51 protein-coding genes and 2 pseudogenes (2 of these 53 cut by a window edge) are annotated in these 55,105 nt (G+C 66.8%); 30 read left to right on the top strand and 23 right to left on the bottom strand.

Going from position 1 to position 55,105, the window contains the following annotated elements:
- Both ACZYZE_RS02440 and ACZYZE_RS02435 read right to left on the bottom strand, forming a co-directional pair.
- Window positions 1-373 carry the 5' portion of a hypothetical protein gene (locus ACZYZE_RS02440; RefSeq protein WP_463906029.1) on the bottom strand. 119 nt of this gene lie to the left of the window's left edge, so 373 of the gene's 492 nt are visible here — the first part of the coding sequence; the start codon lies at window positions 371-373; its stop codon lies off the left edge, out of view.
- A 342-nt stretch (window positions 374-715) separates the two neighbouring features.
- Window positions 716-2,005 (bottom strand): adenylosuccinate synthase, encoded by a 1,290-nt coding sequence (locus ACZYZE_RS02435; protein ID WP_459320456.1) that lies wholly within the window; start codon window positions 2,003-2,005, stop codon window positions 716-718.
- A gap of 634 nt (window positions 2,006-2,639) precedes the next feature.
- Here ACZYZE_RS02435 and ACZYZE_RS02430 point away from each other — a divergent pair.
- Window positions 2,640-3,272, top strand: coding sequence for a uracil-DNA glycosylase family protein (locus tag ACZYZE_RS02430; RefSeq protein WP_459320455.1), 633 nt, complete (start codon window positions 2,640-2,642; stop codon window positions 3,270-3,272).
- A gap of 153 nt (window positions 3,273-3,425) precedes the next feature.
- On the opposite strand, the gene ACZYZE_RS02425 is transcribed toward ACZYZE_RS02430, so the two are convergent.
- The 3 genes from ACZYZE_RS02425 to ACZYZE_RS02415 all read right to left on the bottom strand — a co-directional run bounded on the left by ACZYZE_RS02425 (window position 3,426) and on the right by ACZYZE_RS02415 (window position 5,650).
- Window positions 3,426-3,854 (bottom strand): DUF3151 domain-containing protein, encoded by a 429-nt coding sequence (locus tag ACZYZE_RS02425; protein WP_459317719.1) that lies wholly within the window; start codon window positions 3,852-3,854, stop codon window positions 3,426-3,428.
- Window positions 3,855-3,856: 2 nt separating this feature from the next.
- On the bottom strand, window positions 3,857-4,876 hold the full coding sequence (gene fbaA, locus ACZYZE_RS02420) for a class II fructose-bisphosphate aldolase (protein ID WP_459317720.1): 1,020 nt from the start codon (window positions 4,874-4,876) through the stop codon (window positions 3,857-3,859).
- Window positions 4,877-5,071: 195 nt separating this feature from the next.
- Window positions 5,072-5,650, bottom strand: a complete 579-nt coding sequence (locus ACZYZE_RS02415; RefSeq protein ID WP_459317921.1) for a TrmH family RNA methyltransferase — start codon at window positions 5,648-5,650, stop codon at window positions 5,072-5,074.
- 171 nt (window positions 5,651-5,821) lie between these two features.
- Between ACZYZE_RS02415 and ACZYZE_RS02410 the strand changes: the two genes are divergently transcribed.
- Window positions 5,822-6,676, top strand: coding sequence for an HAD-IIA family hydrolase (locus ACZYZE_RS02410; protein WP_459317721.1), 855 nt, complete (start codon window positions 5,822-5,824; stop codon window positions 6,674-6,676).
- 32 nt (window positions 6,677-6,708) lie between these two features.
- Here ACZYZE_RS02410 and ACZYZE_RS02405 read toward each other — a convergent pair whose 3' ends face one another.
- From ACZYZE_RS02405 to pyrE, 4 genes are all read right to left on the bottom strand, one after another.
- A complete protein-coding gene (locus tag ACZYZE_RS02405; RefSeq protein WP_463906026.1) occupies window positions 6,709-7,749 on the bottom strand; it encodes a thioesterase domain-containing protein in 1,041 nt (346 codons plus the stop codon).
- Window positions 7,750-7,831: 82 nt separating this feature from the next.
- Window positions 7,832-8,383 carry a hypothetical protein gene (locus ACZYZE_RS02400; RefSeq protein WP_459317723.1) on the bottom strand — a complete coding sequence of 184 codons (552 nt, stop codon included), beginning with the start codon at window positions 8,381-8,383 and terminating at the stop codon, window positions 7,832-7,834.
- A gap of 109 nt (window positions 8,384-8,492) precedes the next feature.
- Entirely contained in the window at window positions 8,493-9,266 is a 774-nt protein-coding gene (locus ACZYZE_RS02395) for a GAF and ANTAR domain-containing protein (protein WP_459317724.1), read from the bottom strand.
- A 91-nt stretch (window positions 9,267-9,357) separates the two neighbouring features.
- Window positions 9,358-9,942, bottom strand: a complete 585-nt coding sequence (gene pyrE, locus ACZYZE_RS02390; RefSeq protein WP_459317725.1) for an orotate phosphoribosyltransferase — start codon at window positions 9,940-9,942, stop codon at window positions 9,358-9,360.
- A gap of 141 nt (window positions 9,943-10,083) precedes the next feature.
- On the opposite strand from pyrE, the gene acsA reads away from it, so the two are divergent.
- The 5 genes from acsA to ACZYZE_RS02365 are packed head-to-tail and all read left to right on the top strand — an operon-like array spanning window position 10,084 to window position 15,590.
- Window positions 10,084-11,949 (top strand): acetate--CoA ligase, encoded by a 1,866-nt coding sequence (acsA, locus tag ACZYZE_RS02385; RefSeq protein WP_463906024.1) that lies wholly within the window; start codon window positions 10,084-10,086, stop codon window positions 11,947-11,949.
- A complete protein-coding gene (pdhA, locus tag ACZYZE_RS02380; RefSeq protein WP_463906023.1) occupies window positions 11,946-12,980 on the top strand; it encodes a pyruvate dehydrogenase (acetyl-transferring) E1 component subunit alpha in 1,035 nt (344 codons plus the stop codon). The genes acsA and pdhA overlap by 4 nt, the downstream gene beginning before the upstream one ends.
- Window positions 12,977-13,957 carry an alpha-ketoacid dehydrogenase subunit beta gene (locus tag ACZYZE_RS02375; protein ID WP_463906020.1) on the top strand — a complete coding sequence of 327 codons (981 nt, stop codon included), beginning with the start codon at window positions 12,977-12,979 and terminating at the stop codon, window positions 13,955-13,957. Before pdhA ends, ACZYZE_RS02375 begins: the two co-directional genes overlap by 4 nt.
- The gene (locus tag ACZYZE_RS02370; RefSeq protein ID WP_463906019.1) at window positions 13,950-15,317 is read left to right on the top strand and encodes a dihydrolipoamide acetyltransferase family protein; all 1,368 of its coding nucleotides are present in this window, start codon (window positions 13,950-13,952) and stop codon (window positions 15,315-15,317) included. The genes ACZYZE_RS02375 and ACZYZE_RS02370 overlap by 8 nt, the downstream gene beginning before the upstream one ends.
- 30 nt (window positions 15,318-15,347) lie before the next feature.
- A complete protein-coding gene (locus ACZYZE_RS02365) occupies window positions 15,348-15,590 on the top strand; it encodes an acyl carrier protein (protein WP_463906017.1) in 243 nt (80 codons plus the stop codon).
- A gap of 22 nt (window positions 15,591-15,612) precedes the next feature.
- On the opposite strand, the gene ACZYZE_RS02360 is transcribed toward ACZYZE_RS02365, so the two are convergent.
- On the bottom strand, window positions 15,613-16,854 hold the full coding sequence (locus ACZYZE_RS02360) for an FAD-dependent oxidoreductase (protein ID WP_463906015.1): 1,242 nt from the start codon (window positions 16,852-16,854) through the stop codon (window positions 15,613-15,615).
- A 213-nt stretch (window positions 16,855-17,067) separates the two neighbouring features.
- Here ACZYZE_RS02360 and nadE point away from each other — a divergent pair, with 213 nt between their 5' ends.
- A complete protein-coding gene (gene nadE / locus ACZYZE_RS02355; protein WP_463906013.1) occupies window positions 17,068-17,889 on the top strand; it encodes an NAD(+) synthase in 822 nt (273 codons plus the stop codon).
- 186 nt (window positions 17,890-18,075) lie between these two features.
- Here the strand turns inward: nadE and ACZYZE_RS02350 are convergent, their stop codons facing one another.
- A complete protein-coding gene (locus tag ACZYZE_RS02350; protein ID WP_463906010.1) occupies window positions 18,076-18,852 on the bottom strand; it encodes an IclR family transcriptional regulator in 777 nt (258 codons plus the stop codon).
- A 201-nt stretch (window positions 18,853-19,053) separates the two neighbouring features.
- Here ACZYZE_RS02350 and ACZYZE_RS02345 point away from each other — a divergent pair, with 201 nt between their 5' ends.
- The 3 genes from ACZYZE_RS02345 to ACZYZE_RS02335 are packed head-to-tail and all read left to right on the top strand — an operon-like array spanning window position 19,054 to window position 21,722.
- Window positions 19,054-19,794 (top strand): CoA transferase subunit A, encoded by a 741-nt coding sequence (locus tag ACZYZE_RS02345; RefSeq protein ID WP_459317729.1) that lies wholly within the window; start codon window positions 19,054-19,056, stop codon window positions 19,792-19,794.
- 33 nt (window positions 19,795-19,827) lie between these two features.
- Window positions 19,828-20,541: a CoA transferase subunit B gene (locus ACZYZE_RS02340; protein ID WP_459317730.1), complete on the top strand. Its 714-nt coding sequence runs from the start codon at window positions 19,828-19,830 to the stop codon at window positions 20,539-20,541.
- Window positions 20,538-21,722 (top strand): acetyl-CoA acetyltransferase, encoded by a 1,185-nt coding sequence (locus ACZYZE_RS02335; RefSeq protein ID WP_463906007.1) that lies wholly within the window; start codon window positions 20,538-20,540, stop codon window positions 21,720-21,722. The genes ACZYZE_RS02340 and ACZYZE_RS02335 overlap by 4 nt, the downstream gene beginning before the upstream one ends.
- 87 nt (window positions 21,723-21,809) lie before the next feature.
- Here ACZYZE_RS02335 and ACZYZE_RS02330 read toward each other — a convergent pair whose 3' ends face one another.
- Window positions 21,810-22,550, bottom strand: coding sequence for an ankyrin repeat domain-containing protein (locus ACZYZE_RS02330; RefSeq protein WP_463906006.1), 741 nt, complete (start codon window positions 22,548-22,550; stop codon window positions 21,810-21,812).
- A gap of 10 nt (window positions 22,551-22,560) precedes the next feature.
- Complete coding sequence (locus ACZYZE_RS02325) at window positions 22,561-23,139, bottom strand: GlcG/HbpS family heme-binding protein (protein WP_459317733.1); 579 nt, start codon at window positions 23,137-23,139, stop codon at window positions 22,561-22,563.
- Between the two features lie 204 nt (window positions 23,140-23,343).
- Here ACZYZE_RS02325 and ACZYZE_RS02320 point away from each other — a divergent pair, with 204 nt between their 5' ends.
- From ACZYZE_RS02320 to ACZYZE_RS02295, 6 genes and pseudogenes are all read left to right on the top strand, one after another.
- Window positions 23,344-24,540 (top strand): sensor histidine kinase, encoded by a 1,197-nt coding sequence (locus tag ACZYZE_RS02320; RefSeq protein ID WP_463906003.1) that lies wholly within the window; start codon window positions 23,344-23,346, stop codon window positions 24,538-24,540.
- Window positions 24,537-25,163, top strand: coding sequence for a response regulator (locus ACZYZE_RS02315; RefSeq protein WP_459317735.1), 627 nt, complete (start codon window positions 24,537-24,539; stop codon window positions 25,161-25,163). Before ACZYZE_RS02320 ends, ACZYZE_RS02315 begins: the two co-directional genes overlap by 4 nt.
- Before the next feature lie 261 nt (window positions 25,164-25,424).
- Window positions 25,425-26,480 (top strand): zinc-dependent alcohol dehydrogenase family protein, encoded by a 1,056-nt coding sequence (locus tag ACZYZE_RS02310; RefSeq protein WP_463906001.1) that lies wholly within the window; start codon window positions 25,425-25,427, stop codon window positions 26,478-26,480.
- A gap of 332 nt (window positions 26,481-26,812) precedes the next feature.
- Window positions 26,813-27,133: pseudogene (locus tag ACZYZE_RS02305) on the top strand (DUF2252 family protein); the annotation flags it as partial.
- Complete coding sequence (locus tag ACZYZE_RS02300) at window positions 27,114-27,698, top strand: DUF2252 family protein (RefSeq protein WP_463905999.1); 585 nt, start codon at window positions 27,114-27,116, stop codon at window positions 27,696-27,698. The pseudogene ACZYZE_RS02305 and the gene ACZYZE_RS02300, both read left to right, overlap by 20 nt.
- Window positions 27,631-28,568: pseudogene (locus ACZYZE_RS02295) on the top strand (alpha/beta fold hydrolase). Before ACZYZE_RS02300 ends, ACZYZE_RS02295 begins: the two are co-directional and overlap by 68 nt.
- On the opposite strand, the gene ACZYZE_RS02290 reads toward ACZYZE_RS02295, so the two are convergent.
- Window positions 28,565-28,840: a hypothetical protein gene (locus ACZYZE_RS02290; RefSeq protein WP_463905997.1), complete on the bottom strand. Its 276-nt coding sequence runs from the start codon at window positions 28,838-28,840 to the stop codon at window positions 28,565-28,567. The pseudogene ACZYZE_RS02295 and the gene ACZYZE_RS02290 sit on opposite strands and share 4 nt — an antisense overlap.
- A gap of 324 nt (window positions 28,841-29,164) precedes the next feature.
- On the opposite strand from ACZYZE_RS02290, the gene ACZYZE_RS02285 reads away from it, so the two are divergent.
- On the top strand, window positions 29,165-29,368 hold the full coding sequence (locus tag ACZYZE_RS02285) for a cold-shock protein (protein ID WP_013599688.1): 204 nt from the start codon (window positions 29,165-29,167) through the stop codon (window positions 29,366-29,368).
- 124 nt (window positions 29,369-29,492) lie between these two features.
- Here ACZYZE_RS02285 and ACZYZE_RS02280 read toward each other — a convergent pair whose 3' ends face one another.
- On the bottom strand, window positions 29,493-31,469 hold the full coding sequence (locus tag ACZYZE_RS02280; RefSeq protein WP_463905996.1) for an APC family permease: 1,977 nt from the start codon (window positions 31,467-31,469) through the stop codon (window positions 29,493-29,495).
- A 375-nt stretch (window positions 31,470-31,844) separates the two neighbouring features.
- Between ACZYZE_RS02280 and kdpF the strand changes: the two genes are divergently transcribed.
- From kdpF to ACZYZE_RS02250, 6 genes are read left to right on the top strand one after another with little or no spacing between them, the layout of a single operon-like run.
- Window positions 31,845-31,943 carry a K(+)-transporting ATPase subunit F gene (gene kdpF / locus ACZYZE_RS02275; RefSeq protein WP_459317741.1) on the top strand — a complete coding sequence of 33 codons (99 nt, stop codon included), beginning with the start codon at window positions 31,845-31,847 and terminating at the stop codon, window positions 31,941-31,943.
- Window positions 31,944-31,950: 7 nt separating this feature from the next.
- Complete coding sequence (gene kdpA, locus ACZYZE_RS02270; RefSeq protein ID WP_463905994.1) at window positions 31,951-33,618, top strand: potassium-transporting ATPase subunit KdpA; 1,668 nt, start codon at window positions 31,951-31,953, stop codon at window positions 33,616-33,618.
- Window positions 33,615-35,753, top strand: coding sequence for a potassium-transporting ATPase subunit KdpB (kdpB, locus tag ACZYZE_RS02265; RefSeq protein WP_463905993.1), 2,139 nt, complete (start codon window positions 33,615-33,617; stop codon window positions 35,751-35,753). Before kdpA ends, kdpB begins: the two co-directional genes overlap by 4 nt.
- Before the next feature lie 10 nt (window positions 35,754-35,763).
- The gene (kdpC, locus tag ACZYZE_RS02260; RefSeq protein ID WP_463905992.1) at window positions 35,764-36,393 is read left to right on the top strand and encodes a potassium-transporting ATPase subunit KdpC; all 630 of its coding nucleotides are present in this window, start codon (window positions 35,764-35,766) and stop codon (window positions 36,391-36,393) included.
- Window positions 36,394-36,405: 12 nt separating this feature from the next.
- Window positions 36,406-39,081 carry a DUF4118 domain-containing protein gene (locus ACZYZE_RS02255; protein ID WP_463905990.1) on the top strand — a complete coding sequence of 892 codons (2,676 nt, stop codon included), beginning with the start codon at window positions 36,406-36,408 and terminating at the stop codon, window positions 39,079-39,081.
- Window positions 39,078-39,752, top strand: a complete 675-nt coding sequence (locus tag ACZYZE_RS02250) for a response regulator (protein WP_463905988.1) — start codon at window positions 39,078-39,080, stop codon at window positions 39,750-39,752. Before ACZYZE_RS02255 ends, ACZYZE_RS02250 begins: the two co-directional genes overlap by 4 nt.
- A 33-nt stretch (window positions 39,753-39,785) precedes the next feature.
- On the opposite strand, the gene ACZYZE_RS02245 is transcribed toward ACZYZE_RS02250, so the two are convergent.
- The 7 genes from ACZYZE_RS02245 to ACZYZE_RS02215 all read right to left on the bottom strand — a co-directional run bounded on the left by ACZYZE_RS02245 (window position 39,786) and on the right by ACZYZE_RS02215 (window position 46,629).
- Complete coding sequence (locus ACZYZE_RS02245) at window positions 39,786-41,162, bottom strand: MFS transporter (RefSeq protein WP_459317747.1); 1,377 nt, start codon at window positions 41,160-41,162, stop codon at window positions 39,786-39,788.
- A 112-nt stretch (window positions 41,163-41,274) separates the two neighbouring features.
- Window positions 41,275-41,727 (bottom strand): MaoC family dehydratase, encoded by a 453-nt coding sequence (locus tag ACZYZE_RS02240; protein WP_463905987.1) that lies wholly within the window; start codon window positions 41,725-41,727, stop codon window positions 41,275-41,277.
- Window positions 41,727-42,920 (bottom strand): thiolase family protein, encoded by a 1,194-nt coding sequence (locus ACZYZE_RS02235; protein ID WP_463905985.1) that lies wholly within the window; start codon window positions 42,918-42,920, stop codon window positions 41,727-41,729. The genes ACZYZE_RS02240 and ACZYZE_RS02235 overlap by 1 nt, the downstream gene beginning before the upstream one ends.
- On the bottom strand, window positions 42,920-43,696 hold the full coding sequence (gene fabG / locus ACZYZE_RS02230) for a 3-oxoacyl-ACP reductase FabG (protein ID WP_463905984.1): 777 nt from the start codon (window positions 43,694-43,696) through the stop codon (window positions 42,920-42,922). The genes ACZYZE_RS02235 and fabG overlap by 1 nt, the downstream gene beginning before the upstream one ends.
- Before the next feature lie 32 nt (window positions 43,697-43,728).
- Window positions 43,729-44,925, bottom strand: a complete 1,197-nt coding sequence (locus tag ACZYZE_RS02225; RefSeq protein WP_463905982.1) for an acyl-CoA dehydrogenase family protein — start codon at window positions 44,923-44,925, stop codon at window positions 43,729-43,731.
- Entirely contained in the window at window positions 44,922-45,386 is a 465-nt protein-coding gene (locus tag ACZYZE_RS02220; RefSeq protein ID WP_459317752.1) for an acyl-CoA thioesterase, read from the bottom strand. The genes ACZYZE_RS02225 and ACZYZE_RS02220 overlap by 4 nt, the downstream gene beginning before the upstream one ends.
- Window positions 45,379-46,629, bottom strand: coding sequence for a CaiB/BaiF CoA transferase family protein (locus ACZYZE_RS02215; protein ID WP_463905980.1), 1,251 nt, complete (start codon window positions 46,627-46,629; stop codon window positions 45,379-45,381). Before ACZYZE_RS02215 ends, ACZYZE_RS02220 begins: the two co-directional genes overlap by 8 nt.
- Before the next feature lie 174 nt (window positions 46,630-46,803).
- Between ACZYZE_RS02215 and ACZYZE_RS02210 the strand changes: the two genes are divergently transcribed.
- From ACZYZE_RS02210 to ACZYZE_RS02200, 3 genes are all read left to right on the top strand, one after another.
- Window positions 46,804-47,715: a LysR substrate-binding domain-containing protein gene (locus ACZYZE_RS02210; protein WP_463905979.1), complete on the top strand. Its 912-nt coding sequence runs from the start codon at window positions 46,804-46,806 to the stop codon at window positions 47,713-47,715.
- Window positions 47,716-47,841: 126 nt separating this feature from the next.
- On the top strand, window positions 47,842-49,023 hold the full coding sequence (locus ACZYZE_RS02205; protein ID WP_463905977.1) for an acyl-CoA dehydrogenase family protein: 1,182 nt from the start codon (window positions 47,842-47,844) through the stop codon (window positions 49,021-49,023).
- A gap of 66 nt (window positions 49,024-49,089) precedes the next feature.
- Window positions 49,090-50,871: a sensor domain-containing diguanylate cyclase gene (locus ACZYZE_RS02200; RefSeq protein WP_463905975.1), complete on the top strand. Its 1,782-nt coding sequence runs from the start codon at window positions 49,090-49,092 to the stop codon at window positions 50,869-50,871.
- A 71-nt stretch (window positions 50,872-50,942) separates the two neighbouring features.
- Here ACZYZE_RS02200 and ACZYZE_RS02195 read toward each other — a convergent pair whose 3' ends face one another.
- On the bottom strand, window positions 50,943-51,662 hold the full coding sequence (locus ACZYZE_RS02195; protein WP_463905974.1) for a FadR/GntR family transcriptional regulator: 720 nt from the start codon (window positions 51,660-51,662) through the stop codon (window positions 50,943-50,945).
- 225 nt (window positions 51,663-51,887) lie between these two features.
- Between ACZYZE_RS02195 and eat the strand changes: the two genes are divergently transcribed.
- The 3 genes in view from eat to ACZYZE_RS02180 are tightly spaced (at most 49 nt apart) and all read left to right on the top strand, a layout consistent with a single transcriptional unit that may run on beyond the window.
- Complete coding sequence (gene eat / locus ACZYZE_RS02190; RefSeq protein ID WP_463905972.1) at window positions 51,888-53,342, top strand: ethanolamine permease; 1,455 nt, start codon at window positions 51,888-51,890, stop codon at window positions 53,340-53,342.
- A gap of 49 nt (window positions 53,343-53,391) precedes the next feature.
- Window positions 53,392-54,774, top strand: coding sequence for a glutamine synthetase family protein (locus ACZYZE_RS02185; protein ID WP_459317759.1), 1,383 nt, complete (start codon window positions 53,392-53,394; stop codon window positions 54,772-54,774).
- A protein-coding gene (locus ACZYZE_RS02180; RefSeq protein WP_463905971.1) for a gamma-glutamyl-gamma-aminobutyrate hydrolase family protein crosses the window boundary here: on the top strand, window positions 54,755-55,105 show its 5' portion. 399 nt of this gene lie beyond the right edge of the window; 351 of the gene's 750 nt are visible here — the first part of the coding sequence; the start codon lies at window positions 54,755-54,757; its stop codon lies beyond the right edge, outside the window. The genes ACZYZE_RS02185 and ACZYZE_RS02180 overlap by 20 nt, the downstream gene beginning before the upstream one ends.

The raw sequence follows: 55,105 nt of genomic DNA, 5'->3' as shown, positions 1-55,105 counted from the left end.
TGGCGTGTGCGGCACCGTTGGCGCTGCCCTCAAGAGCGGCACCGTTCTTGTCTGCCTCGAGGGAGCCCTCGGCTGAGCCCTCGGTGCTCTCCACACTGGCGTCGCCCTTGGCGGAGCCGTCAGCGGACGGGGATGCCGGTACGGCCGGCACGGCCGGCACGGCCGGCACGGCCGGCACGGCCGGCACGGCGGGAAGTTCAGGTGTCGCCGGCACCGCGGGGGTTGCCGGGACGGCGGGCGTAGCGTGGTTCACTTCGGCCTGCTGGGCGTTCGAAACCTGGGCCGCATTGGCCAGGCCGATACCGGAGAATCCTCCAACTGCGAGAATCGCGGCGCCGACAGCAATCTTGGTGGTCTTGCTAACACTCTTCATAAGAAACGTACATCCTTTGGTTTGTTTGAAGGCCGGCTGAGGCCGCGTCGCGTCGGGGGCAGTTAACAGCCCGCTCGTTCAGTGGAAGGCTGGCCGGCGCCCGATGGGGGCGGGCGCCGGCCTGCACTTGCAGTGGAAGGCCGGCCGGATACCTGATGGGGGTCCAAGCTCCGGCGGCGCTTACAAAGGAGTAATCGTTGGGATACCCCGAAAGGTTACGCACCGATCGGAATTTCTTTTTTTCTGTAGTGGAAGGGCCCTTCGAAGCCCTCAACTGCGGCGTAACGACGGCGGCGGGCCACCTTTCGGGTGACCCGCCGCCGTCGTGCGTCAGTTACTGCGTCAGTCGTTGATCAAATCGTTGATCACGATGGTCTGGTCGCGGTCCGGGCCGACGCCGATCGCGGAGAACCGGGTGCCGGAGAGCTTCTCGAGGGCCAGCACGTAGTTCTTGGCGTTCTCCGGGAGATCCTCGAGCGTGCGGGCGCCGGTGATGTCCTCGGTCCAGCCTTCGAAGTATTCGAAGATCGGCTTGGCGTGGTGGAACTCGGTCTGGGTCATCGGCATTTCGTCGTACCGCACGCCGTCGACGTCGTAGGCCACGCAGACCGGGATCTGCTCGATGCCCGTGAGCACGTCCAGCTTGGTGACGAAGTAGTCCGTGAAGCCGTTAACTCGGGAGGCGTGGCGCGCCAGCACGGCGTCGTACCAGCCGCAGCGGCGGGGACGGCCGGTGTTGACGCCGAATTCGCCGCCGGTCTTTTGCAGGTACACGCCCATCTCATCGAACAGTTCCGTCGGGAAGGGCCCGGCACCCACCCGGGTGGTGTACGCCTTGATGATGCCGATGGAGCGCGAGATCCGGGTGGGGCCGATGCCCGAGCCCACGCAGGCGCCGCCGGCCGTCGGGTTCGAGGAAGTCACGAACGGGTAGGTGCCGTGGTCGACGTCCAGGAATGTGGCCTGGCCGCCTTCCATGAGGACCACCTTGCCCTCGTCCAGGGCGGTGTTCAGGACGTAGGTGCTGTCGATGACCAGGGGGCGGAGGCGCTCGGCGAAGGACAGGAAGTACTCCACGATCTCGTCCACCTCGATGTCGCGGCGGTTGTAGACCTTGACAAGGAGTTCGTTCTTCTGGCGCAGCGACCCTTCGACCTTCTGGCGCAGGATGGAGGCGTCAAAGACGTCCTGGACGCGGATTCCGAGGCGGGCCACCTTGTCCATGTAGGCCGGGCCGATGCCGCGGCCGGTGGTGCCGATGGCGCGGCTCCCGAGGAAACGCTCGGTGACCTTGTCCAGGACCTGATGATAGGGCGCCACGAGGTGGGCGTTGGCGGAGACGCGCAGCTTGGAGGTGTCCGCGCCGCGGGCTTCCAGTCCGTCGATCTCCTGGAACAGTGCCTCGAGGTTCACCACGCAGCCGTTGCCGATGATCGGAACCGCGTTGGGACTCAGGATGCCGGCAGGAAGGAGCTTGAGCTCATACTTCTCACCGCCTACGACGACGGTGTGCCCGGCGTTGTTGCCGCCGTTGGGCTTGACGACGTAGTCAACGCGGCCGCCAAGCAGGTCAGTGGCTTTGCCTTTTCCTTCGTCGCCCCATTGGGCTCCGACGATCACGATTGCTGGCATGGGATCCTCCCCCATTCGTTCGGGCCGACGGCCGTGTGATTCACCAAGGTGGTCACCGGAGGTCAGCGCCGTTCATGAGAATGCCCCGACTCTGCCGCTGTGCTCTTACCATCACCGCCAGAGTCCGGGGCTCTTACCACCCAAGTTTAGCCGATCGCGGTGGCGGGAAGTCATTTCACCATCCGATGGACTCATTGGCTGGCCGCGGTGAATGCAACGGCGGCTTCGGCCAGTCCGGGCCACGCCTCCAAAGGCCGCGACGGCGGCAGACGACGATTCTTCTTTCTTCATGGCTGCATCATCCACCAGCAAGAACCATGGCGGCCACGGCGTGTCACTAAGCATCCGGATCTTGTGGCGGGCCGGGCGGCCGGGAAAATGTGATTGCGTGCACAGGTTGCGGCCCGGACTGCAGTGCTAATCCGCAGATTCCCGGGGGCCCGGCGGAGCCCGGACGGCTTTCGAGTTCCCGGGCCGGCACGTCATTTCGCAGAGCTTGATAGACTAATAAGGATCGACCAGGAATCGGTCCACACCACATTTTCAAACCACACCGTATTTGGCGTGCCCGGTGCTCGGCCCGCCCGCGTACGGTTTGGCAGCTTTACCGATCCCGCAGGAGACTCAGCAATATATGACAGCCTTGGCCACTGAAAATTCCCGCGAACTGCTTCTGAGCCGCCGCTACGAACCTAGCGTCGCGGCCGTCAACGAGCTGTGCGACACGCTGCAGTCCACCAAAACCGGCATGAATGTCCCCTACGTGGACCCGATCCACGACGTCGACGAGTGCCGCATCATCAGCCTTTTCTCCAACATCGGCATCGAAGATGAGTCCGGCTTCATCACCGCCGGCGACGAGGAAGCGGCCACGCGGCTGCTCGGCGTCCAGTGGAAGCTGGGTCTGCGTCCCGAGTACGTTATGCCGTGGAACGTCCACCCCTGGTACGTCCCGGGTGAGCCGAACGGCAAGTTCACGCCGGACCAGATTTCCGCCGGCCTGAAGCCGTTGTTGAAGTTCCTGGCCGTCGTTCCCCGCGCCTCCGTCATCGTGGCGCACGGTACCGAGGCCAACCGCCTCGCCAACCTGCTCCTCAAGACCGAAGTGCCCATGATCTGGCGCCGCGGCCTCAAGACCTACAAGGTCCGCTCACTCAGCGGCCGCGCCTTCGCCGGCACGCCGGCCCGCCAGGAGCAGTACCTCGACGAAATGAACACCGTCTACGCGGACGCCATGGCCCGCACGGGTCTGGCCAAGACCAGCTAAGTTTCCCCAACGCACGACGGCGGGCGCCCACCTTGGTGAGCGCCCGCCGTCGCTCTTTAAGCCGCACTACAAAAGCAACGCGGGGTCACTTCCGGCCCATCCCAGGATGTGGAATGGGCGCGAAGTGACCCCGCGTTGCTGTGTGTTACCCGGTTAGCGCTTCTCGAGTTCGATGGCTGCCTTGGCCGTGGGATCGGAGTCCTTGAGGAACTTCTCGATCCGCTCCGGCTCTTCGGCCTCGCCGATCGCGGCGGACGCCCGCCCCAGCGAGTAGAGGGCCCGAAGGAAGCCGCGGTTCGGTTCGTGCTCCCACGGGATAGGCCCGACCCCGCGCCAGCCGTTGCGGCGCAGCGAATCCAGGCCGCGGTGGTACCCCACCCTCGAGTAGGCGTAGGAGTCGATGGTCCGGCCCTCGGTCCATGCTTCCTCGGCCAAGACGGCCCAGAGCAGCGAGGACGTCGGGTGGTTCTCCACCAGGTCCAGTGCCTCCTGGCCCGCATCCAGCGCAGCGTAGACCTCGGTCTCGGCGGGAAGGAGTGTGGGCTCGGGACCCATCAGGTTCCTGCGGAACTCGTCGGACATGCTTAGAACGTCTTTCCGGTGGAGCCGAGCTGCTGGGCCGCCTCGACGACGCGGGCCGCGAGGCCGGCTTCGGCGGACGCGCCCCAGACGCGGGGATCGTAAAGCTTTTTGTTGCCGACCTCGCCGTCAACCTTCAGCACACCGTCGTAGTTGCGGAGCATGTGGTCCGCCACGGGGCGGGTGAAGGCGTACTGGGTGTCGGTGTCAATGTTCATCTTGATGACACCGTAGGAGACGGCGTCGGCGATTTCCTTCTCGGAGGAGCCCGAGCCGCCGTGGAAGACGAGGTCGAAGGGGTTGGGCTTGCCGATCCTGGCGCCCACCTGCTCCTGGATGTCCTTGAGGATCTCAGGGCGCAGCTTTACCCCGCCGGGCTTGTAGACGCCGTGCACGTTGCCGAAGGTCAGCGCGGTGATGTAGCGGCCGTTTTCGCCGGAACCGAGGGCATCGATGGTGGCCAGGGCGTCTTCGACGGTGGTGTAGAGCTTGTCGTTGATGGCGTTCTCGACGCCGTCTTCCTCGCCGCCGACAGTGCCGATCTCGACCTCAAGGATCATTTTTGCGGCCGCGGTGCGCGCGAGGAGTTCGCGGGCGATCCGCAGGTTCTCGGGGAGGGTTTCGGCGGAGCCGTCCCACATGTGCGAGTTGAACAGCGGGTTGCGGCCGGCCTTGACCTCAGCCTCGGAGGCAGCCAGCAGCGGCAGGACGAAGCCGTCGAGCTTGTCCTTGGGGCAGTGGTCCGTGTGCAGGGCGATATTGACCCCGTAGTTCTTGGCGACCTCGCGGGCGAACGCGGCGAAGCCCAGCGAACCGGCCACCATGTCCTTGGTGGAGGCGCCGGACCAGTAGGCCGCGCCTCCCGTGGAGACCTGGACGATGCCGTCGGACTCGGCCTCGGCGAAGCCGCGGAGGGCGGCGTTGAGGGTCTGGGAGGAGGTGACGTTGACAGCCGGGAACGCGAAGCCGCCCGTCTTAGCGCGGTCGATCATCTCGGAGTAGATCTCTGGGGTTGCAATGGGCATGCTGACTCCTAAAGTGAATTTCGTCTGCGGGCTGGGTGGACCCTGGAGTGAACCTCGTCGGCTAGGAACCATCCTAGCCATTCCTGCGCCGCGGCCGTGTCTCCGGTCACTAGCGGCCTGTAATACTCACGCCCGGCCAGCCCCGGCATCCCAGCGCTTCCCCCGAGTTGGCACTTCGCGGGGATTCCGGGCACCCTACCCCGGGAGCTGGTTGAATACGTGGCGGCGGACCCAGGCATGCATCGCGATGGCCGCGGCGGAGGCGGCGTTGATGGAGCGGGTGGAACCGAACTGTTCGATCGACAAGGTGTCCACGGCGGCCGCGTGGACCTCAGGGGTCAGCCCGGGGCCCTCCTGCCCGAACACCAGAACGCAATCGCGGGGCAGTTCATAGGTCTCCAGCGGCACGGAGTCCGGGAAGATGTCGATGCCGATGATCGCCAGCCCCTCCCCCTGCGCCCAGGCGACGAAGTCGTCAACGGTGGGGTGGTGGCGGACGTGCTGGTAGCGGTCGGTGACCATGGCCCCGCGGCGGTTCCACCGGCGTCGTCCGATGATGTGCACTTCCTTGGCCAGGAACGCATTGGCGGTCCGCACTACGGTGCCGATGTTCATGTCGTGCTGCCAGTTTTCAATCGCGATGTGGAAGTTGTGGCGTTTGGAGTCAAGGTCCGCCACGATCGCCTCGTGCTTCCAGTAGCGGTACTGGTCCACAACGTTGCGGCGGTCCCCGTCCGCCAGGAGATCCGGATCCCAGTGCTCGCCCTGCGGCATTTCGCCGTGCCAGGGTCCGACGCCGACCTCCGCCTTCCGCTCCGCCCCGGCCTCTGTCTCGTAGGCTGACTCCGCCGCCGGGGCGGTGGGCTCGCTGGGGCTCTCGGGTTCAGTCACGACTCAACATTAGACTTAGGAACAGGAAGCGACACATTTACGGCGGAGGACACCATGGCGGACCAGCATGAAGACCAAAGGACAGATTCAGGCGACGGACGTTCACGGGCGTCGGTGTACCGCAGCGGCCAGGAGATCGAGTGCTGGCTGACCGACATGGACGGCGTGCTGGTCCACGAAAACCAGCCCATCCCCGGCGCCGCGGAACTCATCCAGCGCTGGGTGGACACCTCCAAGCGGTTCCTCGTCCTGACCAACAACTCAATCTTCACGCCCCGGGACCTCGCCGCCCGGCTGAAGAGCTCCGGACTGGAAATCCCGGAGGAGAACATCTGGACCTCGGCACTGGCCACGGCCCAGTTCCTCAAGGACCAGGTGCGCGGCTCGGAGTCCGGCAACCGCGCCTACACGATCGGCGAAGCAGGGCTCACGACGGCGCTCCACGAGGCCGGCTTCATCCTCACCGACCAGGACCCGGACTTTGTGGTGCTCGGCGAAACCCGCACCTATTCCTTTGAGGCCATCACCATGGCGATCCGGCTGATCCTGGGCGGCGCACGGTTCATCGCCACCAACCCGGATGCCACCGGCCCGTCGAAGGACGGTCCGATGCCGGCCACCGGTGCCATCGCGGCGCTCATCACCAAGGCGACCGGCCGCGAACCGTACATTGTGGGCAAACCGAACCCGATGATGTTCCGCTCGGCGATGAACCAGATCGACGCGCACTCGGAAACCACGGCCATGATCGGCGACCGGATGGACACCGACATCATCGCCGGCATGGAGGCGGGGCTGCACACGGTGCTGGTGCTCAGCGGCATCACCCACCGGGACGACATCGCCGCGTACCCGTTCCGGCCGAACCAGATCCTGAACTCCGTGGCGGACCTGAAGAACCAGATCTAGGTGTCGGCAGGGGCCAGAGACACGCGCCAGCGCTAGAAGGCGGTTTTCTTGCCGCCGCCGGAGGGCAGCGGGAAGAGTTCGTCCTGCAGCTCCTCGATGACCGGCCGGTACACGAACGGATTCCAGCCCGGGCTGGCATGCGCGGGCCTCGCCCCATCGGTGCGCAGCAGATCGGACGCCATGTTGTCCTTGAACGTCAGCATCCACGAGTCACGGGCCGTCTCGTAGTCCACGGTGCGGTCCCGGGGATTGCCGATGAAGGCCATCCTGGTGCCGCCCAGCTTCCCCGCGAAGCGGCTGCCGTCAAAGTGGTAGATGTACGCCGATTCGGACTGGATCAGCACGCTCGAGGGCGCAATCGGGGACAGCTGCTCCAGCGTTTGGTCCAGGACCTGCCCCCAGCTCCGCTCGTCCTTGTGCAGCATCCGCTCGCCGAGCTCATACCCGCCCCGCAGCACCGTGGGGAAGCGGAATCCGGTCTCGTAGAGGAACACGACGCCCTCGAACCAGCTCTGGTCCAGAACATCGTATTTGCTGTACGGGCTGGAATCGAGCAGGATAAACGCCACCTCAATGCCGTGCAGTTCCCCGAGCCTGGCGGCCACCTGCGTCGCCACCATTCCGCCGAAGCTGTGGCCGTAGAAGTAGAGCGTGCGGAGCTTGTGGACCCGCACATACTCGACAATGGCGATGACGATCTTGTCGATGTCCAGGCCCACATTGGAATAGCCGACGGCGGCCAGCTGGCCGCGCTTGTTCAGCGCCCCGCGCAGCGCGTTCAGGATCCACTGCGCCTCTTCCCAGCTCGTTTTGTAGCCGGGAAACAGGAACCAACTGGCGTCGGGGAAGTAGCTCTCCGCGGTACCGTCCGGCACCCGGAGGATCTTGTTGACGCGGCGCTCGGCCTGCACCCTGCGGGTGAAGAGCATATCCGCCGCGAGCAACGATGCGGACCCGCTACCTGCCAGGAAACTGCGCCGCGAGAATCTCTTGAGCTCGGCGGCGTGGCGAAGCATGCCGGCCGCGTTGTCAGCCGGCCCGCCCACATCGTTTACTTCCGTCTCACGCGGCACACCTCTACCGTAGTCACCGCGGATCGCGGATCTGAAACGAGGCCGGATAACCGCTCAGCCAAAGTCCCGCTGTGCGCTCGCCCTAGGCCGGATCCGGCTCCCCGCCGACTTCGCGCCGGGTGATCTCCAGGCCAATTTCGTCATAGGTGGCCAGGAGTTCCGAGCGGGCCATATCTGCGGGGTCGTCGAGCAGCCCGAACACGGAATCGCTCGCTGCCAATAACTCGTCGTCGGAGAACCCGGTCAGCGGCCGGGTTCCCGAGGCATCGATCGACGCTGTGAAGTCTCCCGAGACGTCAAGGGGCTGCAGTACGGCGGCGGGGTCATCGTTGTGCGGGTTAAGTTCGAGGGAGACACGGCCTCCGGTGGGCAGGGCTCCGGCCACCGCGGCGTGCGCCAGGCCGCCGTCGATCGTGTTGAGATCATTGCGAAGGCCGGCCAGGGCCGAAGATTCCACGACGGCCGCACGGCCAAGGTTTACGGTGATGTGGGAGGTAATCCCCATCCGGCGGACGCGCTGGATCATCTGCATGAGGGACGGTCGGGAGCCCTGCGTGAGGCTCCCCCGGACGTCGATCCGGACGGCATCCGTGCCGACGTCGAGTTTGACATGGGCTAGCAACATCTGGTCCATAGGTACTCCAAAAGAGGGTGTCTATGGCCGACGGCTCAACCTCGTTCAGCCTAACGGCAGGAATCGGTGGGCACAAGTCATACGCCACTACCGGATCGGCCGTACGGGGTCAGACTGACTCTCTGCGGACCGGCTCTTCGAAGTGCGTCCGGGTCGCTGCGCCGCCGACAGACTGGACCAAGGAGTTGGCGATGTCACGCAGTTTCACGTTGCCGTTGCTGGAGGCATCGGTGAGGATCCTGACGGCGGTTTCCTGGTTACAGCGGTTCTGTGCCATAACAATCCCAATGGCCATGTCGATCACAGTGCGGGATTCGAGCGTGGCCCGGAGATTGGCGGCGCTGTCCGTGTGCAGGGCGAAGCGGACGGCCAGCCGCAGCGCCTGGGAGATTTCACGGGTGTAGCCGCGCGCCCGGGCGGCAACGTCGCCGTCGAACTTGCGCGGTGCGTCCGAGTACAGGTTCAGGGCGGCCTGGGCCTCGCCCTGCAGATGGAACGGTACGGACAGCACGGAGCGCAGCCCGTACGAGGCGACGGCGCTGGCATAGTCCGGTCCCCAGCGGTCCTCAACGAAGAGGTCCGGAACGTAGACTTCGCGTTCTTCCTTGGCTGCGGTCAGGCACGGGCCCTGCGAGAGCCGGTACTGGATTTCGTCGACTTCGCGGGCGGAGTCGCTGCTCCAGCCGATGGTCGCGGCCTTGCGGTCGCGCAGCAGGGTGATGCCGCACAGGGCATCGTCGCCGGCGCCGGCCACCTGGTGTGCGGAAAACCTCGCGAGTTCATTGAGGAACTCTTCGAAATCCGCGCTGTCCAGGATGAGGTTCTGGATCTGGTCCACGGTGCTGGGTGGCTCGGTTCCGATGATTTCTTCAGGATGGAGCATGGCGCATGGTCTCCGGGGCTCAGATGGGTATTACAAAATGATAAATCACGCCCAAACCACCGTCCACACGCGTCCGCTGAAGGGTGAACTCCTAGCTGAGGCCGAGTTCGTCCTTGCCGAAGGCGAAGAGGTAGGGAACGCCGGCCTCTGCCTCGATCTTTTCCTTGGCACCCGTGTCGCGGTCCACGATCACGGCGACAGCGACAACGTTGCCGCCGGCCCTGCGGACGCCGTCGACGGCGGTCAGGGCGGACCCGCCGGTCGTGGAGGTGTCCTCAAGCACCAGCACCTTGCGGCCCTCGACGGAAGGGCCTTCCACCTGCCGGCCCATGCCGTAGGACTTCTGCGCCTTCCGGACCACAAAGGCGTCCACGGGGCGCCCGGCATCGACAGCGGCGTGCATCAAAGCGGTGCCCACCGGGTCGGCACCCATGGTGAGACCGCCCGCGCACTCAAAGTCGATGCCGGCGTCGTCCAGCAACGAGAGCATGACCTGGCCGACCAGCTTGGAGGCCTCATGGTGCAGCGTGATCCGGCGAAGGTCGATGTAGTAGTCGGCCTCGGCGCCGCTGGAGAGGATGACCTTGCCGCGGACAACGGCCAACTCCTTGATCAGTTCAAGAAGGCGGGCACGGGCGGCAGCGGCGTCAGCTGCAGGGACACTTGTGGCAGTCATGGGACCCAGTTTAGTGGCTGGGCGGTACCGGATTCCCAGCCGGCCCATTTGAAGTCGGGCAGCGCGCCGAATGCATCCTGGACCCGCGCGCCGGGTCTTTGTCCTCTAGGAACCCCTGACTGTCAGGAGTCCGATGGAACCATGACGGCAGGAAAGGAATCTTCCACCCGCTGGCCCACCATCCCCAAAGACTTCGGCGGTTTCCGGGTCCGGCCGAATCTGGTGGACTATGACGGGGCCTGTGCCGCGTTCTCCTGGGACGAAGCCCGCCACGAACTGTCCGGGCTGCCCGGGGGCCGCGGCGTCAACATTGCATACGAGGCAGTGGACCGGCACGCCGCCGGCGGGCGGGCGGGGCACGAGGCGTTGCGGTTCGTCCGGGCCGACGGCAGCAGCCATTCCCTCACCTTCGCCGAGCTCGCCGAACAAACCAACCGCTTTGCCGGCGTGCTGCGCAGCCTCGGCATCGGGCGCGGAGAGCGCGTCTTCTCGCTCACGGGCCGCGGGCCGGCGCTCTACATCGCCGTGCTGGGCACCCTGAAGAACGCCAGCGTCTTCTGCCCGCTGTTCTCCGCGTTTGGCCCCGAACCCGTCCGCCAGCGGCTGCAGCTGGGCTCCGGCCGGGCCCTGGTCACCACCCGGGCTCTCTACCGGAAGAAGGTTTCCCAGCTCCGCGATTCCCTCCCGGATCTCCGGCACATCCTGCTGACCGACGCCGACGGCCGCCCGGAGCCGGGCACACTGGACCTCGCCGCGCTGATGCGCGCAGCGCCGGCCGACTGCGGGATCGCCGCGACGCAGGCCGAGGACATGGCGCTGCTGCACTTCACGTCCGGGACTACCGGAACCCCGAAGGGCGCCATCCATGTGCACGACGCCGTCACCGCCCACCATGCGACCGGCACCACCGCCCTTGACCTGCACCCGGAGGACATCTACTGGTGCACGGCCGACCCGGGCTGGGTCACCGGAACCTCGTACGGCGTGATCGCGCCGCTGACCCACGGCGTGACGACCGTCGTGGATGAGGAGGAGATGGACCCGGACCGCTGGTACCGGATCCTCGCCGAACAACACGTCACGGTCTGGTACACCGCCCCCACGGCGCTGCGGATGCTCATGAAGGCCGGCGCGGACCGCACCAAGGGCCATGACCTGTCCGCGCTGCGCTTCGTCGCCAGCGTCGGGGAACCGCTCAATCCGGAGGTCGTCGTCTGGGGCCAGGAGGCGTTCGGCCAGCCCGTGCATGACAACTGGTGGCAGACCGAAACGGGCGGCATCATGATCTCCAACTTCGCTTCCACCGAGATCCGCCCCGGCTCGATGGGCCGGCCGCTGCCCGGCGTCGAGGCGGGCATCGTGGCCCGGGACGCGCAGGACAAGCCGATCGTCCGCGACGGCGAGGCGGTCCTCGTCACGGCGCCGGATGCGGTGGGCGAGCTGGCCCTGCGGCCGGGCTGGCCCTCCATGTTCCGCGGCTACCTGCATGAGGAGGAACGCTACCGCCGCTGCTTTGCGGGCGGCTGGTACCTCACCGGCGACCTCGCTAAGCGCGACGCCGACGGGTACTACTGGTTCGTCGGACGCGGCGACGACGTCATCAAGTCCTCGGGGCACCTGATCGGCCCTTTCGAAGTGGAGAGCTTGCTGATGGAACACGAGGCCGTGGCCGAGGCCGGGGTGATCGGGGTCCCCGATCCGGTGGCCGGCGAGGTGGTCAAGGCGTTCGTGGAACTGCGGCCCGGCTGGGAACCCTCCGAGGAACTGCAGCTGGCGATCATCGGCTTCGCCCGCAAGAGACTCGGCCCGGCGGTGGCGCCCCGGCTGTTGGACTTCACCACGGCCCTGCCGCGGACCCGCAGCGGCAAGATCCTCCGGCGGCTGCTCAAGGCCCGCGAGCTGGGTCTGCCGGAGGGCGACACGTCCACGATCGAGACCCCGGCGGGGGCGCAGGAGCCGGAGGCCTCCCCGGTCGAGCCGGTTTCCGGGCCGGAGGCCCGGACATGACCGGCCCCCTAGACCCGCCCGGCAGCCATCTGGATCCGGACCACGGCCGGCACCTGCTGCTGCAGATGCTCCGCGTCCGCCGGTTCGAGGAAAAATGCGTCGAGCTCTACAGCGCCGCCAAGATCCGCGGCTTCCTGCACGTGTACATCGGCGAGGAAGCGGTCGCGGCGGGCGTCCTGGAAACGCTGGAGCCGGAGGACGCCGTCCTCGCCACCTACCGGGAGCACGGCCACGCCCTCCTCCGCGGGGTCTCCGCCGGTGCGATCCTGGCGGAGATGTACGGCTTCGTGGAGGGCTGCTGCCGCGGCCGCGGCGGGTCCATGCACTTGTTCGACGCCGCCACCCGCTTCTTCGGCGGCAACGCGATCGTCGCCGGGGGCCTGCCGCTCGCCGTCGGACTGGCTCTCGCGGACAAGATGGCCGGGCGCTCCCGCGTGACCGTGTGCTTCTTCGGCGAGGGCGCCGTCGCGGAGGGCGAATTCCACGAAAGCCTCAATCTCGCCGCGCTGTGGCAACTGCCGGTGCTGTTCTGCTGCGAGAACAACCTCTATGCCATGGGGACGGCGCTGGGGCGTTCGGAATCGCAGACGGACATCGCCCTCAAGGCCGCCGTCTATGAGATCGCCGCGTGGGCCGTGGACGGCATGGACGTCCTGGCCGTCGAGGAAACGGCCCGGCGCGCCGTGGACGCCGTCCGTTCCGGCGGCGGACCGCACTTCCTGGAGCTGCGCACCTACCGGTTCCGGGCGCACTCGATGTTCGACCCGGAACGGTACCGCGAGAAAGCCGAAGTCGCCCGCTGGCTCGAACGCGACCCCATCGTCCTGCTGCGCGCCGCGATGGAGGCCGCAGGCCAGCTCTCCGCCCAGGACTGGGAACAACTGGAGACGGATGCCGACGCGGAGATTGCAGCCGCTGTCGTATTCGCCGAAGCCGGAACCCCCGAACGGGTGGAGGACCTCACCCGGTTCGTGTACAGCGACCGCGGCGCCAGCCCGAAAACCGGCGCCGGCGAACGGAATGAGCCATGAAGTCCAGCTACCGCGAGGCCCTTCGGGCCGGCATCCGCGACGCTATGCAGCGCGACGAGCGGGTGTTCCTGATGGGTGAGGACGTGGGGGCTTACGGCGGATCCTTCGCGGTTAGCCTGGGCCTGCTGGAGGAGTTCGGCCCGGAACGCATCCGCGACACCCCGCTCTCGGAGTCCGGCTTCGTCGGCGCCGGAATCGGGGCGGCGCTCGGCGGAATGCGACCGATCGTGGAGATCATGACCGTCAACTTCAGCCTGCTCGCGCTGGACCAGATCGTGAACAACGCCGCCTCACTGCTGCACATGTCCGGCGGACAATTCAATGTCCCGATCGTGATCCGGATGACCACGGGCGCCGGCCGTCAGCTCGGGGCCCAGCATTCGCACAGCCTCGAGGGCTGGTACGCGCACATCCCCGGCCTGCGCATCCTCGCCCCCGCCACGCTCGCCGACGCCCGCGGCATGTTGTGGACCGCGCTCCAGGACCCGGATCCGGTGCTGATCTTCGAGCACGGCTCGCTCTACAACATCGCCGGGGAGCTCGACGACGACGCCGGGCCGGTGGACATCGATGCCGCCGCAATCCGGCGTCCCGGCGCCAACATCACCCTGATCACTTACGGCGGTACGCTTCCGGCAGTGCTCGACGCCGCCGGACAGCTCGCGGCCGAGGGCATCGACGCGGAGGTGCTGGACCTGCGCACCCTGCGGCCGCTCGACGAGGCCGCCATCCTCGCCTCCGTCCGAAAGACCCACCGCGCCGTCGTGGTGGATGAAGGCTGGCGCAGCGGCAGCATCTCCGCCGAAATCAGCGCCCGGATCACCGAGAACGCATTCTATGACCTGGATGCCCCGGTGGGCCGGGTCTGCAGCGCCGAAGTGCCGATCCCCTACTCCAAGCATCTGGAACTTGCGGCACTGCCGTCTGTGGACCGGATCACCGCGGCGGCCCGTCAGGCGGTCAGCGCCGGTGGCTGACTTCCTGATGCCCTCGCTCGGGGCCGACATGGCACACGGCAAGATCGTCGAATGGCTGGTCAAGCCCGGCGACTACGTCCGCCGCGGGGACCTCGTGGCGGTGGTGGATACCGACAAGACCGTCATGGATGTGGAGTCCTTCCAGGAAGGAGTGGTCGCAGAGCTGCTGGTGGACCTCGGCGAAACGGTGCCGGTGGGCACACCGCTGGCCAGGATCACGCAGACGCCGGCCGAGGTCGGGGCTGAGGCGCCGCCGCCTCGGGCCGTTGCAGCGAAGGCCGCCACCCCGATGGAAGCTCCCCAATTCGCCCCTCCGGTGCGGCATCTGGCACACCGGCTGGGCGTCGACACGGCCAGGATCCACGGCACCGGCAAGGGCGGCGCCATCACGCGGGCAGATGTGGAGCACGCCGTGGCGTCGAGGCCGTCCGCCGGACGGGTGCGTTCCTCCCCCCGGGCCCGCAGGCTCGCCGCCGAACTCGGCGTCGAACTTTCCACCGTCAGCGGCACCGGCCCGGAGGGTACCGTGACCGTGACGGACGTGCAGCACGCCGCGGCCAGCCCGCCGGCGCCACGTCGCCCGGAGCCAGGTCGCTCGGAGGCCGCGCCGGAAGCTCCAACCAAAGATCCGGCTTCGGGGGTGCCGACCGCCGGGACAGCGGCGTTGGAGAAGCCTTCAGCGGCCCGCGATCGCGTGGCCAGCCTGCGCCGTTCCATCGGCGTGCTGATGTCACGCTCGAAGAAGACCATCCCGCACTACTACCTCAGCACCACCCTGGACCTGCGCGCCGCCGTCGACTGGATGCAGTCCGTCAACGCGAAGCGGCCGGTCGCCTCGCGGCTGGTCCCCTCCGCGCTCCTGCTCAAGGCTGCGGCGCTCGCGGCCAGGGAGGTCCCGGAGGTCAACGGCTTCTACGACGACGACGCCGGCTTCCGGCCCAGCGCGTCCGTGCATCTCGGTGTCGCCGTGGCCCTGCGCCAGGGCGGCCTGGTGGCGCCGGCCATTCACGACGCGGACACCCTCCCGGTGGACGTGCTGATGGAGCAGCTGAGGGATCTCGTCAGCCGGGCCCGGGCGGGACGCCTGCAGCGCGCCGAGATGGCGGACCCGACGATCACCGTGACCAACCTCGGGGACCTGGGGGTGGAGAGCGTCTTCGGTGTGATCTATCCTCCGCAGGTCGCGATGGTCGGATTCGGCCGGGTGCTGGAACAGCCGTGGGCGCACAACGGGCTGCTCGGCGTCCGGCCCGCCGTCGTCGCCACCCTCTCCGCCGACCACCGGGTCAGCGACGGGCTGCGCGGCGGCCGCTACCTGGCCCGGATCGACGAGCTGCTGCAGAAGCCGGAGGAACTGTGAACCAGGTGGGATTGTGAAACGGGAGGAACCATGAACGAACAGGACGCCCGGGCGGCGGTGCGGGCTGCGATCGGCAAGGTGGCACCGGACGTGGACTTGGCCGAAGTGGACGAGGCCGCCCGGCTGCGGCAGGACCTGGAACTCGACTCGCTGGACTTCCTTCGGCTCGTCGAAACGATCGACACGGCCACCGGCGTCGACATCCCGGAGCGGGACTACCCGGAAGTGGCCACGGTCAAGGGGCTGATCGGGTACCTTGCGGCCCACGGCTAAGCCCGGGGCGGGAAGCGCCGGGCTATGAGTGCTGCGGCGTGCGCCGGGCGAAGGCGGGCGCGTGTTCGGGCCGCGGTCCGAAGGCAACGAACCGCGGAACCACCCTGCCGACGGCCGGGATATGCCGGGCCACGAACAGCAGGACGGCCGGCGCCCCGGCCCGCTTTCCGGTCATGATCGGCTCGAACAGCACGCGGTGCATGACCCGCTGGACAGTCTGCACGACGACGGTGGGCGTCCGCCGTCGTCGTTCGACTTTCGCGAGGTCCGGGCGGGACACCCTGCCCCGGAGCAGCGCCGGGGCAAGGCAGTCCGCGGCGGCCACAGCGTCCTGGATGGCGAGGTTGATCCCCACCCCGCCGGCAGGGGACATCGCATGCGCGGCGTCGCCTATGCAGAGCAGGCCATTGATGTGCCATGGGCGCAGCCGGTCCAGGCGCACGTCCAGCCAGTGCAGGTCCGCCAGCGAGGCGATGGCGTTCACGCGGTCGGCGAGGTCCGGGCGGAGCGCCGCGATCCGCCGCCGAAAGCGTTCAACCCCTTCGGCGCGGATCCGGGCGCCCGTGCCTTTCGGCGCGAGGTATCCCATTTGGTAATAGTCGGTGCGATTGAGCGCCAGGAGGGCCTCGCCCCGGCCGAATGCGGGGACGATTCCGGCCACTTCGCCGAGTTCCGAGGCGTAGCGCGGCAGCCGGAACCACCAGGTGTCGAACGGTACCGGATACTCCTTCGGCGCCAGCCCGGCCTCTCGGCGCAAAGTCGAGTGCCGCCCGTCGGTGGCGACCACAAGGTCTGCCTTGAGCTCGCCCTCCGTTCCGTCCGCGGCGCGGTAGCGGACTCCGGTCACCCGGCCGCCGTTGCGGATCAGCGCGGTGGCGGTGTGACCCATCCGCAGGGTAAAGGACGGTTCCTGGGCGGCGGCGTCGGCGAGGAAGTTGAGGAAGTCCCATTGCGGCATCAGGGCGACGTAGTTGTAGGGCGGCGGGAGCGAATCGAAGTTGCCCATCGTCACCGGCGGCCCGCCGGGCACCGGGAAAGCCACGTTGTTCAGCCGGCTCTGCGGCAGCCGGCGGAACTCCTCGCCCAGGCCCAGTTCGTCGATCAGCCTGATGGTCGAAGCATGGACGGTGTCGCCGCGGAAGTCCCGGAAGAAATCGGCATGTTTCTCCAGCACCGTAACCTGCACTCCGGCCCGGGCCAGCAGCAGGCCCAGCATCATGCCGGCCGGCCCGCCGCCGGCCACCACACATCCTGTCGTCTCCATGGCCATACGCTACGCCTGTGCGGGTTAGCGCGGGAGGAGTTTTTCGCTGCGGAAATGGACTGGCGCTGCGCGAAATTCCCGGCGCTACGGGTATCCGCGTAGCGTCCTGTCTATTCCGCAGCGCCAGGCCGAAAGCGCTGCGCGTGGCGCCTGCACGGGCACCTGCCGGCGCAAGAGTTGAGCCCGTTGGCACGGCTGGCTAGGCTGTGAAGCATGCGTGAACTCCAGGCGAAAATCATCGAAGAAATGGGCGTCCAGCCCCGGATCGACCCCGCCGGGGAGGTGCGCAAACGCGTCACCTTTCTCAAGGACTACCTGAAAGCGACCCACACCCAGGGATTCGTCCTCGGGATCTCCGGCGGGCTGGACTCCTCCCTGGCCGGGCGGTTGGCCCAGCTTGCCGTCGAAGAGCTCACGGCCGAGGGCGTGGAAGCCAACTTCGTCGCCGTCCGCCTGCCCTACGGCGTGCAGCACGATGAGGACGACGCCCAGGCCGCACTGGACTTCATCCAGGCCAAGACCGAGTGGACATTCAACATCTCCGCGGCAGTGGATGGCTTCGAGGACGAATTCGAGAAGACCGTGGGCAGTGGGATCTCCGACTTCCACAAGGGCAACACCAAGGCCCGCACCCGCATGATCGCGCAGTACGCCCTCGCCGGCGAGCACAACTACCTGGTCATCGGAACGGACCACGGCGCGGAATCAGTCACTGGCTTCTTCACGAAATATGGCGACGGCGGGGCTGACATCCTGCCGTTGTTCGGACTGAACAAGCGCCAGAACAGGGCGCTCCTCGCTGAACTGGGCGCCCCGGCCCGGATCTGGGAGAAAGTCCCCACCGCTGATCTCCTGGACGGCCAGCCTGGCCGCACCGACGAGGACGAACTGGGCCTCAGCTACGACACGATTGATGACTACCTCGAGGGCCGCGACATCCCTGTGGCCGCAGCCGAGCTGATTGAACAGAAATTCCTCCGGACCCGGCACAAGCGAACGGTCCCCGTCACTGTCTTTGACACCTGGTGGAAGTAGCCCGGCCGAGGATGCGCTCCGTCCGGGGGCACTTTGGGGCCGGTATCCGTGCTCTCGGCACGGGCCGGCGGCGTGTCCGTGTCAATGTGCCCCGGGACGGCAGCCGGCGGTGAACCACGACGTCGGGCACCTTGCCAGCGGCAGCCCACGTCACCGTACGCCCCGGCGGCGGTTCCCCAGCCCGTTCTACTTGGCACCCTGCAACAGTGTGGAGATCCGGTGCGCTTCTTCCATCAGCAGGCGCCCGAGCATCTCCTGCCGCTCGCCACGGAAGCGCGGCTCAATCCCGGTCAGTGACAACGCCCAGCCGGGGTGGCCTCGCTGGTCGAAGACTGCTGCCCCCATCCCCCAACTGCCTTCCAGCACGAGCCCGGGATTGACCGAGTAACCGGCCTGCCGCGTCTTCGACAGGTTTTCCCGGACCAGTGCCTCGGTGTGCGCCGCCGCGAAATCGCCGGCGTGCGTGGCCCAACCGGCCAGCAATTCCTCCTGCTCCGCCTCGGGCAGGAACGCCATCACGGCGGTGCCGGCGGACGCCACCCCGAGCGGGAAGCGGACGCCCTCGTGCAGCACGAAGGACCGCACCGGGAAGCTCCCCTCCTCCCGGAGCAGGCAGACCGTCTCGGCGCCGCGGCGGATGGAGAAGAACGCGCTTTCGCCGGTCTCTTCGGCGAGCCGCCGCAGGCTGGGCCGGGCGATGTCCTCAAGAGGGAAACGGGCAGAGGCCACGGAGCCCAACAACAGGATCTCCGGGCCCAGTACCCAGTTGCCGCTGCCCGCGCCCTGGTCCAGCAGCCCCTCGGCAGCCAGCGAGGACAGCAGCCGGTGCACGGTGGGGCGCGTGAGTCCGGATTCCCTGACGAGTTCCACGAGCGGGGAGCCTCCCGGTTTCCGTCCGACAATGCGCAGCAGGGACGCGACGCGGCTCACCACCTGGGCGCCCTTGACCGGTGACGTGTTCATCTTTTTTCCTCGCGAGTTTGCATTGAACCATCCAAATCATCCATATTGTGGACAGTCATAAGGGTACCGTCCACACTGTAAAAACCTCACCATATCCGCTAGACCCGCCCGTTGACAGCCCCCTTTTTCGCCCCGTAGGCTCCAACAGCAGAGGAACAGTCCACAAAGTGGATTGCGTCAATGGCTCAATGAGGAGATGCGATGTCAAAGCTGAAATCCGGAGCGGCCGCCGCGCTGCAGGACGTGCTGCGGGACGGTATGACGCTCGCCGTCGGAGGCTTTGGCCTCAGCGGCATCCCGGCCGACCTGATCGAGGCCGTGCGCGATTCCGGCGTCAAGGACCTCACTGTGGTGTCCAACAACATGGGCGTGGATGGCAAGGGCCTCGGGGTGCTGATTGAAGCCGGCCAGGTCCGCAAGGTCATCGCCTCCTACGTGGGCGAGAACAAACTCTTCGCCGAGCAGTACCTCGCCGGCAAGCTGGAAGTGGAGTTCACCCCGCAGGGCACCCTGGCCGAGCGCCTCCGCGCCGGCGGCGCCGGCATCCCGGCGTTCTACACCAAAACCGGCGTCGGCACCCTCGTCGCCGAAGGCAAGCCGCTCGCGGAGTTCGACGGCGAGACTTTCGTCCTGGAACGGGCCATCAAGGCCGACGTCGCCCTGGTCCACGCCCACACCGCCGACACCGACGGCAACCTGATCTACCGCTACACCGCCCAGAACTTCAACCCGGTCGTGGCGACCGCCGGCGCCGTGACGGTGGCCGAAGCCGAAGTGATCGTCGAACCCGGCCAACTGGACCCCAACCACATCATCACCCCTGGAGTCTTCGTCCAGCGCCTCGTCAAAGCCAGCGCCCGGGTCAAGGACATCGAACAGCGGACGGTCCGCCCCCGCGCAGTAGCCGCCGAAGCATCCGCAGCCGCGTCCGTTCCGGCCTAAGCGCCGCCCCTACTTTTCTTCAGGAGAATCACCATGGCTTGGACCCGGAATGAAATGGCTGCCATCGCGGCCGAAGAACTCAACGACGGCGACTACGTCAACCTTGGCATCGGCATCCCCACGCTGGTCGCCAACAACCTGCGCGACGGCATACGCGTCGTCCTGCAGAGCGAGAACGGCCTGCTCGGCATGGGCCCGTTCCCCTACGAGGGCGAGGAGGACGCGGACCTCATCAACGCTGGCAAGCAGACCGTCACGGTCCTGCCCGGCGCCAGCATCTTCGACTCCGCCGCGTCCTTCGGCATGATTCGCGGCGGGCATGTGAAGGTCGCCATCCTGGGCGCCATGCAGGTCTCCGGCGGCGGCGACCTCGCCAACTGGACCATCCCCGGCAAGATGGTCAAGGGCATGGGCGGCGCCATGGACCTCGTCGCCGGCACCCCGCGCGTGGTGGTCCTCACCGAGCACAACGCCAAGGACGGCACCGCCAAGATCGTCAGGGAATGCACCCTGCCGCTCACCGGCCTGAGCTGCGTAGACCGCATTATCAGCGACCTCGCGGTGTTTGACCTGGTGAAGCATGAACAAGAAACAGGCGGCGTCCGGCGGCTCACGCTCACCCGCCTCGCCCCGGGCGTCACCGTGGAGGAAATCCGCGGGAAGACCGAGGCCGAATTCGACGTCGCCCCCTCCCTCGACGCAACGGACGCCCGAGAAGACAGCACCCTTGAAGGAGCCACAGCATGAGCCTGCGCGAACAGTTCGGTAAAGATATCCTGCTGACCGGCTGGGGCCACAGCCGCTTCGGCAAACTCACGGACGAGACCCTCGAGTCTCTGATCGTCCAGGTCGCCAGCGAGGCGATCGGCAACGCCGGCATCGAACCGGGCCGGATCGATGAGATCTATCTCGGCCAGTTCAACTCCGGCATGATGTCGCTGGCGTTCCCGTCCTCGCTGGCCCTGCAGGTCTCGGAGCAGCTTGCCAACGTCCCGTCCACCCGCGTCGAGAACGCCTGCGCCTCCGGATCGGCCGCGTTCCAGCAGGGCACCAAGTCGCTGCTGGCCGGCACCGCGAAGACCGTCCTCGTGATCGGCGCCGAGAAGATGACCCAGGCCGGAGCCGACGTCGTGGGGGCTGCCCTGCTCGGCGCCGACTACGATATGGCAGGCAAGGCCTCCAGTACCGGCTTCACCGGGCTCTTTGCCGAGGTGGCCAAGCACTACGAGAAGCGCTATGGACCGGTCTCCGACGTCCTGGGCACCATCGCGGCGAAGAACCACCGCAACGGCGTGGACAACCCCTACGCCCAGCTCCGCAAGGACCTCGGCGAGGAGTTTTGCCGGACCGTCTCGGACAAGAACCCGATGGTCGCCGATCCGCTGCGCCGCACCGACTGCTCGCCCGTGTCCGACGGCGCCGCCGCCGTCGTGCTGAGCCTCGCACCCACCGGCGGGGCCACTGCCCCGGTGCGGCTCGCCGGCTTCGGCCACGCGAACGACTTCTTCCCGGCCGAGCGCCGGGACCCCACCGAGTTCGCCGCCACGCGGGCCTCCTGGCAGCGGGCCCTGGGGATGGCCGGCGTCGGGCTCGAGGATCTGGACTTCGCCGAAGTCCACGACTGCTTCACCATCGCCGAGCTGCTCATGTACGAGGCGATGGGACTCACCGAACGCGGACAGGGGGCGCGCGCTGTCGAGGAAGGCTGGGTCTTCAAAGACGGCAAGCTGCCCGTCAACGTCTCCGGCGGGCTCAAGGCCAAGGGCCACCCCGTCGGCGCCACCGGCGTCTCCCAGCACGTCATCGCCGCGATGCAGCTCACCGGCACCGCCGGTGACATGCAGCTGGCCAACCCACGCCGGGCCGCCGTGCAGAACATGGGAGGGGTGGGCATCGCGAACTACGTCAGCGTCCTGGAAGCCGTCTAGCGGAACCAACGCGGGGTCAGATACGGCCCATGCACCATGCTTCGATGGGCCGGATCTGACCCCGCGTTGGCAGGTTTTCCTGCGGATCTAGCGGCCCCGGATCAGCCCGGCGATGGCCGCAAAACCGAGCCGCTCCGCGTTCTCCAAGGCGGTACGCCCCTGCGGATCACGGATGTCGGGGTCTGCGCCGGCAGCCAGGAGCTGCCGCACCACGTCCTGCTGGCGGGGGCCGCCGTTATTGAGCAGAATGGCTTCCTGCAGGGCGGTCCAACCCAGCTTGTTGACGTGGTCCACGGGGACTCCCGCTGCCAGGAGGATACGCACGGTGTCGACGTGACCGTGCTCGGCGGCAGGGATGAGTGCAGTCCCGCCGAAGCGGTTGGTGCTGGCAACATCCGCCCCGCTGGCCAGGGCCAGCTGCAGGATCTCGTTGAATCCTTCGGCCCCGGCATAGAGGAACACCGAGTCTTCGATGGCGTCTTTCGCGTTCACATTGCCGCCGGCCCGGATCAGCTCGGTAACCAGGACCAGGTCGTTGCTTTTGGCGGCCTGGATCATGCTCTGGTCGAGCTCCCCCTGGGCCTGCGGGGACAGTGGGAGACGGCTGCTGGGAGCAGGCGCCGGTGCTGCGGAGGACGACGTCGGGCCCGACGTCGGGCCCGAGGGCGCAACGGCTGGTGAAGTCTCCGGACGCTTTGGGGGTTCGGCGTCGGGGCTGCAGCCGCCCAGCATTGCTGCCGAGCCAATCACGAGACCCAGGACTCCGGCCACAACTCCCGGCCGGCCGCGCCGGACGGATGCCCCGGGACCGGTCCTGAACCTCATCATGGACCAGAGCCTACTTGGCCATTCGGGCAATGGCCTCGGCCCCGGCTGTGGCACAGGCTTCGTCCAGCGCACCGTCCGGAGCCCCGCCCACCCCAATTCCGGCCACGGACACACCGTTGACCTTCAACGGGACGCCGCCGCCAAGGAAGAGGGTGCCGGGGAGATCCGCGATACTTGGCCCGTTTCCGATGATGCGCTTGGCCAGCTCGCTGGTGGGCGTCCCGAATGCCGCGGCCGTGTAGGCCTTCTGCCGTGCAGCTTCGATGGTGTGCTCAGCCGCGTTGTCTCCGCGAAGGAGGGCCTGCACGGTGCCGAACCGGTCCACCAGCGCCACGGTGACGAAGGGCAGTTTGTCCGCCTGGCACTTCGCGAGGGCCGCTCCGACCGCGGCCATCGATGCCCCCACCGTGATGCGGCTCTGGCTAACAACGGTGGCCGGTGCCGGCTGGAGATCGACGGCCGGCACCGCCGCAGGGGCCGCCGCCCCTGGCGCCGCCGTTACGCTGCCGGCGTTGGCCGCGGCTGCCAGCCCTCCGGTTAGGAGCAACACTCCGGCGGCTGCGGACACGATCCTGGTGGACTTCTTCATGGCATTCTCCTTGGACTTACGGTTTAGGGGCCTCGCCCTTCGGCGTCCTTCCATCCTTTCGCCTGGCCCTGGCCGCGGCATCCGGCCTTCGGCTTCGACCGGCTCACCCGTCAGGTCGACGGGATCAGCCAAAGGGATGAGAGACCAGCAATGGCGGGGCCCTAGCATGGTGGGTAGCACTTCATCCACCGGAACCGGACCCCTATGCCCTCCCCAGCCCCAGCCCTCTCCCCGGAAACTTCAGCTGCCGGTTCACCTCCGCCGAAAGGCCGGTTCCGGCGAATTGATGCCGCGGTCCACCTGGGGTTTGCGGTACTCCTCGTCGCATCGGTGGTGCGCTACCTGATGCGGCACAGCCCGGCGGACAATCTCCCGATCCTCGGGCTCGCCGCAGCCGCGTTCGTCCTCTACTCCGTCATCGCCGTGCTTTCCCGGCGCCGGCGCCGGTGGGCGTTTTGGATGTTCGTCCTCGTGGCAGTCTGGGCAGTCCTCGTCATTGCGGCGCCCAGTTTTGCCTGGTGTTCTTTTGCGCTGTTCTTCCTCTGCCGCACCGCGTTTACCGGCGCTGTGGCCTACGTCGCTGCGGGCGCAATTGCCGCCGCCACGGCGGCCGGGCTGTTCAGGCTCAGCAATGGCACCGATCTGGCGATGCTGCTGGGCCCGCTTGCCGTAGCGGCCATGCTCACGCTGATCTACGACCGCATCGAGAACGACGCCGCCGCGCAGCGCCGCCTGAACGCCGAAGTAGCCCTCGCCCAAAGCCGGCTCGCGGCCAGCGAGCGCCGGGCCGGCGCCATCGCCGAACGTGAGCGGGTGTCCCGCGAAATCCACGACACCGTGACACAGGGCCTGGCCAGCAGCCTGCTCCTCCTCGAAGCGGCCAACCGCGCCTGGCCTCGCCCTTCTGCCCGGCAGGACGTCCGCCAGGCCACCACTTTGCTCCGCCGGAACCTGTCGGAAACGCGCAGCCTCGTCCATGAGCTCGCGGCCCCCGGGCTCGAGGCCTCACCTCTGCCCGAGGCCCTTCTCCAAGCCGCCACACCCTATGTCGCGGCGGCCCGGCTGATGGTCACCGGCGAACCGAGGCCCGTGCCACCGGAGGTCCGCCACGCCCTGTTGCGCGTTGTTCAGAGCGCAGCGGCAAACATCAACCTCCATGCCGCTGCCGTGAACGCAACTCTGACGCTCGGATTCCTTCCGGACACTGTTACGTTGGACATTTACGACGACGGCGTCGGCTTTGATCCCGTGGCGGTGTCACCGCCGTCGGACGCCGGAGGCTACGGCCTGCGCGCCATGCGCCAGCGTGTCGAGCAGCTCGGCGGTGTATTCTCGGTCGAAAGCACCCCCGGCGAAGGGACCATCGTGGCCGCTCAACTTCCTGCCGGCGGGGACGAATGAGTGCCATCACCGTACTCCTCGTGGACGACCACCTCGTGGTCCGGAGCGGGCTCAAGGCCCTATTGGGAACGCAGCCGGATATCGACGTCGTGGCTGAAGCCGCCACCGGCGAAGATGCCTTGGCGAAAGCGGAGCAGCACTCCCCCGCCGTGGTCGTGATGGATCTGGCCATGGGCGAGGGTATGGACGGCATCGAGGCAATCAAGCAACTTCGGAGGCGCAACGGCAAGCAGGCGGTGCTGGTGTTCACCACCTATGACTCCGACGCCGACATCGTCCGGGCCGTGGATGCGGGGGCCATGGGTTACCTGCTCAAGGATGCCGCCCCGGAGGAGATTTTCGCGGCCGTTCGCGGCGCGGTCCAGGGCAAAAGCGTGATGAGCGCGCCAGTGGCCTCCCGCCTGTTTCAGCAGCTGCGCAATCCGGATGAGGTGCTGACGCCGCGGGAGGCCGAGTTGCTGAGCCTCCTCACGGACGGGCTCAGCAACCGGGAGCTCGGCCAGCGGCTGTTCATCTCCGAGGCCACGGTCAAGACCCATCTCGCGCATATTTACACCAAGCTTGGTGTGGAGACCCGCGCTGCGGCCATCGCCACCGCCATCCGCCGGGAGGGCATGCGCTGAAGCAGCCCGGTTTCCAGCCCGAGTTGCCGAGGGCGCCGTGGATTGGCGGCAGCGTCATAAGCCTAAGCTGGGCCGTTCCAGTCCGAAGCGCGTTTGGTTAGAGGCTACGAGCAAAGCCTTCAGTCCGGCTGGCATGTCCAACTGCCGCAGCACGAGTGCCAGCTTAGGCGCCCGCCCGGCGCCATCTCAGGTCCGGATGACCCCCGCCGCGCCCCGGGCTAGACTCGGATCAAGCCCAAATCCCCGCTTTGAGGAGCCTCCATGCGCGCCACGATCATCCACGCCCCCGGTGACATCCGGGTCGAAGACCGCGACTACCCCACCCTCCAGTTGCCCACCGACGCCGTTGTGAAGGTCACCGCGTCCTGTGTGTGCGGCTCCGACCTGTGGCCCTACCGGGGCGTGAAGCCCACCCGCCGGCCCACCGCGATCGGCCACGAGTTCATCGGCACCGTTGAGAGCATCGGCGACGGTATCAAGAACCTCGCCGTCGGCGACCTCGTGATCGCACCCTTTGTGGTCAGCTGCGGGGCCTGCCCCCAGTGCCTCAACGGTGTCACCGTGGCCTGTGACCATCTCGCCGGCTGGGGCGGCAAGGACGACACCGGTCACGCGATCGACGGCGGCCAGGGCCAGGCCGTCCGCGTCCCGCTGGCCGACTCCACCCTGGTCAAGGTTCCCGGAATCACCGAGCCCGATGATGCCCTCCGGAAGAGCCTGCTCACACTGTCCGATGTGATGGCCACCGGCCACCACGCGGCCCTCGCCGCGAAGGCCGGACCGGGCCGGACCGTCGTGGTGGTGGGCGACGGCGCCGTCGGGCTCTGCGGGGTGCTGGCCGCCAAACGGCTCGGGGCGGAACGGATCATCGCAATGTCCCGCCACACCGACCGGCAGGCGATCGCCCGCGAGTTCGGGGCCACCGACATCGTGGAAGAGCGCGGGGACGACGGCGTCGCCAGGGTCCGCGAACTCCTCGGCGGGGTACTGGCCGATTCGGTGCTTGAGTGCGTGGGGACCAAGGAATCGATGGAACAGGCACTGCACAGCACCCGCCCGGGCGGCGCGCTGGGCTTCGTTGGCGTCCCCACCGGCGGCAGCGAGGTCCCGCTGCGCTACCTCTTCGACACGAACATCTCCATCGGCGGCGGCATGGCCCCGGCCCGGACCTACATCCCGGAACTGCTGGCGGACGTCCTCGACGGCACCATCAATCCGGGCCGCGTATTCGACGTCGTGATGCCGCTGGAGGACGCGCCGGAGGCCTACCGTGCCATGGACGAACGGCGCGCCATCAAGGTCCTGCTCACCCCCTGACAGCGCACCGGCGGGGAAGGAGAACCCTGACCGTCAGGCCCAGCGCCTTGCGGGCATGAGTGCGGTGCCAGCCCGTCACCGCACAGATCTAATCCGGGACCCGCCGTTCCTGGCTCTGGAAGGACGGCGGCATTCCGTGGCCAGAGTCTTCGTGACAGCCCTGCGTTCGCTCATCGTCAGCTCCATAGCAGCAGCCCTGCCCCCGCCGGCGAACCGGCAGCCCCAGACACCCCGCTACGCGCGCGCTACCAAATCATTCTTCGACACCCTCCACGCGGATTCGCGAAGAGCTGCAACTCCGCCGTGCCGATGCGTACGCCCGCGGCCGCCAATTGCGCAGGACCACGCCGCGTACTGCACTGGCCGAGCGGAGCACGGCACCGCGTGACGCCGTCGCCCATATCCGCGAACAGAACAAAGTCCGCGAACAGGAGTTGGTGCCCCTGCGCATGGAGCGCATGCTCGAGAACCCCTTCGCGTTCTACCGAGGAACGGCCGGGCTGATGGCCATGGACCTCGCCGGCGACCCGCACTCGGGGATCATGGTCGCAGCGTGCGGCGACGCGCACATCAGCTACTTCGGTTTCTATACCTCCCCGGAACGCAAACTCGTCTTCGACCTCAACGACTTCGATGAGGCCGGCGCGGCCCCGTGGGACTGGGACCGGCGGAATCCACGCCGAGTACACGGAACGGGAGGTGCGCAAGGCAGCACAACGCACCGTACGGGCCTACCGCAGCGCACTGACCACAATGCTGGAACGAAACCCGTACGAGCGCTTCTACATGCACAGCAACATCAACTTCGCCCGCAGCCTCCTGAGCGCGGAAGCCCAGAAGGTGCTGCACCACGCGATCGAGACGGCCAGGAAGCGCACCGGCCAGCGGGCCGTGCGTCGCACCACGCAGATGGACGACGGCGGTCGCCTGCGTTTCATTGAACGGCCCCCCGCAATGACGACTGCGCCCGTGCAGAACACCGACGTGGTACCGCGCCTGTTCGCCGAATATCGCCGCACGGTCAGTCTCGGCCATCTGCAGAACGACGAACGCGACTACTACGTGCGCCATGACCGTCAGGTGCGGACGCTGACCACCCGCTCCTGCCCAATTCGCCCCGGCAGCAGCTGCGCGGGGCTATGTTTAGTCCATGGTGTCTGCCGACAGCAACGCACAGAACGATCAGGAACCTGTTGGGTTCGGATCGGCGCTGGTTGACGAAGCCGCCCGCCGCGATGCCGCCCTGGGCGACGTGGACTGGACCGCCCTCCCCGACGGCGCTGTGCGGGGCCACTTCGACGCCCCGAGCGGCACCCTGGCCACCGTCTCGATGGGCACGCCGGGAAACCCGCGCGTGCTCTTGGTCCCCGGGGCGACCGGCTCCAAGGAAGACTTCGTCCTGATGCTGCCCGAGCTCGCCGCTGCAGGGTACTTCGTCCTGAGCTGCGACATCGCCGGCCAGTACGAATCCGCCACGGCGGGCCCCGAAAACCTGGTGCCGCCGCGAGCGCACTACGACTATGATTTGTTCGCCAATGACCTGATCGCCATACTCGACGCCGAAGAAGGGGCCGCGCACGTCGTCGGGTATTCCTTCCCGCGATCGTCGCCCAGGTTGCCTTCAGCCGGCGTCCGGAAAAGTTCCGGAGCCTGACCCTGCTCAGCTGCCCGCCCGAGCCGGGCCAGAGCTTCCGCGGCGTCCAGCGCATTGGCCGCTTCAGCGGCCGGACCAGCCCCCGGATCGGCGCCGCGCTGATGATTTGGGGCATCCGTCTCAACGTGGGGCACGTACCGGCCAACCGGATCCGGTTTGTGAAATACCGGTTCCGCTTCACCCGCCGCAGTTCCGTCCGTGACATTGTCGGGCTGATGCAGCATTCCCCCGATCTGAGCGTGGCACTGGTCGCGGCGTCGCTGCCGAAGTTCGTCGCCGTCGGCGAACACGATCTGTGGCCGCTGGTGCTGCATCGCCGTTTCGCGCAGTCCATCGGCGCGCGTATCGCGGTCTACAGGGGCGGGCACAGCCCGAGTGAAACTTCGCCGTTCCAAATGAGCCGGGATCTGATCGCGCTCTACGGGTCCGCCTAACGCGGGTGGTCATGCTCCCATTGCCGACGGCGACGCCGGCCCGGACGCTCCCTGGCGAACTCCACGGCGAACGTTGTCCGCGCCATCGAGAGCCGGCGTCCGATGGCATGCCAGCTCGCGAGGGGCCTGGCGGAGGCCCCCACCCGCAGGGTGGGATCGGCGACCACCGCCGCCTCGGGCGGGATCTGGTAAGAAATGTCGAGGTCGTTGTGCACCGGCGGCAGTCCACGGCTGACCTTGCCGCGGATCCGCGGCCAGACCGCGGACTGCATCGCGAAGTTCGAGCCGAACAGCGGCGGATGCCCCAGCAGTGGCGCCGACAGCCCAGAAAACGATGATTTCGTCGGCCGGGCGGGTCTGGCGGGCGAGTCCAGCAAGGCACACGGTGAGCATGTCAGCGCCGTTCCGGGTTGGGATAACCACAGAGATTGTTGTCATGTTGCCCCGACTATAGTCCCGGGACGCGAGGAAATGCCCCCGTCGGCCTCTTGCACCGCGGCCCGCAGACCCGTACGTTGGGGGACAGCGGACGAATGTCTCCGCAGCCGTTGGCCCCAGGGCCGCCGGAGATCAGCAGCATTTCAGAAGGATATGGCATGGCTACAGGCACAGTTAAATGGTTCAACGCCGAAAAGGGTTTTGGCTTCATTGCCCCGGATGACGGGTCAGCGGACGTTTTCGCCCACTACTCGGCAATCGCCAGCAGCGGCTACCGCTCCCTGGACGAGAACCAGAAGGTCGAGTTCGACGTCACCCAGGGTCCGAAGGGCCCGCAGGCTGAGAACATCCGCCCGCTCTAAGTACTCCGGATAGCAGCCCCGGCCAGCCGGCCGGGACCCTGTCCCCCAAGACCACAAACGCCCCGCTCGAGGATTCCTCGGGAGGGGCGTTTGTTGTTGGCGGGCCTGTTGGCGGGCCAGGTGCTCAGCCGACGTGGACCCAGGGCCGTTTGGTGACATCGGGTTCGGCTTCGCGCAGCACTTCGCGGGTCACCGGCGCGATTTCCCCTTCGCCGAAGGCCAGGAAGCGCAGCAGGTTGGTCACGGGGTTGCCCTCGGTCCAGCGGAAGTAGATGTGCGGCATCAGCCCGGTCACGTCCCGGATGTGCAGCAGAACCGAGGCGATCGTGTTGGGCACCACGGGGCCGTGCACCTCCAGGATCCGGTAGCCGTGGCGCGTGATGCCGCGGACGATGAGTTCCGTCTCGAAGTCCGAGGAATCGTCCACGATCACTTCGAGGAAGAGTGCCCGGTAGTCCAGCGGCAAATGACTGACCTCCGTAGCCGACTCCAGTTTCTGCCGGTACGCCTCCGGACTCAGCCGGAGCGGCTCGTGGGCGATGATCCGGAGGGGACCATCCAACTCGTCCGACATGAATTCCAGGGCCTCGCGGTCCAGATGGACGTGGGTGGCGTGCAGTTCGAAGGAGCGCCGCACCCGGGAGAGCAGCGAGATCACGATGATGCCCAGAATAAAGATCGAGGCGATCCGGATGCCTTCGGGCCGTTCGATGATGTTGGCGACTGTGGTGTAGATGAACACCACCGCGATGATGCCGAACCCCACCGTGCGTTTGCGCTGGCGCTTGCGCCGGGCCGAGAGCGTCACGGCAACCGCCGCTGAAGTCATCAGCACGAGGACGCCGGTCGCATACGCACCGCCCTGGGCATCGACGTCGGCATCGAACAGCCAGGTGATCAGGAAGCCGACCAGGGTGAATACGAGCACCAGCGGGCGGACGGCCCGCGCCCAGCCGGGGGCCATCCCGTAACGGGGCAGGTAGCGGGGCACGAGGTTCAGCAGCCCGGCCATGGCCGAGGCGCCGGCGAACCACAAGATGGCGATGGTGCTGACGTCGTACACCGTGCCGAATCCCACGCCCAGATGCGCGTGGGCCAGAAATGCGAGGGCGCGTCCGTTGGCTTCTCCGCCGGGCTGGAATTCCTGCTCGGGGATGAGCACCACCGTGGTGAAGCTGCTCACGATCAGGAAGCTGCTCATGATGACAGCCGCCGTCGTCAGCAGCTTGCGGGTTCCCGCGATGCGGCCGGCGGGATTGTCGTCGGTATCGCTCGCGTGTCCACGGATCTGCGGCATGACGGCGACACCCGTTTCGAAGCCGGACAGTCCGAGCGCGAGTTTCGGGAAGACGAGCAGGGCAAAGCCGACCGCCAGCAAAGGGTTTCCGTGCGACGTGGAGATGGCCTGCCACCAGTTCCCCACCGCCAGAGGGTGCGTGAACACCTCAAAAAGCGCCGCGGCGAGCACAACGACGTTCAGGGCCAGGTAGATGGCGACGATGACGACGGCGACGCCGATGGCTTCCTTGAAGCCGCGCAGGAATACGGCACCAAGCATCGCCAGCAGGAACAGCGTGACGGGCACATTCTGGCCCTGCAGCCAGCCGGGGGCCACCGGGTTCTGGACGAGGTGCGCGGTGGCATCCGCGGCGGACAGGGTCATGGTGATCATAAAGTCCGTCGCGGCGAAGCCCAGCAGGACGAGCACAAAGAGTTTGCCGCCCCAGCGCGGCATCAGCCGCTCAAGCATCGCGATGGAACCCTCGCCACGGTGGCTCTCGCCGGCGACTCGGCGATAAACCGGCAGGGCCCCCAGGAGGGTGATGGCCACCAGCACCAGGGTCGCGAGCGGCGAGATCACGCCGGCGGCGAGCGCTGCGATCGCCGGCTGGTAACCCAGAGTGGAGAAGTAGTCGACGCCGGTCAGGCACATCACCTGCCACCAGGAATGTTTCTTCTCGTGGGCCGTGGGAACTCCGCCCGGGCCCTGATGGGTTCCCCGGCTGTCCTGCAATCCGAACAGCAGCCAGTTTTTCACCGTGGTCTTGTGTCCCGGTCGCGGGGCCGACGGGTCTGCCGGCGGCCTGCTCAGCGTGGTCATGACGTCCCTTCCAGGCGACGCCCTGCGCCGCTTCCGTCCGCGACATTATCACCACGGAGACCGCGTTTTTGGTGTCCGCCGAAAACCCTGATGAATCCTTGACGCCCGTCCGGGGCGCGTGGAAAGTGCGCTGCATCAAGGTCCCGTAAAGATCCGGCCCAACGGCGTTAAGGATTCATCAGTGCGGGCTCTTTCGTGGCTTCAGGGGGCTTGACTGGACCCAGCCCCGCAAACGGGGCGCAGATGAAAGGAACGTGCAATGGCCGATGTGGCTGTCATCGGGATCCTCATGGTGTCCATGGGATTCGTGATGTGGGTTGGTCACCTCCTGACCAGTGTGGTCAGCGGGACCGGCGAACGATCGGAGACGGGTCAATGAGCGCCGATGCTGTGATGTGGCTGGTCCTGTTGCTGGCGGGGCTGGGCCTTTTCGGCTACCTGCTCGCTGCCCTGATCCGGCCCGAGAAGTGGTGAGCAGACAATGACATTCAACACCGCATCATTTGTCGTCCAGGTGGCGGCCCTCCTCCTTGTCCTGGCTGCCCTGCACAAGCCCCTGGGCCTCTACCTGGCCCGCGTCTTCGAGGGCCAGGGGTCCAGCCGGCCGGAGCGCCTCTTTTACCGGCTCGCCGGAATCGACGCCGGCGCGGACCAGACCTGGCCGGTGTACCTCCGCAGCGTCCTGGCGTTTTCCGCCGTGTCCATCCTCCTCGTGTTCGGCCTCCAGCGCCTCCAGGATCTCCTGCCCGGCGCCGGGTCACTGACCGGCGTTGACCCGTGGGTGGCCATAAACACGGCCATTTCCTTCGTTACCAACACCAACTGGCAGACCTACGTACCGGAGACCACTGTCGGCATCTTCGTGCAGATGACCCTGCTGGCGGTGCAGAACTTCCTCTCCGCCGCCGTTGGAATCGTCGTCGCGGTCGCCCTCATCCGGGGCATCGTGCGGGTCAAAACGGAACGGCTCGGCAACTTTTGGGTCGATGTGACCCGCACGTCTTTCCGCGTACTGCTCCCGATCGCTTTTGTCGGCGCAATCGTGATGGTCCTCGGCGGGGTTGTCCAGAACTTCTGGTCCGCCGACGTGGCGAACCAGGCCACCGGTGTAGCGCAGGTCATTCCCGGCGGACCGGTAGCATCCCAGGAGGCGATCAAGGTGCTCGGCACCAACGGAGGCGGCTACTTCAACGCCAACTCCGCCCATCCTTTTGAGAACCCGAACGCGTTCATCAGCCTCTTCCAGGTGTTCCTGATCCTGCTCATCCCGTCAGCCCTGCCCTACGCCTACGGCCGGATGGTCAGGGACCAGAAGCAGGGCTTCACGGTGGCCGCAGTCATGGGCACCCTGTGGCTGACCTCCACGGCGCTGACGGGCTGGGCCGTCGGCGCCGCCCAAGGAACGGCGACCGCGGCCGCAGGCGGACTCGGTGAAGGCTTCGAGCAACGCTTCGGCGCAGCCCCCAGCGCGATCTTTGCCGCGTCCACCACCCTCACCTCCACCGGTGCCGTCAACGTCGCCCATGATTCCCTGCCGCCGCTGGCCGGCGGAACCGCCATGGTAAACATGATGCTCGGCGAGGTGGCCCCCGGCGGAACCGGTTCCGGGCTCTACGGCATGCTGATCCTGTCCATCATCTCCGTCTTCATCGCCGGGCTTATGGTCGGGCGAACCCCGGAGTACCTGGGCAAGAAAATCGGTCCCACGGAAATGAAGCTCGCGGCCCTGTATATCCTTATCACCCCGACCGTGGTGCTGGTCCTGTCGGGCCTCACCGTCCTGCTGCCGGAGATCATGGCCAATGCCCCGGCGTCTGGACCCCACCAGTTCAGCGAAGTGCTGTACGCCTTCACATCCGGAGCCAACAACAACGGTTCCGCGTTCGGCGGCATCACGAGCTCGGGACCCTACCTGTCGGTCCTGCTGGGCCTGGCCATGCTGCTTGGCCGGTTCCTGCCGATCGCCCTGGTCCTCGCCATGGCCGGATCCCTGGCCAGGCAGGGCAAGATCCCCGCCTCCGCCGGCACCGTCCCCACCCACGGGCCGCTCTTCGGTTCGCTGCTGCTGGGCGTGACCGTGATCCTGACCGCCCTTAGCTACTTTCCGGCCCTTGCCCTGGGGCCCCTCGCAGAAGGACTTCTCAAATGACCCGGTCCAGCACGGCATCAGCCACGGACGCGGCCGCCGCCACCTTTGTCGACGGCAATCCCCTCGGCACGCCCGGCGAACACAAGCACCACATCAAGGCCCCGGCGAAGCTGACGCCATCGTCCGTCGCCGCCGCCCTGCCGCTCGCCGTCCGCAAGCTCTCCCCGCGCCAGATGATCCACTCCCCGGTCATGTTCACGGTCCTGGTCGGCGCTGTGCTGTGCACAGCGATCTGCCTGGTCCGGCCCTCGGTATTCAGCATCGCCATCACCGTGTGGCTGTGGCTCACCGTCCTGTTCGGAACCCTGTCGGAGTCAATCGCCGAGGGCCGCGGCAAGGCCCAGGCCGACAGCCTGCGCGCCAGCCGGACGGGAGTACAAGCCAAACTCCGGCAGCCGGACGGCACCACCTCGGAGGTGCCGGGCACCGACCTGCGGCGGGGTGACCTCGTCATCTGCGAGGCCGGGGACGTGATCCCCTCCGACGGCGAAATCATCGAGGGCCTGGCGAGCGTTGACGAATCCACGATCACCGGTGAATCGGCGCCGGTGATCCGCGAATCCGGCGGGGACCGGTCCTCGGTTACCGGCGGCACCAGGGTGCTCTCGGACCGGATCGTCATCCGCATCACCGCCGAACCGGGTGAGACGTTCATCGACCGGATGATCAAACTGGTCGAGGGCGCGGTACGGCAGAAGACGCCCAATGAAATCGCACTTCACGTGCTGCTGGTGTCCCTGACCATCGTGTTCCTGGTCGTCACCATGTCCCTGGCCCCCTTTGCCTCCCTGGCAGGGGCTACGCCCTCGCCGATCGTGCTGGTGGCGCTGCTGGTCTGCCTGATTCCCACCACGATTGGGGCCCTGGTGCCGGCGATCGGCATCGCCGGCATGGACCGCCTGGTCCAGCACAACGTCCTGGCCACCTCCGGCCGCGCCGTGGAAACCGCAGGCGACATCACCACGCTGCTGCTGGACAAGACCGGCACCATTACCTATGGCAACCGGCGCGCAGTCAGTTTCCTGCCCGCCGACGGCGTCAGCCACAACACCCTCGCCGAGGCGGCACGGCTCTCCAGCCTCGCCGATGAAACCCCGGAGGGACGCTCCATCGCCGACCTTGCCGCGGAAAAGGGCGTTGCGGGCCAGGGCCTTGCCGAGCTCCGGAAGGTCACCGGCGAGTTCGCCGTGGTGGAATTCAGCGCCAGCACCCGGATGAGCGGACTGGACCTGGACGGTACGCAAATCCGCAAGGGCGCCGCGTCCGCGGTGTCGTCCTTCGTGGCCGAACGCGGCGGACACACCCCGGCGGACATGGTCCGCAGGGTCGAGGAAATCGCAGCCCAGGGCGGCACCCCGCTGCTCGTCGCCCGGGCTGTGGAAGACGGGGGCGCCGAGGTGCTCGGGGCCATCCACCTGGCCGACGTGGTGAAACCCGGAATGAGCGCCCGGTTCGCCGAACTGCGGAAAATGGGCATCCGGACCGTCATGATCACAGGAGATAACCCCATCACGGCGGCGGCGATCGCCGCCGAAGCCGGGGTCGACGACTTCCTGGCCGAAGCCACTCCCGAGGACAAGCTCGCCGTCATCAAAAAGGAACAGGCCCAAGGACGGCTCGTGGCCATGACCGGTGACGGCACCAACGACGCGCCCGCCCTGGCCGCGGCGGACGTCGGGGTCGCGATGAACTCCGGCACCCCGGCAGCCAAGGAAGCCGCCAACATGGTGGACCTTGACTCCGACCCGACCAAGCTCATCAACATCGTGGGCATCGGCAAGCAGCTGCTCATCACCCGTGGCGCGCTGACCACTTTCTCCGTGGCCAATGACGTCGCGAAGTACTTCGCGATCGTTCCGGCCCTGTTCACCGCGACTTTCCCGGGGCTGGGGCTGCTCAACATCATGGGCCTGGCGACGCCTGCCTCGGCCATCCTGTCCGCGGTGATCTTCAACGCCCTGATCATCGTCGCCCTGGTGCCGCTCGCGCTCCGCGGCGTGAAGTACCGTGCCGTCTCAGCTAACCAGGCGCTGGCGCGGAACCTGCTGGTCTACGGGCTCGGCGGGCTTATCGCCCCGTTCGTCGGCATCAAAATCATCGACCTGATGATCTCCCTCATTCCCGGAATCGGCTAGGAACGTCCCCATGAACATACTCACCGGCTACCTCCGCCAGGCAGGAACCGCCCTGCGCTTCCTCATCATCGCCACGCTGGTCCTCGGCCTGGCCTACCCCCTGGCCGTTTTCGGCGTCGGACAGTTGATCGCCCCGTACCAGGCGAACGGCTCGATTATCAAGGACGACGGCGGCAACCCGGCCGCGTCCGCCCTGATCGCCCAGGCCGCCGCCGATGAGGACGGCGTACAGGATCCGCGGTGGTTCCACGCCCGGCCTTCGGCCGCGATGTGGGACCCGGCATCGTCCTCGGCCAGCAACCTCGGCCCCAACGAACCCAAGCTGCTCGACGCCGTCACCGCCAACCGGGCTGCCGTCGCGGCGGCCGAAGGCGTCGGCGAGGCTGAGGTACCGGCCGACGCCGTGACCGCCAGCGGTTCCGGACTGGACCCGGACATCTCGCCGGAATACGCCAGGCTGCAGCTTTCCCGGGTGGCCGCGGCCCACGGACTCAGCACCGAAATGGTGGCGTCACTGGTGGAACGGCACACCAGCAGCGGACTGGTCGCCTTCCTGGGCCAGCCCTCGGTCAACGTAACAACCCTCAACCTCGCCGTGGCCGCAGAAACGCGGCCGTCGCAAGCTACACAATCCAAATGAGAGAATGACGGCATGGCACGTGGAACGCTGCGAATCTTCCTGGGGGCCGCACCGGGCGTCGGCAAGACCTACGAGATGCTCGAAGAAGCGCACAGGCTCGGCAAACGCGGCGAGGACGTCGTCGTCGCGTTCGCCCTGGACCACGGGCGCAGCGAGACGAGGGCACTGCTGGACGGGCTCGAAGTCATCCCGGCCAGTCGCCTGCCCTACCGGGGCACGGAGTTTGAGGAGATGGACCTAGCGGCTGTCCTGGCCCGGGCGCCGGGGATCGCCATCGTGGACGAATACGCCCACTCCAACATCCCCGGCAGCCGCCATCCCAAACGATGGCAGGACGTCGACGAACTGCTCGACGCCGGCATCAACGTCCTCTCCACCGTCAACATCCAGCATCTGGCGTCCCTGGGGGACGTCGTCAGCGCCATCACCGATGTCCACCAGGCGGAGACCGTCCCGGATGACGTCGTCCGCCGGGCGGATCAGATCCACCTCGTGGACATCTCCCCCGAGCTGCTACGCCAGCGGCTGGGCGACGGCAAGATCTACGCCGCCGAAAAGATCGACGCCGCCCTCTCGAACTACTTCCGTCTGGGCAACCTGACGGCGCTGCGGGAACTCGCGCTGCTGTGGCTGGCCGACCGCGTGGACGAAGGCCTGGCCAGGTACCGGGCCGAAAACGGCATCGAAGACAGCTGGCCGGCCCGTGAGCGCATCGTGGTGGGGCTGACCGGCGGCCCCGAGGGGGAGGTCCTGATCCGCCGGGGCGCAAGGATCCTCAACCGTGTCAACGGCGGGGACCTGCTGGCCGTGCACGTCCGCGCGGCGGACGGTGTTGCCGGCGAGTCACCCCAGGCACTGGAATCCCAGCGTCATCTGATCCAGGATCTGGGGGGCAGCTACCACATCGTGGCCGGCGAGGATCCGGCCGGGGCCCTCCTGGACTTCGCCCGAAGCGTCAACGCCACCCAGATCGTTGTCGGCATCTCGCGGCGGAAGAAGGTCGCCGGGCTGCTGGGAAGCCTGCTCGGCGGCGGGGTCGGCACCAGGGTGGTCCGTGATTCCGGCGACATCGACGTCCACATGGTGTCCCACCCGCTCGGCGGACGCGGCACCCGCCCGTCCCGGCAACGAGATCTGGGCCGCGTGCGGGTGGCGGTGGGGCTCGCTCTGGCCGTGGCGCTCCCGGCCGGCCTGCAGTTCCTCCTGCTGGCCCTGAACCCGGAGCAGAACGTGGCCACTGCCATGCTGGTCCAGCTGAGCGGGTCAGTCGCCGTGGCCCTGGTCGGCGGGCTGTGGCCGGCCATCCTCGCCGCGCTCTGGAGCAGCCTCCTGGTGAACTATTTCTCTACCCCGCCGGTGGGCACCCTGACCATCAGCGATCCGCAGAACTACCTTGCGCTGCTCGTGTTTGTCGGCGTGTCCGCGGCCGTCGCCGTCGTCGTCGATCTTTCGGCCCGGCGTTCCAAGGAGGCCGCCCACGCCCGCGCCGAGGCCACGACCCTTGGCGATCTGACCCGCGGCGCCGCCCGGTCCGACGATACGGTCCGGGCGCTGCTGGAACAGTCGCTGGGTGTCTTCCAGGTCCGCGGCGCCGCCCTGTTCAGCCTCGCCGATGGCGCCGGCACCGCCGGAAACGCGGTCAACGGCCGGCAGTGGCGGTTGCTGGCCGCCGCGGGTGAGAATCCCGCCGCGGCCAGGGCGGACCGGGGTGACGCCGCGGAGGGGGACAACGTCGAAGAGATCGATGCGTCCACGCGCCTGGTGCTGTCTGGCCGGATTCTGCCCGCGAGCGACCGGCGTCTCCTCGGGGCCTTCGGGGTCCATCTGGCGGCCCAGCTCGAACGCCAGCAACTGGTGGCCAGCCGGAGGGAAATGCTGCGCCTGGCCGAGAGCAACACGATGCGCACGTCCATCCTTCGTGCCGTGTCCCACGACCTCCGTACTCCGCTGGCCGGCATCAAGCTCGCCGTCGGCGGCCTGCGCCAGGGCGATGTGCGTTACACCAGGGAAGAGGAGCAGGAGTTGCTGGCTACCATCGAGGAGTGCTCGGACCGGCTGGATACGCTGGTGGGCAATCTGCTGGACATGTCCCGGATCACCTCGGATGCCGTCAATCCCCTGCTGAGACCCGTGCGTTGGTACGAAGTAATCCCGGAAGCCCTGAGCGCCGTCCCCGAGGGCCGGGTCCGGGCGGACCTGCCCGCCAATATGCCGGAAATCGACGCCGACCCCGGCATGCTGGAGCGTGTGATTGCGAACATCGTCGAAAACGCCGTGAAGTATGCCCCCGATTCGGACATCGTCCTCGTCGGGTCGGCCGGCGGGCTGAGCCCGGCGACCCTGGACGGACGCCCGGCTGGCGAGCTGCGCATCATCGACCATGGCCGGGGTGTCCCCGCGGAGAGGGTGGTCGAAATGTTCCGGCCATTCCAGCGGCTCGACGATGCCCCACAGGCCACCGGCATCGGACTCGGACTGGCGGTGGCAAAGGGTTTCACGGACGCCATGGGTGGAAGCCTGACCGCCGAAGCGACCCCGGGCGGCGGATTGACCATGGTCATCCGGCTTCCGCTGTCCACCGGTACGCCGTTTGAACCGCGCCGCCGCCAGGCGCCGCTCGAGCCGCAGACGGTGCTGGACCGCCGGCGTCACACAATTCCGCTCGCGCCCGGACCGGACGCAGGATGACGGCCGTCCTCGTGGTCGACGACGACCCGCACCTGTTGAGGGCTCTCCGGATCACGCTGCAGGCCCACGGCTACGCCGTCACCACTGCGTCCGACGGACACTCGGCCCTGCTGGCGGCGTCCCAGAACCCGCTGGCATTGATCATCCTGGACCTTGGCCTGCCGGACATGGACGGGACCAGTGTCATCCGAGAACTGCGCGCCTGGAGCCAGGTACCTGTCCTTGTGCTGTCGGCCCGGCATGGGTCCGAGGACAAGGTGGAGGCCCTCGACGCCGGCGCCGACGACTACATCACCAAGCCCTTCGGGCTGGATGAACTCCTGGCACGGCTCCGCGCGCTGCTGCGGCGCAGCGTTGGCGCGGAAGACTCCCCGGTGGTCACCACCGATGCTTTCACCGTGGACCTCGGCAAACACCGCGTCACGCGGGACGGCCAGGACGTCCGGCTGACTCCCACAGAGTGGAACATTCTGGAGGTGCTGGTCCGGAATCCCGAAAAGCTGGTCACCCAGCAGCAACTGCTGTCCGAGGTGTGGGGGCCCGCGTACGCCAAGGAGACCAACTATCTCCGCGTCTACATGGCCCAGCTACGGCGCAAGCTCGAACCGGACACCGGCAACCCGCGCCATCTGATGACAGAGGCCGGCATCGGTTACCGTTTCCTGCCCTGACGGTTTCTGTGGTCCGGCCCGCTGCGGGTGGCGTCAGCAGGCGTCCGCCTCGGCGTTCAGGTCCCGGCCCCGGGTTTCAGGTGCGAAGAACCCGGCCACCCACCCGATGGCTGCGTAGCTCATCAGGATCACTGCCACCGGGATCCACCCCGGTCCCGTTGCGGCCACCACCGCGGCGGCCAGGATCGGGCCCAGTCCGCCGGAGAGGACAGCGCCCACCTCCTTGACCGTGGTCATGAAGGAGAACCGTCGCTTGGAACCGAACATTTCCACGAGCCACGTGGACTCCACTCCATACATGTTGGGAATCGGGCCGCCAATGTAGATGACGAACACCAGAGCCACCAGGACAGGATTCCGCGTTTCGATCAGGAGCATCGCGGGAATGGTGAAAGCGAACTGGAATGCGGAGAGCCACAGCCACACTATTCTGCGGCCGAACCTGTCGGTGAGCTTGCCGGTCAGCAGGACGGTGGCCATCCCCAGGATGGAGCCCAGCGTCACGCCGGCGGTGACGAGGTTGGCGTCCATCTTTACCACGGACACGGTCCATCCGATGAGGAAGCCCTTGACGAGGTAGACCGAGCCGTTCTCCCCCAGCTTGATACCCAGGGACACCAGGAACGGCTTCCTGGCATCCGCAGCATCGCGCCACACGCTTTGCTGCTTCGCTCCGGCGCTGGCCGCGGCCCGGCGCTGCTTGATGACCTCGAAGACCGGCGATTCGCTGACGCTTCGCCGCAGGTACAACGCGACGAGGGTGGTGGCGATGCTCAGCAGGAACGGGACGCGCCAGCCCCAGCTCAGGAACTCTTCCTTCGGCAGTTGCGACATCAGAAGCCACAGGGCGCTGGCCAGGAGCACCCCCGTTGCGGTCCCCAGGGCCACCACCGCGCCGTAGAAGCCGCGGCGTCCGCTGGGCGCCGACTCCACGAGCAGGAGCGAGGCACCTGAAAGTTCGGCGCCGGCGCCGAAGCCTTGGATGAGACGCAGCAGGACCAGCAGGACGGGGGCAGCGACGCCAATCTGGGCATACGTGGGCAGCAGACCCATCCCGAGGGTGGCGACCCCCATCATGCCTACGGTGATGACGAGGACGGATTTGCGGCCGTACTTGTCCCCCACATATCCGAAGTAGATGCCACCGAGCGGCCTGACGAGGAACCCGGAACCATAGGCGGCGAAGCTGGCCAGCAGGGCCATCGCCGGGTCTGTGTTCGGGAAGAACAGCGGCCCGAAGACCAGTGCGGCCGCCAGCGTGTAGAGCGTAAAGTCCATGTATTCCAGCGCCGAGCCGAGCCAGGATGAGATCGAGGTTCGGCGCAGTTCCGCGGGCGAGACCTCCGGATCGGCCGCGGCGTTCTTTGGCCCCGCCTCTGCGTATTTCACGTTCATGTTTTCAGTAACCACGGAGTGTCTCCCTAGTGAGGAGCCAGCAAAGCCGGCTCAGCCGCAACGTCATTGTTCGGATGGTGTTGGTGCAGTTAATGCTGTGGTGGGGCGCGGACCCTGCCGTCGTCCCTCAGAACCTCACGAGGGACACGGTCTCGGCGATGCAGGCCGGCTTCTCGGAGCCCTCCAGCTCGATCCGGTGCAGGACCCTCAGCTGCTGGCCGTTGGCGGTCCCGGTCACCGAGGTCAGCGTCAGCCGGTCCCGGATACGGGAACCGGCCCTGGCCGGGGCCGGGAACCTGACCTTGTCCAGGCCGTAGTTGATGATCGCTGCCGCGCCATGGACCCGGTATACCTGTCCGGCCAGGTGCGGGAGCATCGACAGGCTCAGGTAGCCATGGGCCACGGTGGTGCCGAAGGGGCCGCTGGCGGCCCGCTCCGGATCGGTGTGGATCCACTGCTGGTCCAGGGTGGCGTCAGCAAATGCCTGGATCTGGGATTGCTCCAGCCGATGCCAGCCGCTCACCCCAATTTCCTGTCCTGTCAGGCACTCCAGCTCGGCGACGTTTTCGAACAGCCTCATCAGACCCTCTCCAGCAGCATCGCGACGCCTTGGCCCAGGCCCACGCACATCGTGGCCAGGCCGCGGGCGGCGTTTTCGCGTTCCATCCGGCCCAGCAGCGTGACGACGATCCGGGAACCGGATGATCCCAGCGGATGGCCCAGGGCGATCGCACCGCCGTCATTGTTGACAGTGCCCTGATCCAGCCCCAGCAGCCGCATGCAGGCCAGCGACTGCGCGGCGAAAGCTTCGTTGAGTTCGACGGCGCCCAGGCCGTCCAGGCTCCAGCCGGCCTTCGCCAGGGCCTTCCGCGTAGCCGGCACCGGGCCGATGCCCATGACGTCCGGGGCGACCCCGGCCGCCTGGCTGGTCACGATCCGGGCCCGCGGCGTCAGACCCCAGCGGGCAACGGCCTCGCCGCTGGCCACCACCACGGCGGAGGCGCCGTCGTTGAGGGAACTGGAGTTACCGGCGGTCACGATCCCGCCGGGCTTCACGATCGGCCGCAGACCGGCCAGCGCCTCGGCCGTTGACCCGCGCCGCGGCCCCTCGTCGGTGTCCACGATCGATACGTCCCCGCGCCGGCCGGTGACCGGGACGGGGACGATTTCGTCCCTGAAGCGGCCCGCATCGATTGCGGCCAGGGCCAGTTCGTGCGAGCGCAGCGCGAAGCTGTCCGCGTCGACGCGGGAGATCCCTTCACGGCCGGCCACTTCTTCGGCAGTTTCGGGCATCGAGAACCGGGCGCTGGCGTCCATCCGCGGGTTCACGAACCGTGCACCAATCGAGGTGTCCGCAAGTTCCCCCGGCCCAGCAAACGGCTTTTCCGGTTTGGCCAGCACCCACGGCGCCCGCGTCATGGATTCGACGCCGCCGGCGACCACAAGGTCGGCGTCGCCGTTGCGCACCGCCTGCGCTGCCATCGTGATGGCGGTCAGGCCGGAGGCGCAGAGCCGGTTGACCGTGACGGCCGGGACTGCGTCGGGCAAGCCGGCGAGCAGCACCGCCATCCGGGCGACATTCCGGTTGTCCTCCCCTGCCTGGTTGACGCAGCCCAGGATGACCTCGTCGAGGCTGGCCGGATCCACGCCGGCGCGGGCCACGGCAGCCCGCAGCACCAGTGCGGCCAGGTCATCGGGCCGGACCATAGCGAGCGCGCCGCCGTGGCGGCCCACCGGGGTGCGGACGCCGCCGACCAGGAATGCCTCGGGCATCAGCGGGCCCCGCCGTTGATGTAGAGCGTCTGCCCGGAGACATAGGAGGATTCGTCGCTGGCGAAGAAGGCGACGGCGGCCGCCACTTCCTCGGGCTGGCCCACCCGGCCCAGCGGCGTGCGGGCCGCCACCGCCTCCTGGTGTTCGGCCGGGCTGCTGCCGACGCGCTCGGCGGTGGCCGCGGTCATCGAGGTGGCGATGTAGCCGGGGGCCACGGCGTTGACCGTGATGTTGAACGGGCCGAGTTCGATGGCGAGCGTCGCCGTCAGGCCCTGGATGCCGGCCTTCGCGGCGGCGTAGTTGGCCTGGCCGCGGTTACCCAGTGCGCTGCGGCTGCTCAGCGACACGATCTTCCCGTATTTCGCCGGGACCATGTACCGCTGCGCGGCCCGGGAACAGAGGTAGGCGCTGGTCAGGTTGGTGGTGAGGACCGATTCCCAGTCCGGGCGCTCCATTTTGAAGAACAGGTTGTCGCGGGTGATGCCGGCGTTGTTGACGAGGATGTCGAGCCGGCTGAACTCCCGGTGGAGCTCCGCGAAGACCCGGTCCACGGTGGCTTCATCCGTGACATCGCAGACGGCCGCGACGGCCCTGCCGCCGGCCGCGAGCACCTGCGGGTGGGCGGAGATCTGCTGCGCGGTGTCCTTGGCGCCGTCCTCGTTGAGGTCCAGGACGACGACGGTGGCGCCCCCGGCGGCCAGCTTCAGGGCGGTGGCGGCACCGATCCCCTGCGCCCCGCCGGTGACGGCTGCCACTTTGTTCGTGAAATTGCTCATGGTGTTTCCTTTGATTGCGTTGGGTAGCGGATCTAGCCGAAGGCTGAGATGCCGGTGATCTCCCGGCCGATAAGCAGGGACTGGATGGAGTCGGTGCCCTCGTAGGTGGACACCACTTCCATGTCCGTCATGTGTCTGGCCACGTGGTTTTCCAGCAACACGCCGTTGCCGCCAAGCATGTCCCGGGCTTCGGAACAGATCCACCGGGCCTTCTGCGCCGTATGCATCTTGGCCAGGGAGGCCATGGGACCGGTCATACGCCCGTCCTCGGCCAGGACGGCCAGCCGGAAGCAGATCAGCTGCATGGCCGTCAGCTCGGCGAGCATGTTGGCGAGTTTGTTCTGCACCAGCTGGAAGCTGCCGATCGGTTTGCCGAACTGCCGGCGGGTCTTCGCGTAGTCCACCGCCGCCTCGTACGCTGCCATGGCGTGGCCCAGGGACTCCCAGGCCGCACCGCTGCGGGTGGCGGTCAGGACGCGGGTGACGTCCTTGAAGGAGTGGCAGCCGGTGAGCCTGTTGTCCGCCGGCACCCGGAGGTTTTCCAGGGTGACGTCCGGCTGCAGGATGGCGCGTTTGCCGATCTTTCCCGTGATGACCTCCGTGTGATAACCGGCCGGGTAGCTGCCGTCATCGTTGCGCTCCATAACAAAGGCCTTGACCTTGGCGTCCTCCTCGTCGCGGGCAAAGATGATGACGACGTCGGCCATGCTGGCATTGCCGATCCACCGCTTGCGGCCGTTAATGATGTAGCTGTCGCCCTCCCGCCGGGCGCTGGTCTCCAGCGCCACCGAGTCGGAGCCGTGGTCCGGCTCGGTCAGGGCGAAGGCACCGATTTTGGCCAGGACGGCCATAGAAGGAAGCCATCGTTCCTTTTGCTCATCGCTGCCCAGCATGTTGATGGTGCCCATGGCCAGGCCGGACTGGACGCCGAGGAAGGTGTTGACGGAGCCATCGCCGCGGGAGACTTCGGCAGCGACTATTCCGGCGGCGAGCCGGCTCAGCCCCGGGCAGCCATAGCCCTTGATGGTGGCTCCCACGATGCCGAGGGCCGCGAGCTTGGGGATCAGCTCGAACGGGAATTCCGCCCGTTCCCAGTAGCCATTGATGACCGGAAGCAGGTCCTTGTCCACGAAACTTCGGACCTTCAGCCGCAGGGCACGGTCCTCGGCGGTGAGGAAATCGTCCATCAGGTAGAAGTCGGTGCCGTGTTCGGCCGGTTCGGTTGTCATTGGGTCAGCTCCATGGGGGTGGGATCGGAAATCTGCGGTCCGGGTGCGTCGGTGCGGCATTGCCCGGGCTGGAACTGTGCGAGCCAGCGCCGCTCCTGCTCCGCCAAAGGCCTTGGAGTGCCGGTCTCCGGCCAGATCGAAACCAGCACGGTCCGGCCGTCCACGGCAACCACGCCGCACTGGGTAGCCGCGCACTCGAGGGTGAAAGAACTTGTGCCGATCCGGCTGACCGTCAGTTCGACCGTCAGGTCCGCCCCGTGGATCACTGGGCGGCGGTAGTTCAGCTCGAGGGCGGCCACCACTGTCGGGGACACAGCGACAGTCCGGAGGCCCGGCATCGTCGCGCGCCACTGGATCCGGGACTCCTCAAGCAGCGTCACGACGGCGGCGTGGTTCACATGGCCGTTGAGGTCCTGGTCCGACCAGCGCGGGGAGATCCGCGCCCGGTACGGCTCAGGCATGGGCCAGGGTTTTCTGCCGGAGCAGCCAGTCGCGGACCAGCTCTGAGCTTTCGTTGAGCTCCGGCGGCGCGAGCGGGTAGTCGACGGGGGTGCGGGAGTACTCCACGGGGTGCCGGACCGTGGGGATCCTCCGCGTCCCGCTGCCGGCCAGGACCACCGGCTGCAGTCCCAGCCGTTCAGCAAACTCGACGCCGCCGCGCACGTCCTGGATCGGGGCGCACGGCAGGCCGGCGCCGGAGAGCTGCGTGAACCACTGCGCGGCGGACTGCGTGGCCAGCGTGGTGTGCAGGATCTCCCGGAGTTCATCCCGGTGCGCATTGCGTCGCAGCGTTGTGGCGAACTTCGGGTCCGCGGCGATTTCGGGGATGGCCAAGGCCACGCAGAGCCGGACAAACTGGGCGTCATTCCCTATCGCGATGATGATCATGCCATCACCTGTCTGCATCGGCGCATAGGGGTACATGCTGGGATGTTCGTTGCCCATCCGGGCGGGCACCACGCCGCCGGTCACATACGCCGCGGACTGGTTGACCATGCCGGAAAGGGCCGAGGTCAGCAGATTGAGTTCCACCAGCTGGCCCTCGCCGGTCCGGGTCTTGTGATGCAGGGCCCCCAGGATGCCGATGGCGGCGTGCAGGCCCGTGATGACGTCGAACAACGCGATGCCGGCCCGGTAGGGTTCCGTGTCCGGGTCCCCGGTCAGGCTCATCATGCCGGAGATGGCCTGGACGAGCAGGTCATAGCCTGGGATGTGCGCGCCGGCCCCGGTGCCGAACCCGGTGATGGAGGCATAGATGATATCCGGCTTCAACTCCGTGGCGGCGGTGTAGTCCAACCCCAGGCGTGCCATGTTGCCGGGCTTGAAATTTTCGATCATAACGTCCGCAGCGCGCACCAGATCCCGGGCAACCTCGAGGTCCGCCGGGTCCTTCAGGTCAAGGGCAATGGAGTGCTTATTCCGGTTCACTGACAGGAAGAATGTGGCCTCCCCGTCGCGGACCGGCGGCATGTAGCTGCGGGTGTCATCCCCCTCGGGCCCCTCAACCTTGATCACGGTGGCGCCCATATCGGCCAGCAGCATGGTGGCGTAGGGGCCCGCCAGCACGCGGCTGAAATCCGCGATCACGACGCCGGCCAGCGGCCCTGAGCCTGGGCGGCCGAGGATTTCGGCGGCCGGCCCGGCAGCGTCGCGGGTAGGGCTGTGGCCCGCTCCGGCGGCCGTTTCAGAGTTCGGATGTTTCATGTAGTTCCTCCGGTGTGTGGTCTGCATCACCCACCTTCGCAAGACTATTGATACACGTCCAATACATTTTTGGTGTGGAATTGATACCTTAGGGTCACTAACGGCGGCTGCGGACTGTTCGGTATGTTGGGCATATGAACAACGTCGTTTCACCGGTCCGGAGATAGCCAAGCAGTGGAATTACACCAAATCCGGGCGTTCCTGGCCGTCGCGGAGGAACTGCACTTTGGCAGGGCCGCAAAGAAACTGCACATGGCCCAGCCACCCCTGAGCCGGGCCATCCAGCGGTTGGAGCACGAGCTCAATGCTCCGCTTTTTATCCGCAGCACCCGGACCGTCCAATTGACGCCGGCAGGAGAGGCGCTGCTGGTACCCGCACGGGACATCCTGGATGCCTGCCGGAGGTCCGTTCTGGCGGTGGCATCCGTTGGCAAGGGTGAAACGGGACTCGTGCGGGTGGCGTTCGCGGGAGTTTCCTCGCACGTCATGGTTGGCAAACTCGCCAAGCGCGTCCGGGAAACGCATCCCGGAATCGAAATTCAGCTTTACAGTTCAAATTTCGCCTTGCCGGCTATGGACAAGGTGAACAGCGGCGCCATGGAAGTAGGACTCGGCCGGTGGAACTTCATCCCGGCATCCCTCGAGTCCCGTATCGTGGCCAACGAAAGACTGGTCATTGCCCTCCACGAGGGGCACCCGCTAAGCCAGCGCCCTTCGCTTCTGATGTCCGATCTGGCGGGACAGCCGTTTGTCACGCTTCCCCTGCACCCCGGAGCCATCCTGCACGACTTTCTGCACCGTCTGGCCAACGGCGCCGGCTACGCTCCGGAAGTAGTGCAGGTGGCGCCGGATTCCCAGACCCTGATGGCCCTGGTGGCCGCAGAGATCGGGGTGGCATTGACGGTCTCCTCCGTTCCGGAGAATTTCCAGTATCCGGGGGTGGTGTTTCTGCCGCTGGACGATCCCGCAGAACCCATTCAGCTGAGGCTGGTCTGGCGTAAGGACAACAGCAGCCCCGCATTGCGGGAAGTGCTCCGACTTTCAGAAACGGTCCTGCCGACCCCCGGCCTCTCAGTTGATTCATGACTTTTCGGTACCAGTTAATGTCCTATTTAGTATTGGATCTGCAGTAATTCGGCTGGCACAGTTGTGAGCACTCGCTGGCTACCCGGAGTCAACGGAGTCTTCCGCCCCCAACCCCAGGAGAAACCTGTGACTACCGCCGCGACCGCCTTGCTGAACGATGACGTCCTCAACCTGGACAGCCTCCTGACCCCTGACGAGTTGATACTCCGCAGCAAAGTCCGTCGTTTTGTGACAGAGCGCATCAGGCCCAACATCAACGCCTGGTACGAAGACGCCCATTTTCCCCTGGACCTTGTGCCTGAACTGGGAGAACTCGGCCTCCTTGGCATGCACCTGAAAGGGTACGGGTGTCCCGGCCGCACCGCCGTCGAATACGGCCTTGCCGCGATGGAGCTCGAAGCCGGCGATTCCGGTCTGCGCACGTTCGTCAGCGTCCAGGGATCCCTGGCCATGACCGCCATCCATAAGTGGGGATCGGAGGAACAGAAGAACCAGCACCTGCCGGCGATGGCGCGGGGCGAAATGATTGGCTGCTTCGGACTCACCGAACCCACTGCGGGTTCGGATCCTTCCAGCATGGCAACCGTGGCCAGGCCGGACGGTCAGGGCGGATGGATCATCAACGGTGCCAAGCGCTGGATTGGCCTTGCGTCCGTGGCCCGGATTGCAGTCATCTGGGCCACTACCGATGACGGTATTCGCGGGTTCATCGTACCCACGGACACTCCCGGGTTTACCGCGACGCCGATCGGGTCGAAGCTCTCCATGCGGGCTTCGATCCAGTGCGACATCGCCCTTGACGACGTCAGGTTGCCGGGAACGGCGATACTGCCTGGGGCGAAGGGGCTCAGCGGCCCGTTTTCCTGCCTCAACGAGGCCCGCTACGGGATCATCTGGGGCGCGATGGGCGCCGCCCGGGACTCCTACGAGGCCGCCCTGGCGTACTCCAAAGACCGCTTGCAGTTCGGCAAGCCCTTGGCCGGCTACCAGCTCACCCAGGAGAAGCTGGTCAACATGCTCCTGGAGATCCAGAAGGGAACCCTGCTGGCCCTCCATACCGGTCGACTGAAGGATGCCGGGGCCCTGGAGCCGGTCCAGGTCTCCGTGGGAAAGCTGAACAACGTCCGCGAGGCCATCGCGATCTGCCGCGAAGCCCGCACCATCCTGGGCGGCAACGGCATCACCCTGGACTACTCGCCGCTGCGGCACGCCAACAACCTCGAATCCGTACGCACCTATGAGGGCACGGATGAGGTCCACACCCTCATCCTCGGCCAGCGCATCACGGGTATCTCCGCGTTCCGCTAGGAGGAACGCGCCCGGCTTTGGCTTCCACGGTTTCTGTGCGTCAACCGGGCCGTGGATACTTGGGCAATGACTACTCGCAGGGCTCAGAACGTTCACGGCGCTGATTCGTCTCCGCTCCCGGAGGTGCCCGCCCAGCTTCGGGCCGTGCTCAACGGCATTCCTGCGATGGTGGGGTACTGGGACAAGGACCTGCGCAACCGCCTCGCCAACGACGCCTCTGGAGAATGGTTCAACGTCGACCCCGGCCGGATGCACGGCGTCCATATCCGCGAACTCCTCGGCGAGGAACTCTACGCGGCCAATAAGGAGTACATCGCGAAGGTACTCGACGGGGAGCCACAACTCTTTGACCGGACCCTGGTGGATGCCGCCGGCAAGACGCGGTACACCCAGGCCTCCTATGTACCGGACGTGCAAGGCGGCGAAATCCAGGGCTTCTTCGTGCTGGTCACGGACATCACCGAGCGCGTTGTCGCGGAACGGCGCCGGCAACGCGACATGGACCGGTACCGGGCCCTTGCCCGCAGTATTCCGGGAGTGTTCGTGCTCCTCTTCGACTCGGACCTCCGGTATCTCATCGCGGAGGGACAGGAGCTCGAGAATTTCGGGTACCGCAGGGACGAGATGGAGGGCCGGCTGATCCACGATGCCCTGAAGGGCGGCCTCGCGGATGAGCTGGAGCCACACTACCGCGCCGCCCTGGCCGGCCGGGAGGTGTCGTGGAGACGCCGGATCGGCGATCGCACGTATCGACTCACGGCGGGTCCGGTGCAGTCCGACGGCGATCCCACCGGCATGGTCGTCGCCGTAGACGTGACAGAACGCCTGCGACAGGAAAAGACGTGGGCCGGGTTGCACGAGATCGCCACGGCGGTCGCCCGCAGCGCCGCCCCTTCGGACATCGCCGAACGAGTCGCCGCCATTGTGCGCTCCATCTTCGACGTGGACTCGGCGGCGGTGGTCCGATTCACCGGCCCCTGCGCGGCTGAAATCATAGCGATGGCGCCGGACCTCCCGCCGACCCTGAGCCGTCGGCACATCTTCGCACCAACGGATGCCTCGGCAACCGTACGCGTAGCCGTCACGGGTAAGCCGGCCCTGGTGGTTTACGCCCCGGACGGCGGGCTCGCCTCAGAGCAAATGCTGGCCGGCGGCTTCCGGTCCTCCGCCGCCGCCCCCATCCGGGTATCCGGCTCGCTCTGGGGCGTCGTGGCCCTCACCTCGAAGTCCAAGACGCACATCACCCCGGCCATACTGGAACAGCTCGCCCAGTTTGCGGAACTCGTGGAAGTCGCGATCGGCAATGCCGAGGCCCGCACGAGTCTTGAGCTGCAGGCCAGCACCGACGTCCTGAGCGGCCTCCCCAACCGCCGTGTCCTGGAGGAACGACTCGCCCACGAGACCGAGCTGGCGGCCGCCCGGGGCACCAAGCTCAGCGCCGTGGTCCTGGACATTGACCATTTCAAGACGGTCAATGATTCCTTTGGCCATCTGACCGGGGACAGGGTGCTCGCGGAGGTCGCGGCCCGCCTTCGTGGGGTTGCGCGCCCGGGCGAGATCGTCGCGCGTTACGGTGGCGAGGAGTTCGTCTGGCTCCTGCCGGGCAGCGGGGGCGAGGAGGCGCTGCAGGCGGCGGAACGGGCCCGGCTGGCCGTTGCCTCCCAGCCCTTCGACGAAGTGGGCTCCATCACCGTCTCGGCCGGTGTCTGCGAACTGCAAGGAGCCGGAACTCATGCCTTGCTGGCGTGCGCCGACCATGCTCTCTATGCCTCCAAACACGCCGGACGCAACCGCACCATGCGCTACGTGGCCGCGGAAGCCGAAGCCCGTGCCGAACGCAGCGCCTAGACGAACGCGGACTTCCCGGTCACGGCCCTGGCCACGAGTGCCGCAGTGTCCGTGCAATACGGCGGAGGGTGTCAGGAGAGGAACCCGCGTAGCAGGGAAGCTGTTCCCTCCAGGTGCTCAAGCGTGGCCCGCTCAGCAGCCGGGGCGTCGCCGCGAAGGATTGCGTCCGCGATCCGAGCGTGCTGGTCGTTGGAGTGCTCCAGGTTGGTGCCAAGGAACGGGATCCTGTCCAGCAAGCCGTTGAGCCTGGACCGGGTTTCTGCCACGGCCCCTACGAGGCTCGGAGAACCCGTCAGCTCGGCGATTGCGATATGGAACCGGGCATCCCGCGGCCGGTAGCTGGCTTCGGTGGCGACCGCCACGTCGGTCAGGCAGCTGCGCAGGTGACCCCGGGCGGCGGCCGATAAGTTTGATCCGGCCGCCAGGGCGCTCGCCGCCGGCTCGATCACTCCACGGAATATCAGCACGTCGTGGACCTCGGCACGATCCAGTGGCCGGGTCCCCCGAAGCTCTGGGCGCACCTGGGATTCGGACACGTACGTGCCGCCATAACGGCCGCGCCTCACCACCAGGTATCCCGCAGCCTGCAATTCCCCCAGTGCTTCCCGGAGGGTCGCCCGGGACACGCCCAGATGCTCAGCCAGCTCGCGCTCCGGCGGCAGTTTGTCGGCCGGAGCAAAGATGCCGAGCTTGATCGTCTGCAGAATGTGCTCGATTGTTTCCTCGAAGGCGTTTCCACTGCGGACGGGCCGCAGCATCGAGTAGGGCTGTTGTAACGCGAAATCAGTCAAGGCCAACTCCCAGCAGTCTGCGAGCCTATACGTTCACTGATCATACGTTTAGGCAGCGAAAAAGCGGGCGTTTGGAACCAATGATTCTCCAGCCGAACGAAATTTCCGTTGGATTTGCGAAGAATCCTTGACGGATGTGAGCCACAACACCACACTGGGAGATGTGTTCTTGGACTGATAACAGTCCTTTAAATTCGGATGACAGTCCTATAGCAAGGGAACCGCATGAAATCAGCAGATGATGAGGCCGGCGTGACGAGTTCGGCCACCGGAACCGAATCGGAATACCTTCAACGGCGCAAACTTAAGCGCGGCGCCGCCGGCTGGATACTACTCGCTGGACTGGGAGTCGCGTACGTCATATCCGGTGATTTCGCCGGCTGGAATCTCGGTCTCGCCCAAGGCGGATGGGGCGGACTTCTGATCGCGTTTATCCTCATGGGCGTCATGTACACCTGCATGGTGTTCGGCCTCGCGGAACTCTCCTCCACCCTGCCCACCGCCGGGGCCGGATACGCTTTTGCCCGACGGGCTCTGGGGCCCCTGGGCGGGTTCGCCACCGGCATTGCCGTACTGATCGAATACGCCGTCGCTCCGGCCGCCATCGCCACCTTTATCGGCGGCTACATAGAGGCCTTGGGGCTCTTTGGCCTGACCAATTCGTGGCCGGTCTATTTGGCCACCTACGTCCTCTTCATAGCCATCCACCTTCGCGGGGTCGGTGAAGCGCTTAGGATCATGTTCGCGATTACGGCGGTTGCTGTTGTTGCCTTGATCGCCGCTGTCATCGGACTGCTGCCGAAGTTCGACCCGGCCAAGCTGTTCGACATCGTGCCTGACGGCTCCGCCGGTTCCAGCGCGTTCCTGCCCATGGGCGTCGGTGGAATCCTGGCCGCCCTTGTCTACGGCATCTGGTTCTTCCTCGCCGTTGAAGGCGTCCCGCTGGCGGCAGAAGAATCGGCGGACCCCAAGAAAGACATGCCGCGGGGCATTATCGTCGCCGTCGTGATCCTGGTGGTCTTCGGCGCCCTGATGCTCGTCCTAGTTCCCGGTGCGGCAGGGTCCCAGGCCATGAGCACCTCCGACAACCCGCTGCCCGAGGCAATCCGGCTTGCGTACGGTGGAAACACGGTTCTGGCAGATTTCATCAACTACGCGGGACTTGCCGGACTCGTGGCCAGCTTCTTCTCCATCATCTACGCGTACTCGCGGCAGCTCTTCGCATTGTCCCGCGCCGGGTACCTGCCCAAGTGGCTTTCGCTTACGGGCACCCGCCGCACGCCCTATTGGGCCCTGATCGTTCCCGGCACCATCGGGTTCCTGCTCGCGGCCATCACCCAGGACGGCGCCCTGCTTATCAACATCGCCGTTTTCGGGGCAACGGTGTCCTACGTCCTGCTGAACCTGTCCCATATAGTGCTGCGAATCAAGGAACCGGAGCTTGAGCGGGGCTACCGCACGCCGGGCGGCATCGCCACCACCTCGGTGGCCCTCGTCCTGTCCGCCGTCGCCGTCGTCGCCACCTTCGTGGTGGACGTCTACGCGGCCTCCATCACGGCGGCCATTTTCGCCGGCGCGATCGCCTACTACTGGTTCTACAGCCGCCACCGCATCGTGACCGGTTCCCCGGACGAGGAATTCGCCCGGCTCGCGCAGGCCGAGGCCGAATTGAAGCAGTAGCTGCCCCCGACCACTATTACCCCATTGCAAACGACGTTGCGGAGCAACCATGACTGAACAATCACCAGACAACGGCCGGAACACCCAGCTCACCCTTGACGAGCTACAGGCGGATGTCGCCTCCGGCGCCATCGACACCGTCGTCGTGGCCATCACTGACTCGCTGGGCCGCCTCCAGGGCAAGCGCTGCGGCGCGCGTTCGTTCCTCGAAGACGTCCTCGAGCACGGCGCGGAAGGCTGCAACTACCTCCTGGCCGTCGACGTCGAGATGAACACCATTGACGGTTACGCAATGTCCTCCTGGGAAACCGGCTACGGCGACATGATGATGCTGCCGGACGTCTCGACCCTGCGCCGGGTGCCGTGGCAAGCGGGAACCGCCATGGTCCTCTGCGACGTGATGTGGGCGGACAAATCCCCCGTCGTTGCCTCGCCGCGCCAGATCCTGCGCGCCCAGGTGGAACGGCTCGAAAAACTCGGCTACCGCGCTTTCATGGGCACCGAACTTGAGTTCCTGATGTTCGACGACTCCTACCGTCAGGCGTGGCAGAAGAACTACCACGGACTCGAGGCCTCCACCCAGTACAACGTTGACTATTCGCTGCTCGCAACCGCCCGGCTGGAACCTGTTATCCGGTCCATCCGAACCAACATGGAAGCGGCCGGCCTGGTGGTCGAATCATCAAAGGGCGAGTGCAACCTGGGGCAGCAGGAGATCACCTTCCGCTTCGATGAGGCCCTCAAGGCCTGTGACAAGCACACCTTTTACAAGAACGGCGCGAAGGAAATCGCGGACCAGTACGGCAAGAGCATCAGCTTCATGGCCAAGTACGATGCCCGCGAAGGAAACTCCTGCCACATCCATTTCAGCCTGACTGATCTCGACGGCAATCCCGTGCTACCCGGCGACGGTGAGCACGGCTTCAGCCCAACGATGGAGCACTTCATGGCCGGTCAGCTGGATGCCCTGAAGGAGCTCACATATTTCCTCGCCCCCAACGTCAACTCGTACAAACGGTTTGTCGATGGCAGCTTCGCCCCGACCGCCATTGCCTGGGGCATGGACAACCGCAGCTGCGCCCTGCGGGTGGTGGGCCACGGACGGGGCCTGCGCACCGAGATGCGCGTCGGCGGCGGAGACCTTAACCCGTATCTGGCCGCGGCCGCGCTAATCGCCGCAGCGATCCACGGGCTGGAAAACCGCCTTCCGTTGGGCCCTGTTATGCAGGGCAGCGCGTATTCCTCCGACGCCGACCGTCTGCCGACGAACCTGCGCGACTCCCGCGACCTGCTGGCTGAGAGCGTCATCGCCCGGAAGGCGTTCGGCGATGCCGTGGTGGACCACTACGTCCATGCCGCCGGCACCGAGATCAAGGCCTATGAGAGCGCCATCACCGATTGGGAGCGTGTCCGTGGCTTCGAACGGCTCTGAGCGCTACAGGCCCCGGATCGCCCTGACCAGCTACTACCAGGACGCCGTGTGGGGAGTCTGGAAAGCCCCGGCCGCCATCCTTCCAGGCACCTACGTCGAGGCTGTGGTGGCAGCAGGCGGCACACCGATCCTGCTGCCGCCGCTGGGCACGGACGAAACCGTCCTGGACATCATGGACGGACTGATCGTCGTGGGCGGGCCCGACGTGGATCCCACGCGCTACGGAGCCACCGCGCACCCCAGGACAGCGTCGCAACCGTTGCGCGATGAACACGACACGATCTTGACGCGCGCGGCGATGGAGCGCGGGCTACCGCTGTTTGCGATCTGC

It is taken from the genome of Pseudarthrobacter woesei, from assembly GCF_055412745.1.
Note: the sequence above shows the minus strand (reverse complement) of the source record. Positions and strands in the feature narration are given on the sequence as shown.

What these genes read in the sequence shown, in the direction of transcription:
- ACZYZE_RS02435 (WP_459320456.1), bottom strand. Translation starts at nt 2,005, where the DNA reads ATGCCAGCAATCGTGATCGTCGGAGCCCAATGGGGCGACGAAGGAAAA.
- ACZYZE_RS02430 (WP_459320455.1), top strand. Translation starts at nt 2,640, where the DNA reads ATGACAGCCTTGGCCACTGAAAATTCCCGCGAACTGCTTCTGAGCCGC.
- ACZYZE_RS02425 (WP_459317719.1), bottom strand. Translation starts at nt 3,854, where the DNA reads ATGTCCGACGAGTTCCGCAGGAACCTGATGGGTCCCGAGCCCACACTC.
- fbaA (WP_459317720.1), bottom strand. Translation starts at nt 4,876, where the DNA reads ATGCCCATTGCAACCCCAGAGATCTACTCCGAGATGATCGACCGCGCT.
- ACZYZE_RS02415 (WP_459317921.1), bottom strand. Translation starts at nt 5,650, where the DNA reads ATGCCGCAGGGCGAGCACTGGGATCCGGATCTCCTGGCGGACGGGGAC.
- ACZYZE_RS02410 (WP_459317721.1), top strand. Translation starts at nt 5,822, where the DNA reads ATGGCGGACCAGCATGAAGACCAAAGGACAGATTCAGGCGACGGACGT.
- ACZYZE_RS02400 (WP_459317723.1), bottom strand. Translation starts at nt 8,383, where the DNA reads ATGGACCAGATGTTGCTAGCCCATGTCAAACTCGACGTCGGCACGGAT.
- ACZYZE_RS02395 (WP_459317724.1), bottom strand. Translation starts at nt 9,266, where the DNA reads ATGCTCCATCCTGAAGAAATCATCGGAACCGAGCCACCCAGCACCGTG.
- pyrE (WP_459317725.1), bottom strand. Translation starts at nt 9,942, where the DNA reads ATGACTGCCACAAGTGTCCCTGCAGCTGACGCCGCTGCCGCCCGTGCC.
- acsA (WP_463906024.1), top strand. Translation starts at nt 10,084, where the DNA reads ATGACGGCAGGAAAGGAATCTTCCACCCGCTGGCCCACCATCCCCAAA.
- pdhA (WP_463906023.1), top strand. Translation starts at nt 11,946, where the DNA reads ATGACCGGCCCCCTAGACCCGCCCGGCAGCCATCTGGATCCGGACCAC.
- ACZYZE_RS02375 (WP_463906020.1), top strand. Translation starts at nt 12,977, where the DNA reads ATGAAGTCCAGCTACCGCGAGGCCCTTCGGGCCGGCATCCGCGACGCT.
- ACZYZE_RS02365 (WP_463906017.1), top strand. Translation starts at nt 15,348, where the DNA reads ATGAACGAACAGGACGCCCGGGCGGCGGTGCGGGCTGCGATCGGCAAG.
- ACZYZE_RS02360 (WP_463906015.1), bottom strand. Translation starts at nt 16,854, where the DNA reads ATGGAGACGACAGGATGTGTGGTGGCCGGCGGCGGGCCGGCCGGCATG.
- nadE (WP_463906013.1), top strand. Translation starts at nt 17,068, where the DNA reads ATGCGTGAACTCCAGGCGAAAATCATCGAAGAAATGGGCGTCCAGCCC.
- ACZYZE_RS02350 (WP_463906010.1), bottom strand. Translation starts at nt 18,852, where the DNA reads ATGAACACGTCACCGGTCAAGGGCGCCCAGGTGGTGAGCCGCGTCGCG.
- ACZYZE_RS02345 (WP_459317729.1), top strand. Translation starts at nt 19,054, where the DNA reads ATGTCAAAGCTGAAATCCGGAGCGGCCGCCGCGCTGCAGGACGTGCTG.
- ACZYZE_RS02340 (WP_459317730.1), top strand. Translation starts at nt 19,828, where the DNA reads ATGGCTTGGACCCGGAATGAAATGGCTGCCATCGCGGCCGAAGAACTC.
- ACZYZE_RS02335 (WP_463906007.1), top strand. Translation starts at nt 20,538, where the DNA reads ATGAGCCTGCGCGAACAGTTCGGTAAAGATATCCTGCTGACCGGCTGG.
- ACZYZE_RS02330 (WP_463906006.1), bottom strand. Translation starts at nt 22,550, where the DNA reads ATGATGAGGTTCAGGACCGGTCCCGGGGCATCCGTCCGGCGCGGCCGG.
- ACZYZE_RS02325 (WP_459317733.1), bottom strand. Translation starts at nt 23,139, where the DNA reads ATGAAGAAGTCCACCAGGATCGTGTCCGCAGCCGCCGGAGTGTTGCTC.
- ACZYZE_RS02320 (WP_463906003.1), top strand. Translation starts at nt 23,344, where the DNA reads ATGCCCTCCCCAGCCCCAGCCCTCTCCCCGGAAACTTCAGCTGCCGGT.
- ACZYZE_RS02315 (WP_459317735.1), top strand. Translation starts at nt 24,537, where the DNA reads ATGAGTGCCATCACCGTACTCCTCGTGGACGACCACCTCGTGGTCCGG.
- ACZYZE_RS02310 (WP_463906001.1), top strand. Translation starts at nt 25,425, where the DNA reads ATGCGCGCCACGATCATCCACGCCCCCGGTGACATCCGGGTCGAAGAC.
- ACZYZE_RS02300 (WP_463905999.1), top strand. Translation starts at nt 27,114, where the DNA reads ATGAGGCCGGCGCGGCCCCGTGGGACTGGGACCGGCGGAATCCACGCC.
- ACZYZE_RS02290 (WP_463905997.1), bottom strand. Translation starts at nt 28,840, where the DNA reads ATGCAGTCCGCGGTCTGGCCGCGGATCCGCGGCAAGGTCAGCCGTGGA.
- ACZYZE_RS02285 (WP_013599688.1), top strand. Translation starts at nt 29,165, where the DNA reads ATGGCTACAGGCACAGTTAAATGGTTCAACGCCGAAAAGGGTTTTGGC.
- ACZYZE_RS02280 (WP_463905996.1), bottom strand. Translation starts at nt 31,469, where the DNA reads ATGACCACGCTGAGCAGGCCGCCGGCAGACCCGTCGGCCCCGCGACCG.
- kdpF (WP_459317741.1), top strand. Translation starts at nt 31,845, where the DNA reads ATGAGCGCCGATGCTGTGATGTGGCTGGTCCTGTTGCTGGCGGGGCTG.
- kdpA (WP_463905994.1), top strand. Translation starts at nt 31,951, where the DNA reads ATGACATTCAACACCGCATCATTTGTCGTCCAGGTGGCGGCCCTCCTC.
- kdpB (WP_463905993.1), top strand. Translation starts at nt 33,615, where the DNA reads ATGACCCGGTCCAGCACGGCATCAGCCACGGACGCGGCCGCCGCCACC.
- kdpC (WP_463905992.1), top strand. Translation starts at nt 35,764, where the DNA reads ATGAACATACTCACCGGCTACCTCCGCCAGGCAGGAACCGCCCTGCGC.
- ACZYZE_RS02255 (WP_463905990.1), top strand. Translation starts at nt 36,406, where the DNA reads ATGGCACGTGGAACGCTGCGAATCTTCCTGGGGGCCGCACCGGGCGTC.
- ACZYZE_RS02250 (WP_463905988.1), top strand. Translation starts at nt 39,078, where the DNA reads ATGACGGCCGTCCTCGTGGTCGACGACGACCCGCACCTGTTGAGGGCT.
- ACZYZE_RS02240 (WP_463905987.1), bottom strand. Translation starts at nt 41,727, where the DNA reads ATGAGGCTGTTCGAAAACGTCGCCGAGCTGGAGTGCCTGACAGGACAG.
- ACZYZE_RS02235 (WP_463905985.1), bottom strand. Translation starts at nt 42,920, where the DNA reads ATGCCCGAGGCATTCCTGGTCGGCGGCGTCCGCACCCCGGTGGGCCGC.
- fabG (WP_463905984.1), bottom strand. Translation starts at nt 43,696, where the DNA reads ATGAGCAATTTCACGAACAAAGTGGCAGCCGTCACCGGCGGGGCGCAG.
- ACZYZE_RS02225 (WP_463905982.1), bottom strand. Translation starts at nt 44,925, where the DNA reads ATGACAACCGAACCGGCCGAACACGGCACCGACTTCTACCTGATGGAC.
- ACZYZE_RS02220 (WP_459317752.1), bottom strand. Translation starts at nt 45,386, where the DNA reads ATGCCTGAGCCGTACCGGGCGCGGATCTCCCCGCGCTGGTCGGACCAG.
- ACZYZE_RS02215 (WP_463905980.1), bottom strand. Translation starts at nt 46,629, where the DNA reads ATGAAACATCCGAACTCTGAAACGGCCGCCGGAGCGGGCCACAGCCCT.
- ACZYZE_RS02200 (WP_463905975.1), top strand. Translation starts at nt 49,090, where the DNA reads ATGACTACTCGCAGGGCTCAGAACGTTCACGGCGCTGATTCGTCTCCG.
- eat (WP_463905972.1), top strand. Translation starts at nt 51,888, where the DNA reads ATGAAATCAGCAGATGATGAGGCCGGCGTGACGAGTTCGGCCACCGGA.
- ACZYZE_RS02185 (WP_459317759.1), top strand. Translation starts at nt 53,392, where the DNA reads ATGACTGAACAATCACCAGACAACGGCCGGAACACCCAGCTCACCCTT.